Source organism: Kitasatospora sp. NPDC058243 (assembly GCF_042882025.1).
Taxonomy (GTDB): Bacteria; Actinomycetota; Actinomycetes; order Streptomycetales; family Streptomycetaceae; genus Kitasatospora.
On record NZ_JBHVWW010000008.1, the window covers coordinates 44,846 to 102,516 of the forward strand.

The 57,671-nt window shown below is 74.2% G+C and carries 38 protein-coding genes and 1 tRNA gene (1 of these 39 cut by a window edge); 24 read left to right on the top strand and 15 right to left on the bottom strand.

Going from position 1 to position 57,671, the window contains the following annotated elements:
* Window positions 1–88 precede the first annotated feature (88 nt).
* On the bottom strand, window positions 89–1,096 hold the full coding sequence (locus tag ACFVX9_RS08295; protein ID WP_387981001.1) for an ATP-binding protein: 1,008 nt from the start codon (window positions 1,094–1,096) through the stop codon (window positions 89–91).
* A 218-nt stretch (window positions 1,097–1,314) separates the two neighbouring features.
* Here ACFVX9_RS08295 and ACFVX9_RS08300 point away from each other — a divergent pair, with 218 nt between their 5' ends.
* Window positions 1,315–2,211 carry an oxidoreductase gene (locus tag ACFVX9_RS08300; RefSeq protein ID WP_387981003.1) on the top strand — a complete coding sequence of 299 codons (897 nt, stop codon included), beginning with the start codon at window positions 1,315–1,317 and terminating at the stop codon, window positions 2,209–2,211.
* 399 nt (window positions 2,212–2,610) lie between these two features.
* Here ACFVX9_RS08300 and ACFVX9_RS08305 read toward each other — a convergent pair whose 3' ends face one another.
* Complete coding sequence (locus ACFVX9_RS08305) at window positions 2,611–3,510, bottom strand: HAD family hydrolase (RefSeq protein WP_387981005.1); 900 nt, start codon at window positions 3,508–3,510, stop codon at window positions 2,611–2,613.
* Between the two features lie 727 nt (window positions 3,511–4,237).
* Between ACFVX9_RS08305 and ssd the strand changes: the two genes are divergently transcribed.
* The 7 genes from ssd to ACFVX9_RS08340 all read left to right on the top strand — a co-directional run bounded on the left by ssd (window position 4,238) and on the right by ACFVX9_RS08340 (window position 10,197).
* Complete coding sequence (gene ssd / locus ACFVX9_RS08310; protein ID WP_063348677.1) at window positions 4,238–5,362, top strand: septum site-determining protein Ssd; 1,125 nt, start codon at window positions 4,238–4,240, stop codon at window positions 5,360–5,362.
* Window positions 5,363–5,457: 95 nt separating this feature from the next.
* Window positions 5,458–6,711: a TadA family conjugal transfer-associated ATPase gene (locus ACFVX9_RS08315; RefSeq protein ID WP_387981007.1), complete on the top strand. Its 1,254-nt coding sequence runs from the start codon at window positions 5,458–5,460 to the stop codon at window positions 6,709–6,711.
* A 165-nt stretch (window positions 6,712–6,876) separates the two neighbouring features.
* Window positions 6,877–7,887, top strand: coding sequence for a type II secretion system F family protein (locus ACFVX9_RS08320; protein ID WP_380479143.1), 1,011 nt, complete (start codon window positions 6,877–6,879; stop codon window positions 7,885–7,887).
* A gap of 164 nt (window positions 7,888–8,051) precedes the next feature.
* Window positions 8,052–8,651, top strand: coding sequence for a type II secretion system F family protein (locus ACFVX9_RS08325; protein WP_380479140.1), 600 nt, complete (start codon window positions 8,052–8,054; stop codon window positions 8,649–8,651).
* A 133-nt stretch (window positions 8,652–8,784) separates the two neighbouring features.
* The gene (locus tag ACFVX9_RS08330) at window positions 8,785–9,057 is read left to right on the top strand and encodes a DUF4244 domain-containing protein (RefSeq protein WP_063348693.1); all 273 of its coding nucleotides are present in this window, start codon (window positions 8,785–8,787) and stop codon (window positions 9,055–9,057) included.
* A 292-nt stretch (window positions 9,058–9,349) separates the two neighbouring features.
* Window positions 9,350–9,709: a TadE family type IV pilus minor pilin gene (locus ACFVX9_RS08335; protein ID WP_380479137.1), complete on the top strand. Its 360-nt coding sequence runs from the start codon at window positions 9,350–9,352 to the stop codon at window positions 9,707–9,709.
* Entirely contained in the window at window positions 9,697–10,197 is a 501-nt protein-coding gene (locus ACFVX9_RS08340; RefSeq protein WP_380479134.1) for an Rv3654c family TadE-like protein, read from the top strand. The genes ACFVX9_RS08335 and ACFVX9_RS08340 overlap by 13 nt, the downstream gene beginning before the upstream one ends.
* Here ACFVX9_RS08340 and ACFVX9_RS08345 read toward each other — a convergent pair.
* Window positions 10,192–12,750: a DEAD/DEAH box helicase gene (locus ACFVX9_RS08345; protein ID WP_387981011.1), complete on the bottom strand. Its 2,559-nt coding sequence runs from the start codon at window positions 12,748–12,750 to the stop codon at window positions 10,192–10,194. The two genes, ACFVX9_RS08340 and ACFVX9_RS08345, sit on opposite strands and share 6 nt — an antisense overlap.
* 221 nt (window positions 12,751–12,971) lie before the next feature.
* Here ACFVX9_RS08345 and bldG point away from each other — a divergent pair, with 221 nt between their 5' ends.
* The 16 genes from bldG to ACFVX9_RS08425 all read left to right on the top strand — a co-directional run bounded on the left by bldG (window position 12,972) and on the right by ACFVX9_RS08425 (window position 32,825).
* Entirely contained in the window at window positions 12,972–13,313 is a 342-nt protein-coding gene (gene bldG / locus ACFVX9_RS08350) for an anti-sigma factor antagonist BldG (RefSeq protein WP_049659132.1), read from the top strand.
* A 165-nt stretch (window positions 13,314–13,478) separates the two neighbouring features.
* Window positions 13,479–13,898, top strand: coding sequence for an ATP-binding protein (locus tag ACFVX9_RS08355; RefSeq protein ID WP_063348694.1), 420 nt, complete (start codon window positions 13,479–13,481; stop codon window positions 13,896–13,898).
* Window positions 13,899–14,394: 496 nt separating this feature from the next.
* Window positions 14,395–15,120, top strand: coding sequence for a hypothetical protein (locus ACFVX9_RS08360; protein ID WP_380373022.1), 726 nt, complete (start codon window positions 14,395–14,397; stop codon window positions 15,118–15,120).
* 150 nt (window positions 15,121–15,270) lie between these two features.
* Window positions 15,271–16,803: a methyltransferase gene (locus ACFVX9_RS08365; RefSeq protein ID WP_063348696.1), complete on the top strand. Its 1,533-nt coding sequence runs from the start codon at window positions 15,271–15,273 to the stop codon at window positions 16,801–16,803.
* Between the two features lie 240 nt (window positions 16,804–17,043).
* A complete protein-coding gene (locus tag ACFVX9_RS08370; RefSeq protein WP_063348697.1) occupies window positions 17,044–17,502 on the top strand; it encodes a DUF3592 domain-containing protein in 459 nt (152 codons plus the stop codon).
* 390 nt (window positions 17,503–17,892) lie between these two features.
* Window positions 17,893–20,775 carry a type I DNA topoisomerase gene (gene topA / locus ACFVX9_RS08375; protein WP_380373017.1) on the top strand — a complete coding sequence of 961 codons (2,883 nt, stop codon included), beginning with the start codon at window positions 17,893–17,895 and terminating at the stop codon, window positions 20,773–20,775.
* A 227-nt stretch (window positions 20,776–21,002) separates the two neighbouring features.
* Window positions 21,003–24,560: a dTMP kinase gene (gene tmk, locus ACFVX9_RS08380; protein ID WP_387981015.1), complete on the top strand. Its 3,558-nt coding sequence runs from the start codon at window positions 21,003–21,005 to the stop codon at window positions 24,558–24,560.
* Window positions 24,561–24,804: 244 nt separating this feature from the next.
* The gene (locus ACFVX9_RS08385; RefSeq protein WP_380373045.1) at window positions 24,805–26,016 is read left to right on the top strand and encodes a DNA polymerase III subunit delta'; all 1,212 of its coding nucleotides are present in this window, start codon (window positions 24,805–24,807) and stop codon (window positions 26,014–26,016) included.
* A 313-nt stretch (window positions 26,017–26,329) separates the two neighbouring features.
* Window positions 26,330–27,463, top strand: coding sequence for a hypothetical protein (locus ACFVX9_RS08390; protein ID WP_380479116.1), 1,134 nt, complete (start codon window positions 26,330–26,332; stop codon window positions 27,461–27,463).
* 137 nt (window positions 27,464–27,600) lie between these two features.
* A complete protein-coding gene (locus ACFVX9_RS08395) occupies window positions 27,601–29,262 on the top strand; it encodes an alpha/beta hydrolase (RefSeq protein WP_387981017.1) in 1,662 nt (553 codons plus the stop codon).
* An 88-nt stretch (window positions 29,263–29,350) separates the two neighbouring features.
* Window positions 29,351–30,025, top strand: a complete 675-nt coding sequence (gene leuE / locus ACFVX9_RS08400; protein ID WP_387981019.1) for a leucine efflux protein LeuE — start codon at window positions 29,351–29,353, stop codon at window positions 30,023–30,025.
* Window positions 30,026–30,107: 82 nt separating this feature from the next.
* Window positions 30,108–30,181 (top strand) — tRNA-Thr (locus tag ACFVX9_RS08405).
* A 579-nt stretch (window positions 30,182–30,760) separates the two neighbouring features.
* A complete protein-coding gene (locus ACFVX9_RS08410; RefSeq protein ID WP_380479107.1) occupies window positions 30,761–31,258 on the top strand; it encodes a DEAD/DEAH box helicase family protein in 498 nt (165 codons plus the stop codon).
* Window positions 31,259–31,341: 83 nt separating this feature from the next.
* Window positions 31,342–31,542 carry a hypothetical protein gene (locus ACFVX9_RS08415; protein WP_380479104.1) on the top strand — a complete coding sequence of 67 codons (201 nt, stop codon included), beginning with the start codon at window positions 31,342–31,344 and terminating at the stop codon, window positions 31,540–31,542.
* Window positions 31,543–31,587: 45 nt separating this feature from the next.
* Entirely contained in the window at window positions 31,588–32,148 is a 561-nt protein-coding gene (locus tag ACFVX9_RS08420) for a hypothetical protein (RefSeq protein ID WP_387981022.1), read from the top strand.
* Window positions 32,145–32,825, top strand: a complete 681-nt coding sequence (locus tag ACFVX9_RS08425) for a hypothetical protein (protein ID WP_387981024.1) — start codon at window positions 32,145–32,147, stop codon at window positions 32,823–32,825. The genes ACFVX9_RS08420 and ACFVX9_RS08425 overlap by 4 nt, the downstream gene beginning before the upstream one ends.
* A gap of 149 nt (window positions 32,826–32,974) precedes the next feature.
* Here the strand turns inward: ACFVX9_RS08425 and ACFVX9_RS08430 are convergent, their stop codons facing one another.
* The 12 genes from ACFVX9_RS08430 to ACFVX9_RS08485 all read right to left on the bottom strand — a co-directional run.
* Window positions 32,975–33,619, bottom strand: a complete 645-nt coding sequence (locus ACFVX9_RS08430; protein WP_063348719.1) for a response regulator transcription factor — start codon at window positions 33,617–33,619, stop codon at window positions 32,975–32,977.
* Window positions 33,583–34,902, bottom strand: coding sequence for a histidine kinase (locus ACFVX9_RS08435; RefSeq protein ID WP_063348720.1), 1,320 nt, complete (start codon window positions 34,900–34,902; stop codon window positions 33,583–33,585). The genes ACFVX9_RS08430 and ACFVX9_RS08435 overlap by 37 nt, the downstream gene beginning before the upstream one ends.
* 163 nt (window positions 34,903–35,065) lie before the next feature.
* Window positions 35,066–35,554, bottom strand: coding sequence for a MaoC family dehydratase (locus tag ACFVX9_RS08440; protein ID WP_063348721.1), 489 nt, complete (start codon window positions 35,552–35,554; stop codon window positions 35,066–35,068).
* Window positions 35,555–35,729: 175 nt separating this feature from the next.
* Complete coding sequence (sbnB, locus tag ACFVX9_RS08445; protein ID WP_380372982.1) at window positions 35,730–36,761, bottom strand: 2,3-diaminopropionate biosynthesis protein SbnB; 1,032 nt, start codon at window positions 36,759–36,761, stop codon at window positions 35,730–35,732.
* A 68-nt stretch (window positions 36,762–36,829) separates the two neighbouring features.
* Window positions 36,830–38,530, bottom strand: a complete 1,701-nt coding sequence (locus ACFVX9_RS08450; protein WP_387981026.1) for a phytoene desaturase family protein — start codon at window positions 38,528–38,530, stop codon at window positions 36,830–36,832.
* Window positions 38,531–38,541: 11 nt separating this feature from the next.
* A complete protein-coding gene (gene fabG, locus ACFVX9_RS08455) occupies window positions 38,542–39,270 on the bottom strand; it encodes a 3-oxoacyl-ACP reductase FabG (RefSeq protein ID WP_063348724.1) in 729 nt (242 codons plus the stop codon).
* Window positions 39,267–40,388 carry a beta-ketoacyl synthase N-terminal-like domain-containing protein gene (locus ACFVX9_RS08460; RefSeq protein WP_107452908.1) on the bottom strand — a complete coding sequence of 374 codons (1,122 nt, stop codon included), beginning with the start codon at window positions 40,386–40,388 and terminating at the stop codon, window positions 39,267–39,269. Before ACFVX9_RS08460 ends, fabG begins: the two co-directional genes overlap by 4 nt.
* A gap of 2 nt (window positions 40,389–40,390) precedes the next feature.
* Window positions 40,391–41,659: a beta-ketoacyl-[acyl-carrier-protein] synthase family protein gene (locus tag ACFVX9_RS08465; RefSeq protein WP_380372974.1), complete on the bottom strand. Its 1,269-nt coding sequence runs from the start codon at window positions 41,657–41,659 to the stop codon at window positions 40,391–40,393.
* 61 nt (window positions 41,660–41,720) lie between these two features.
* Window positions 41,721–41,969 carry an acyl carrier protein gene (locus ACFVX9_RS08470; protein ID WP_063348726.1) on the bottom strand — a complete coding sequence of 83 codons (249 nt, stop codon included), beginning with the start codon at window positions 41,967–41,969 and terminating at the stop codon, window positions 41,721–41,723.
* A gap of 287 nt (window positions 41,970–42,256) precedes the next feature.
* A complete protein-coding gene (locus tag ACFVX9_RS08475; RefSeq protein WP_063348727.1) occupies window positions 42,257–42,460 on the bottom strand; it encodes an MbtH family protein in 204 nt (67 codons plus the stop codon).
* 50 nt (window positions 42,461–42,510) lie between these two features.
* Entirely contained in the window at window positions 42,511–49,827 is a 7,317-nt protein-coding gene (locus tag ACFVX9_RS08480; protein ID WP_387981029.1) for an amino acid adenylation domain-containing protein, read from the bottom strand.
* Window positions 49,824–57,671: the 3' portion of an amino acid adenylation domain-containing protein gene (locus ACFVX9_RS08485; RefSeq protein WP_387981031.1), read on the bottom strand. 114 nt of this gene lie beyond the right edge of the window; only the last 7,848 of its 7,962 coding nucleotides appear in the window; the start codon falls outside the window, past its right edge — the gene reads right to left on this strand; its stop codon occupies window positions 49,824–49,826. Before ACFVX9_RS08485 ends, ACFVX9_RS08480 begins: the two co-directional genes overlap by 4 nt.

The window sequence follows — 57,671 nt, forward strand, 5'->3', positions numbered from 1 at the left end:
GGGGCACCGCGACGCCCGGACAACCTTATGGTGGGGACCCTTGGAGGGGGAGGGGGGAAGCCCCACGGCCCGTTCGGGCGGAGCGGCGTCAGGCGTGCGCACCCGCCGGGGCGGGCCGCTCGCCGCCGACCCCGAGCCCGCCCAGCACGAAGGTCTCGTCCACCTGGGTCGCGAGGTCGACGCCGACCTTGGCGTTGGCCCAACTCTGCGCGTTGCGCACGTGGAAGAGCACGGCCTGCTCGGTGTAGCGCCGCACGTCCCGCTGCCCGTACGCGGACTCGGCCTCGGCCCGCAGCTCCTCCAGGACGACCCGGTTGGCCGGCTCCAGCGACTTCAGCGGCGGCTCGGCGCCCTGCTCCAGACGGCGCACCCAGTCCGAGTGCCCGAAGGTGGTGAGCAGGTCGTCGCCGACCTCCCGGCGCAGGAACGCCAGGTCGTCCGGGCCCTGTACCTTGTTGCCGATCACCCGCAGCCGGACGCCGAAGTCGCGGGCGTAGTCCTTGTACTGGCGGTAGACGGAGACGCCCTTGCGGGTCGGCTCGGCCACCAGGAAGGTCAGGTCGAAGCGGGTGAACAGGCCGGAGGCGAAGGAGTCCGAGCCCGCCGTCATGTCGGTGACCAGGTACTCGTCGGGGCCGTCCAGCAGGTGGTTGAGCAGCAGTTCCACCGCGCCGACCTTGGAGTGGTAGCAGGCCACCCCCAGGTCCTCCTCGGTGAAGGCGCCGGTCGCCAGCAGCCGGACCGAGCCCTCGTCCAGGGCGATCGGGCGGGCGCAGGCGGCGTAGACCGGGTTCTCCTCGACGATCCGCAGCAGGCGCGAACCCCGGCCGGGCGGCGTGGTCTTGATCATCTCGTCGGCCGAGCGGATCAGCGGATTGCTGCCGCGCAGGTACTCCTTGATCTCCGGCAGGTGCGCGCCGAGCGAGGGCAGCTCCGCGGCCTGGGCATCCGTCAGACCCAGGGCCGGGCCCAGGTGCTGGTTGATGTCGGCGTCGACGGCGATGACCGGCCGGCCCACGGCGGCCAGATGGCGGATGAACAGTGCGGACAGCGTGGTCTTCCCGCTGCCGCCCTTGCCGACGAAGGCGATCTTCATCTGGGACTCCGGCTCTCGCTCTGGGCCCGCGCTCGGGGGCCACCTGCTCAGGGGTCGCACATGTCGAGGCCCCTAAGTGGAAATAGTTATCGTCTCCGATAGTGGCCATGCTAGCCGGGGTTTGGGCCTCCTCGGCGGAGGGAAGTGAGGATTGCCTCTAACGGGTGATCCGGGGTTGCTGTTCCGGGAGGGGCCGGCTGTTCATTACTCTCGGGTAGGTGAGCACTGGAACAGATCCCCTCGCCCCGCTGGCCCAGCTCCCCGGGGTGCCCGACGCCGTGGCCGAGGTGCGCAAGGCCGTCGACCGGCTCTACGGCCACCGGGTGATGCGCCGCCGCGCGGCCGAGGTCACCTCCGAGTCCGCGCTGCGCGGCGCCCGCGCGTCGGCGGCGCTGGCCGGGGCCGACTGGCCGCTGGAGGAGGTCCGGCGCCGCAGCGACTTCAGCGCGGACCCCGAGGCCCGGACGGTCGGCGCGGCCCTGCGGATCGCCGCCGAGGCCGGCCAGCTGCTCAGCATCTGGCGGCACTCGCCGCTCCAGGTGCTGGCCCGGCTGCACCTGCTCGCCGTCGGCGACGGCGACGGCGAGCCGTCCGCCGGGCGGCCCCGCCGCGCGGGCGAAGGCGTCGAGGAGCTGTTCCCGCTGGGGCTCAAGCCGGTGGAGAGCGTCGAGGTCGCCCAGGTGGACGAGCCGCTGCCGGTGCTGCCGCCCGCCCCGGGTGCCGAGGAGGTCGCGGCCCGGCTCGACCAGCTCTCCCGGCTGCTGGTGGCGCGCGCCGAGGGCCAGGGCGTGGGGACGCCGGCCCTGGTGGTCGCCTCCGTGGTGCACGGCGAACTGCTCGCGCTGCGGCCGTTCGGCGCGTACAACGGCGTGATCGCGCGGGCCGCCCAGCGGATCGTGCTGCTCGCCGAGGGGCTCGACCCGAAGTCGATCTGCCCGGCCGAGGTCGGGCTGGCGGAACTCGGCACCGACGCCTACCGGCGGGCCCTGGCCGGCTACCTGGCGGGCACGCCCGAGGGGATGGCGGCCTGGATCGCGCACTGCGGGCGGGCGCTGCGGCTCGGGGTGCGGGAGAGCACGGCGGTCTGCGAGGCGATGCAGCGCGGGATGGTCTGAGCGGGCGCGGGAGGGGCGCGGGCGGGGGCGCGGGCTCATCCGGAGCTTCTGGCGCTTCTGACACGAAGATGCGGCGGCACCTGATCCTGCCTGGTGCCGCCGCTGGTGCAGATACCGGGTGACCATGCATGCACCGGAAGTGCTGATCAGACGGGGATCCTGCCCGTTCGTCTGGTCCAGCGGCCCGACAGCGGGTCGGCTGCATGTGGGTGCTCGGTCATCTGTACACGCGGTCCGTGGGGCCTTAACTGCGTTGTCGGTTTGACCTCTTCGGGTCCTGACCGGGTCTCGCGGGCCGTGCTTCATTTGTATCGCGTTTCGGGCGAAAGGGGAACCCGAAAAGTGAACTCTGTGCTGATTGTCTGATTTGCCTGCGTTGCGAGGCCTGCGGTGGGTGGCTCAGGCCTCCGGACGGCGCCGGTGGGCCAGGTACCAGATGACCCCGGCGGTCACGGCCGCCGTCCCGATCGCCACGGCCGTCAGCACCGAGCCGCTCGGCGCGGAGAACTCCGGGAGCCGCCGCCGCAGTTCCACCGGCCGGTCGAAGACCAGCACCGGCCACTCCCGGGCCTGGGCCTCCTTCCGCAGCGCGCGGTCGGGATTGACCGTCGACGGGTGGCCGACGGCCTCCAGCAGCGGCAGGTCGGTGGAGGAGTCGCTGTAGGCGTAGGAAGCGGCCAGGTCGTAGCCCTCGGACTCGGCCAACTCCCGGATGGCGGCGGCCTTGTTCTCGGCGTAGGCGTAGTACTCGATCTCGCCGGTGTAGCAGCCGTCCTCGACCTTGAGCCGGGTGGCGATCACGTGGTCCGCGCCGAGCAGCGCGCCGATCGGCTCGACCACCTCGGAGCCCGAACTGCTGACGATCACCACGTCCCGACCGGCCGCGTGGTGCTGCTCGATCAGTGAGGCGGCCTCGTCGTAGATGATCGGGTCGATCAGGTTGTGCAGCGTCTCCGCGACGATCTCGCGGACCTGCTGGACGTTCCAGCCCCGGGTGAGCGAGGAGAGGTACTCGCGCATCTTCTCCATCTGGTCGTGGTCCGCGCCACCGACCAGGAAGACGAACTGGGCGTACGCGCTGCGCAGTACGGCCCGACGGTTGATCAGACCGCCCTGGTAGAACGGGCGGCTGAAGGCCAGCGCGCTCGACTTGGCGATGATGGTCTTGTCCAGGTCGAAGAAGGCCGCCGTGCGCGGCCCGCCCGGCCTGGGGCGAACGGGTGAGCGGGTCTGCGCGGGCCCGGTGGCCTCGCCCGGGGACTCGTCGGCGTGGTCGTCGGCGTTCTCGGTGGTGTCCACGGGAACCGAGGATAGAGGGAGCCGCAAAACAGGCCGCCATTCGGTGTACTCGTGGGCGTGCGGGTTTGTGTTTCTGGCCGCTCGGGTACACCATGGAAGTCACGGATCGTTCGCGACCGTGCTAACCCGGTCCGGCTCCTCCCCCCCGAGTCGGGCTGTGGATAGACGACCCCCGCTCTCCCCCCCGGCGGGGGTCGTCGCACGTCCGGGGCCATTTTCAGGGCCTGAAGGCCCTTCGCGGCGAGCGCCGCGGCCGCCCCGCCGACGGTGTACAGGGGGTGTCGACACCCTGGTCCACTGACCACCTTTCGTCACTCTGTGTCGCCATTTGCTCATGGCTGCCCATGGCTCTTCGGCTGGTTCCGATCGGTGGGCCGGGCTGCTGCGGCGGGGTGTCCGAGCGGCCTCCGGGAGGGTCCGCCGGGTGGCCGGCGGGGGGCGCGACGGGCTTCCGGTTCATCTCCGTGATCCCCGATCGTCAATTCTTTGACGATTAATCCCCCGCCCGGGTGAACGTTTTCCTCCACAGCCCACGAGTTATCCACAGGGATTCGCATCGTGGATGACGGAATCCCGATCTCCCCCCACCGTGATGGTCGGCGGCGGTCGCCGGGCGGATCTCACCTCCCTCTCTCCCACGAGGTCTGCCGGGCGGCCGTTCGCCGGAACCGTCCGACGTGCGCCCCGGACCGCCCCTGGCGGCCGTCGGCGCAGAGGGGAGCCCGCCATGTCGACGCCGATCGCCGACCACGCCACCACCGAAGGGCCCGGGGCCACCGGTCCGCTCGTCGTCACCGAGGACGAGGGCCTGGCCGAGCACCTGCTGCGGCTCTGCGCGGCCGCCGGCACCGAACCGAGGCTGATCCGGGGCGCACCACCGCCGCGCGAGCTCTGGGAGGGCGCCTCACTGGTGCTCATCGGGGACGACCAGGCCGCCCGGTGCGCCGGGCTCGGCCGGCGCGGCGGGGTGCTGCTGCTCGGGCTGGACCTCGACGACGCCGGGGTGTGGGTCAGAGCCGTCCAACTCGGCGCCGAGCACGTGCTGTTCCTCCCCGACGCCGAAGCCTGGCTGCTCGACCGGATCGCCGACGCGGCCGAGGGCGCCGGCTCCCCGGCGCTCACCGTCGCCGTGCTCGGCGGCCGGGGCGGGGCCGGGGCCTCGACCCTGGCCTGCGCCCTCGCGGTCACGGCCGCGCGGGCGGGGCGGCGGACGATGCTCATCGACGGAGATCCGCTGGGCGGCGGCCTCGACATCCTGCTCGGCGGCGAGGCGGCCCGCGGGCTGCGCTGGCCCGATCTGGCCGGTTCGCGCGGGCGGGTCAGCGGGGTCGAACTGGCCAGGGCGCTACCGGTGCTCAAACGGATCTCCGCGCTCTCCTGCCTGTCCTGGGACCGCGGCGACACCCTGACCGTGCCGCCGGAGGCCATGCGCAGCGTGCTGGCCGCCTCCCGGCGGCGCGGCGGGCTGGTCGTCGTCGACGTGCCGCGCCATCTCGACGCGGCCGCCGGGCAGGCGCTGGAGCAATCCGACCTGGCGCTGCTGGTGGTGCCGGCCGAACTGCGCGCGGTGGCCGCCGCCGACCGGGTCGCGGCGGCCGCCCGGATGCGGCTCGGGGACGTCCGGGCGGTGGTGCGGTCACCGCGCACCTTCGGACTCCCGGCCCACCGCATCGCCCGCGGGCTGCGGCTGGAGCTCGCGGGGGAGTTGGAGCCGGAGCCCGGCCTGGCGGAGGACGTCGAGAAGGGCGTCCCGCCCGGCATCCGGGACGGCGGCCCGCTCGCGCGCTTCTGCGAGACCTTCCTGGACGAGGTGTTGCCGCCGGTGCCGGCGGTCGGAGGAGGTGTGTACTGATGGTCCGTCTGCGCAGAACAGGCCCCACCGTGCGGGCGGGGGGCGGTCCGAAGAGTCGGGGCGACGGTGCGCGGGAGCACCGGCCGCTCAGGAGCGTGCCGCCGCCCGGCGGGCCACCCGAGGCGCCGCGCCACCCCTGCCCGTACGGGCGCACCGCCCGGGAGGAGCGGACGGCGGAGCTGGTGGACGCGGTCCGGTTGCGGCTGGCCGAGTCGGGTGCCGCCCCGACGGCGGGGTCGGTCGCGGCCGTGCTGCGGGCCACCCGGCCGCCGCTCGGCGGGGACGAAGTCCTGGACACCGTGCGCTCGCTGCGCGCCGAACTGGTGGGTGCGGGCCCGCTGGAGCGGCTGCTGGCGGCGCCCGACGTCACGGACGTCCTGGTGAACGGTCCGGACGAGGTGTGGGTCGACCGTGGCGGCGGCCTGCACCGGGCCACCGGAATCCGGTTCGCCGACGCCGAGGCGGTACGGCGGCTGGCCCACCGGCTGGCCACCGCGGCCGGACGGCGGCTGGACGACGCGCGGCCCTGGGTGGACGCCCGGCTGCCGGACGGCACCCGCCTGCACGCCGTGCTGCCGCCGATCGCGGCCGGCTGCACGCACATCTCGCTGCGGGTCTGCCGGCCCCAGCCGTTCACGCTCGACGAACTGGTGGCGGGCGGGGCGCTGCCGCCGGAGGGCGCCGGCCTGCTGGCCGGCATCCTGCGGGCCAGGCTGTCGCTGCTGGTGTCCGGCGGGACGGGCACGGGCAAGACCACGCTGCTCGCGGCCTTGCTCGGCCTGGTCGGGCCGGAGGAGCGGATCGTCATCGCGGAGGACTCCGCCGAACTGCGGCCGGCCCATCCGCACGTCGTCCGGTTGCAGAGCAGACCGCCCAACCAGGAGGGGCTGGGTGAGCTCACGCTGCGGGACCTCGTCCGGCAGGCACTGCGGATGCGTCCGGACCGGCTGGTGATCGGAGAGGTCCGCGGGGCCGAGGTGTCGGACCTGCTGGCCGCGCTGAACACCGGGCACGAAGGCGGCTGCGGCACGGTGCACGCCAACACGGCGGCGGACGTGCCGGTCCGGCTGGAGGCGCTGGGCTCGCTCGCCGGGCTCGACCGGCCCGCGCTGCACAGCCAACTCCGGGCCGCGCTCGACTTGGTGGTGCACCTGGTCAGGGAGCCGGGCTCGGGGCGCCGACGGGTGGCGGAGATCCACACGTTGGCCGCCGGCCGTGACGGCCTGGCCGTCACCACCCCGGCGGTGGAGTTCCCGGTGGCGGGCGGTCTGGTCCCCGGGGCGGGTTGGGAGCGACTGGTCGGGCTGCTGGCGGTGCGCGGGGTGTCGCTCGCTGCGGGGTCGACGTGACGGCGGCGGTGGCCGGGTTGGTGGGTGCGGCCGGGTTGGCGAGTGCGGCCGTTCGGGCGGCGGAACTCGCGTTCGTCCTGCTGCTGGGCGGGTGCGTGGCGGGCGCCCTGACGCTGCTCGGGGCGTGGAACAGGAAAGACCGACGACCGGGAGGGTCCTGACGTGATGAGTGATCAGAGTTCTTTCTGCTGGGCATTGGTGCTGTGCCTGCTGGCCGTCGCCGCATGGCGTGCGGTGCAGGAACAGCTGCCGGGCGGGCGGCGGTACAGGCTGGTGCTGGCGGGCAGCGGGCCCCCGCCCGTTCCGGTGCCGGGCCCGCCGGCGGTGACCGCGGGGCGCGCCCGGCCGCGGACGTCCGACTGGCCGGCGCCCGAACTGTTGCTCCTGCCGGTGGGGTTGGCGGCCGGGCAGGCGACCTCCTCGCCGCTGCCGGTGCTCGCCGCCGGGCTGGCCGTACTGCCGCTGCGGCGTTGGCGGCTGCGACGGCGCGTGACGGTGGAGGCCGGGCGGCGAGCGGCCGCCGTGGTGGAGCTCTGCACAGGGCTGGCAGGGGAGTTGCGCGGCGGGGCGACGCCGGAGCAGGCGTTGCACCTGGTCACGGCCCGCCTCGCGGCCGACCCGGACGGGCTGCGCCGACTCGGCGAGGAACCGGTGGCGCGGCTCGCGGCGGGCCGGTACGGCGGGGACGTGCCCGCCGCGCTGCACCTGCTCGCCGAACTGCCGGGTGGGAGCGGGGCGTCGGCGATCGCGGCCTGCTGGCGGGTCGCCTCCGACGGCGGGTCGGGGCTGGCCGTCGCGCTGGACCGGGTGGCGGAGGCGCTGCGCGGCGAGCGGGCGCTGGCGGAGGAGATTGCCGGGGAACTGGCGGGGCCGCGGACCACGATCGCCGTCCTGGCCGCCCTGCCGGCCGCCGGGCTGCTGCTGGGGGCGGCGCTCGGGGCCGGGCCGGTGGGCATCCTGCTGCACACGCCGGCCGGGCTGGGGTGCCTCGCGGCGGGGGCGGCACTGGAGGGCCTGGGCGTGTTCTGGACGGCCCACATCGTCCGGGCGGCGACTCAGGGCGCTCAGGGCGCCCTGGAGGCTCCCCGGCGGGCTGCCGGGGAGCGGGGCGCTGGTGGCGGCGGGAGCTGCGGGCTCTCACGGGTACGGGCGCGGGCGGAGGTGGTGTCGGGGTGATCCGGGGAGTCGGGTGGGTGATCGCCGGGGGTCCGGTGGTGGTGGCCGGTGTGGTGCTGGTGCGCGGGTGGGCGCGACAACGGCGGTTGTTCGGGCGGGTGTTGGTGCGAGTGCCGCCGGCATCTGGTGGTGGCGGCGGTCGTGGTGGCGGGCGTTGGCGGCCTGTGGCTCTGGCTGTGGGCGCCGGGGCCGGCGCGGCGGTGTTGCTCGGCGGCGCCGTCGGGGTGGTCGTCGGGGCGCTGCTGGCGGCGGGCGTGCACCGGTGGTCGGCCCGGGTGCGGTCCCCGACGGAGCGGCGGGCGGTCCTGGAGGAGGAGCTGCTGACCAGGCAACTCCCGCTGAGTGCCGAGCTGTTGGCGGCCTGCCTCGGTTCGGCGGCCTCACCCTCGGCAGCGGTGTCGGCGGTCGGCCGGAGCGTGGGGGCACCGATGGGGCCCCGGCTGGTCGCGATCGGTGCCGAACTGGCCCTGGGTGCGCCGCCGGAACTGTGCTGGAGCCGTTTGGGCGAGCAGCACCCGTCGCTGGCCCCGCTGGCCCGCTGCCTGGTCCGGACTAGCCTCGGCGGGGCTCCGGCGGCCGGGCCCTTGATCGGGCTCGCGCAGGGGCGGCGGACGGCGGCGGCCCGGGCGGCCCAAGCCCGGGTCCGCCGGGCGGGGGTGCTCGCCACCGCTCCGCTCGGGCTCTGCTTCCTCCCGGCCTTCGTCCTGATCGGCGTGGTGCCGGTCGTCATCGGCCTCACCACCCGCTTCGCCCAGGGCGGGTGAACGCGGGGCCGCGCCAAGCGGATCGGCGGCGGAGCCGTGGGCAGCGGCGTCGGCGGCAGCCGCGTAGGAGGCATCGGGGACATCGGTATGGCGGGGCATCGGTATTTCGGAATTTCGGAGACAGGAGAGATTCATGACCGCAGTGATCGCAACGAGGCCCGGCAGCGGGCGCGCGCTCCGTCAGGCGCCCGGGGTGTGGCGGCGCAGGAGCCGCTGGGCGGCCCGCCGGATGCGCGGGATGGCCCGGAGCCGGGGCCGGTCGGACGCCGGGATGACCACGGCGGAATACGCCGTCGGCACCTTGGCCGCGTGTGCCCTCGCGGCCGGGCTGTACAAGGTGGTGACCAGCGCGACCATCATGGGGGCGCTGACCGATTCACTGGAACGGGCGCTTCATGCGACCTAGCGACCGTCCGCGAACTCCCGCCTGCGCGGCGGCGTTGGGGGACGCGTCTCGTCGCGTTGCCGTCGGCCGGCAGGCGTCCCCCGGCCTTCGGCCGGGAGGTGCCCCCTCCGGGTCGGGCCCCTCCGCTGCCGTTCGGTGCGCGCACCCCGACGCCGCCGCGCACCGCCTCCGGGTGGATGGCGGGAGGCCGAAGGCTCGCCCTGGCCTGGCGGCGGCACGTGGTGGCGGGCGGGCGCGGTCGCTGCGGCCGGGCCGTCGCGGCGATGCGGGCTTCGTCACGGCGGAGACCGCGGTGGCCCTGCCGGCGCTCGTCCTGCTCGCGGCGATGCTGATCTGGGGCGTACTGGCGGCGGCCGCGCAGATCCGCTGTGTGGACGCGGCCCGGGTCGGGGCCAGGGCGGCCGCACGCGGGGAGGCGGACGCCGCCGAACTCGCCCGCGCGGCCGCGCCGCCGGGAGCCCAGGTGCGGGTGGCGATGGCGGCGGAGGTGGTGCGGGTGGAGGTGGACGCGCCGTGCGGGGCGCCGGGCAGGCTCGGCGGACTGCTCACGGTACGGCTGGGCGCGACCGCGGTGGCGGCGCGGGAGGACACCCTCGTGGGGGCCACGGGAGGTGCGGTAATCGCGGGAGGTGGTGGTTCATGGCCGGCCTGACCGGGGTTCGGTTGGGGGCGCGGCGGTGGGCGAGGACTCGTACCGCCCGGGCGGCCGCCGTCGGCGGGCGCGGGCCGGACGCCGGTTCGGCGACGGTCTGGCTGCTCGCCCTGGCGATGCTCGGCACGGCGGTCTTCGCCGGGACGATCGCGGTCGGAGCGGTGGTCGCCGCGCGGCACCGGGCCGAGTCGGCCGCCGACCTGGCGGCGCTCGCGGCCGCGGACCGGCTGCTGCTGGACCCGGACGGCGGGTGCGGGCGGGCCGAGGGGATCGCCGCCGCGCAGGGCGCCGGTCTGGTGTCCTGCACGGTGGACCGGACGGGGGACGCCGTCGAGGTGGTGGCCGAGGTGACGGTCGGTGGGCTGCCGGCGCGTCTGCCGGTCGGCCCGGCGCGGGCGAGGGCGCGGGCCGGGCCGGTGCGGGCCGCGGTCACCGCCGCCGAGGACGGCCTCGGCGGGCCGACCGGCGGCTCGGCGGCGGGCTCATGAGCCGGTCGGCGGCCCACCGTCCGCGCTCGGCTCGGGCTTCGCCCCGGAGTCCTTCTCGGGGTCCGTCTCGTGGTCCGTTTCGGAGCTCGCTGAGGGGTTCGCTGAGGGGTTCGCTGAGGGGTCCGCTGAAGGGCCTGTTGAGGAGTCTGCTGAGGGAGTCGCCGCTCCAGGGTCCACTGAGGGGTCCGCCGTCCTGGAGCCTGCCGTCCTGGAGCCTGCCGTCCGGGCGCCTGCCGTCGTGGGGGCGCCGGCCAGCAGGACATCCAGCAGTTGGACGGCTGCGGCCTTGTCCAGCGGCTCGTTCCCGTTGCCGCACTTGGGTGACTGGACGCAGGACGGGCAGCCGCGCTCGCACTCGCAGGAGGCGATCGCCTCGCGCGTGGCCGTCAGCCACTCGACGGCCCGCTGGAAGCCGCGTTCGGCGAAGCCGGCCCCGCCCGGGTGGCCGTCGTAGACGAACACGGTGGGCAGTTCGGTGTCGGGGTGCAGCGGAACGGAGACGCCGCCGATGTCCCAGCGGTCGCAGGTGGCGAACAGCGGCAGCAGGCCGATCGAGGCGTGCTCGGCGGCGTGGGCGGCGCCGGGCAGCTGGTCGAGCGGAAGGTCCGCGTCCAGCAGCTGGCCCTCGGTGACGGACCACCAGACCGCGCGGGTGCGCAGCGTGCGGGGCGGCAGGTCGAGCTTGCTCTCGCCCATGATCTCCCCGGTGGAGATCCGCTTCCGGAGGTAGCCGACCACCTGGTTGACCACCTCCACCGAACCGAAGCTGAGCCGGCCCTCGCCCCAGGGAACGGTGGTGTCGGTGTCGAGCACGGAGATGGAGGTGATGTCGCGGGCGGCCGTGGTGTACGGCGGGTCGGCCGGCTCGACCAGGGCGACCGAGTTCTCCAGGTCGAGTTCCCGGACCAGGAAGGTGCGGCCCTGGTGCAGGTGGACGGCCCCGGTGTGGACGGTGGTGTGGGCGGCCGCGGCGTCCACCGTGCCGAGCAGGCGGCCGGTGTCGGCCTCGACGATCTGCACCGGGCTGCCGCCGCTGCCGCGCAGGTCGACGGCGTCGGCCGCGCGTTCGCGGCGGGTCCAGTACCAGGAACCGTCGCTGCGCCGGCGCAGCAGGCCGCGCCGTTCCAGGACGGGCAGCAGCGGTGCGGTGGAGGGGCCGAACAGCTCCAGGTCGGCGTCGGTGAGCGGGAGTTCGGCGGCTGCCGCGCACAGGTGCGGCGCGAGCACGTGGGGGTTGTCCGGGTCGAGCACGGTGGCTTCGACGGGCGCCGCGAACAGCGCCTCCGGGTGGTGCACCAGGTAGGTGTCCAGCGGGTCGTCCCGGGCGATCAGGACGGCCAGTGCGCCCTGGGCCTCGCGGCCCGCCCGCCCGGCCTGCTGCCAGAGCGAGGCCCGGGTGCCGGGGTAGCCGGCCATCAGGACGGCGTCGAGGCCGGAGACGTCGACGCCGAGTTCGAGAGCGGAGGTGGAGGCGAGTCCGAGCAGCCGGCCGCTGTGCAGCGCGCGTTCCAGGGCCCGGCGTTCGTCGGCGAGGTAGCCGCCGCGGTAGGCGGCCACCCGGTCGGCGAGCGGTCGGCCGAGCTGGTCCTGGGTCTGGAGGGCGACGAGTTCGGCGGCCCGGCGGGAGCGGACGAAGACGACGGTGCGGGTCTGGCGCTCGACCAGGTCGGTCAGCAGGTGCGCGGCCTCGGCGGTGGCCGTGCGGCGGACGGGCGCGCCGTGTTCGCCGACGTTCTCGGTCAGCGGCGGCTCCCAGAGGCCGAAGACCATCGGTCCGCGCGGCGAGGCGTCCTCGGTGACCGCCCGGGCGGGCAGGCCGGTCAGGCGCTCGGCGGTGGCGGCCGGGTCGGCGGTGGTGGCGGAGGCGAGCAGGAAGGTGGGTGACGAACCGTATCGGGCGCAGATGCGGCGCAGCCGTCGGAGCACCTGGGCGACGTGCGAGCCGAACACGCCCCGGTAGCTGTGGCACTCGTCGACGACTACGTAGCGCAGCACCTTGAGGAAGGAGGCCCAGCGGGCGTGGGCGGGCAGGATGCCGCGGTGCAGCATGTCCGGGTTGGTGAGCACGTACGAGGCGTACTGGCGGACCCACTCGCGTTCCTCGGGCGGGGTGTCGCCGTCGTAGAGGGCGGGTCGGACCCGGGGCGGGGCGAGTTCGGCGGCCCGGCGGCGCTGGTCGGCGGCGAGCGCCTTGGTCGGGGCGAGGTAGAGCGCGGTGGCGCCGCGGCCGTTGCGGGCCTCGGTGCCGTCCAGCAGGTCGCTGAGGACCGGGGCCAGGTAGCCGAGCGACTTGCCCGAGGCGGTGCCTGTGGCGATCACCACAGTCTGACCGCTTTTGGCCAGATTCATCGCTTCTGCCTGGTGCGCCCAGGGCTGCTCCACGCCGACGGCGAGGGCGGCGGCCACGATCTCGGGCCGGATCGACTCGGGCCACGGCGCATAACGCGCAGGTCGGGCGGGAAGGTGCTCCGTATGGGTGAGCCGGTCGGACCGCCCCCGGCTGGTGGACAGGGTCGTGAGCAGTGCCTCGGGCAGGCTGTGTCGGGGCGGCATGAGGACCCAGTGTGTCACCGGCGTGACGGAGAATCGTCGTAAGCCATCGTGCGGGCATGGTCGCAGGTGGTTGAATGTGGCCGTGACGGCCGGATGGCCGTGGGTCGCAGCGCCGAGGCTTGCCACGTGTGGCTGGGCGCGCCCGGGCTCGCGACCATGCGGTGGCGGCCGGCCGGCCGAGGATCGCACATGACGTAGCAAGGCAAGGTGCTGGAGGTTCCGTGGACCTGTCCCTGTCGACCCGTTCAGTCGGCGATCGTACGGTCGTCGAGGTTGGCGGCGAGATCGATGTGTACACCGCCCCGAAGCTGCGGGAGCAGCTGGTCGAGCTCGTCAACGACGGCAAGTACCACCTCGTCGTCGACATGGAAGGCGTTGACTTCCTCGACTCGACCGGTCTCGGTGTGCTGGTGGGCGGTCTGAAGCGGGTGCGTGCCCACGAGGGCTCGCTGCGCCTGGTCTGCAACCAGGAGCGCATCCTGAAGATTTTCCGCATCACCGGCCTGACCAAGGTCTTCCCGATCCACACCTCGGTGGACGACGCGGTCAACGCGACCGACTGACGCGGCCGGGCCGGCCCGTGCCCGTGGAGGCCGGCCCGTTCGTTCCAAGCGTCCGGGGTGCCGGGGCCTGCGGGCCCCGGTGCTTCCCGGCCGCCCCGGGGCCGGTTCCGCCGGCCCGCAGGGGCCGCATCGTCGGCCCTGGTCGGAGCACCCCGAAGGGGAGAGATGGCAACCGTCGAACTTCGATTCAGTGCGCTTCCGGAGCACGTGCGAACGGCCCGGCTGGTCGCCGCGGCCGTCGCGAGACGGGCCGGGGTCGACGAGTCGGTGCTCGACGAGGTACGGCTCGCGGTCGGTGAGGCCTGCTCCCGTGCGGTCGGCCTGCACCAGCGCGGCGGCATCGGTGGCACGGTCCGGGTCGCGTTGACCGACCAGGAGAAGCGTTTCCTCATCGAGGTCGAGGACGAGGCCGGCCCCGCCGCCGTCCCGGCCCCCGGTGCCGCCGAGGGGGCGGACCCGGACGAGGACACCCTCGGCCTCGCCGTGATCACCGGCCTGGTCGAGGACCTGGAGGTCACCAACGGCACGGACGGCGGCCTGATCCGGATGAGCTGGCCGGTCTCGGTCGAGTCCGTGGTGGTCTGAGGGCCCGGCCTTCGGCGTGCCTCGCGTGCCCGGGGTGGTCCGGGCGTCGGCCCGGTCCTCTGGGATGCGTTGAAACGTTGTTGAATCTGGCGGTTCGCTGCTTCCGGCACGACCGGGTCCGATCGGTGATCGGACCCGTCGCGACAAGGAAGCCCCTGCGGATTCGCATTCTGCGGCCGGTCGACAGGCCAGGCAGGCCGGACAGGCCGCCGCCACGCTGAAGGCCGCACCCACCACCGAGGCGCTCCGGGCCGAGCTGCCGACCAGCTCCTCGGTGAGCACCGGGAGCGAAGAGGTCCGCTTCGGCACGCCGGTCGGCGTGCCGCGCGCCGTCCGGCCCGGCGATCCGATCCGCCCGATCCGCGTCGAGCGCGCCCGAGCGGGGCCGGGCACCCGGTGGGGGCAACCCGGGGCCCGGGAACCGGTCGCCAGGCGGCGGACATCGGCCGTGTAGGTTCGACGACCGAAGACGACCGAAACCGAAAGGCTCCTCCCGGTGAACAAGCGACTGCTGGCCGTACCCGTCCTCGGCGCGCTGCTCGCGTTCGGCGCCGTCGGCTGCGGCGGCGACGACAACGGCAAGCAGCTGGAGTCCTGGGCGTCGAACGTCTGCGGCTCGGCCAAGGACCCGATCGTCCAGGCGCAGGCCGCGCTCGCCGACACCGCCCAGGTGAAGACCGGCGAGACCCCGACCGAGCTGCAGAAGCGGCTCTCGACGGACATCGGGCGGCTGGCCAAGACCAACCAGGACATCGCGGCGGCCATCACCGCAGCCGGGGTGCCCAAGGTGAAGGACGGCGCGAACCTGCAGAAGGACGCCGTCGCCGAGTTGACCAAGGCGGCCGACGGCTATCAGGACATCCAGAAGAAGCTGGACGCCGTGACCAACACCGACCAGTCGAAGTTCGCGGACGGCCTGCGCAGCATCTCGGACCAGATCCAGCAGTTGGCCTCGCTGTCCACGCAGGCGCAGGGCAAGCTGCAGCGCGGCGACCTCGGCGCGGCCATGGCCAAGCAGGACGGCTGCAAGCCCGCCGCCGCGGCCCCGGGCGGCGCGTCCGCCACCCCGAGCGCCGGGGCGCCCGGTGGGACGCCCGCGCCCGGCGCGACGGATGGCGCGAGCCCGTCGACCACCCCCTCCGCGGGCACCGACACCACCCCGGCGAGCCCGCCCGCCGCCCCGCCGACCACCCCGACCACCCCCGTGCCCAGCGCGAGCTGAGCCCGGGGCCGTCGGGCCGGCCGCCCCGGCGCCGCCCCGGCGCCGGTCCGGAGGGTGCCCGACCCTGCCCCCGAAGGCGGCCCCGAAGACGGCCCCCGACCCGCCCCGGACCCGGCGGCCGCCCGGTCCGGGGCGGGGGACAATGGCGGGGTGATCAGTAGCCCCGTTCTCGACCAGACCCGCCTCGCCAAGTTGCGTGAGGCGCTGCTCGCCGCCTCGTTCACCGCCGATGGCTGCCTCGACCTGCTCGGGCCCACCGGCTATGCGGCGTTGGCCCGTAGCGAGGCCGTGCCGGCGCTCCGGGCGACCAGGGGCGGCAGCCCGCTGGAGACGCTGGTCCGGCTGTTCCTGCTCCAGCAGCCGGTGCCGTACCGGGTGGCCGCGGCCGCGCTGCCGGTCGAGGACTGCCTGGCCGACGGCTGGCTGCGCTCCGACGGTGAGCTGGTGCGGGCGACGGTGGACGTCCGGCCGTATGCCAACGAGGTGGCCGGGATGGACAGTTCGGACGCCTGGGTGGTGTCCGACCTGGGCTGCGCGGTGGGTGGCGCGGGCGGTATCGGATCCGGCGAGACCGCGCACGGGGTGGCCCGCAAGGACCTGGTGCTCGGGGTCGGCGGCGCGTCGACGACGCTGGCCAACATCACCGTGCGCCGTCCGGTCCGGTCCGCGCTGGACCTCGGTTCGGGTTCCGGTGTGCAGGCGCTGCACGCGGCCCGGCACGCCGGGCAGGTGACCACCACCGACCTGAACCCCCGCGCGCTGCGCTTCTCCGAGCTGACCCTGGCGCTGTCCGGTTTCGAGCGGCGGGAGGCACTCACCGGCAGCCTCTTCGAGCCGGTCGGGGAGCGCCGGTTCGACCTGATCGTCTCCAACCCGCCGTTCGTGATCTCGCCGACCGGCCGGTTCACCTACCGCGACGGCGGCATGGCCGGCGACGACCTGTGCCGCAGCCTGGTCCGCTCGGCCGCCGACCACCTGGAGCCGGGCGGCTACTGCCAGTTGCTCGCCAACTGGCAGCACGTCAAGGGCGAGGACTGGCACGAGCGGCTGGCCGGCTGGGTGGCGGGCACCGGGCTGGACGCCTGGATCGTCCAGCGGGAGGTCCAGGACGTCGCCCAGTACGCCGAGTTGTGGCTGCGGGACGGCGGCGATCACCGCGGTCCGGGCGGCGACTACCAGGCCCGGTACGGCGAGTGGCTGGACGCCTTCGAGGCGGGCCGGGTCGAGGGTATCGGCATGGGCTGGATCACCCTGCGGGCGAGCGGCGCGGAGCGCCCGACCGTCCGGGTGGAGGAGTGGCCGCACCCGGTGGAGCAGCCGCTGGGCCCGCACATCGAGGAGTGGTTCGACCGGCAGGACTTCCTGCGTTCGCACGACGACGCGGGCCTGCTCGCGACCCGTTACGTGCTGGCCGACGAGGTGGTCCAGGAGCAGGTCGGCGAGCCGGGCGCGGAGGACCCGGAGCACGTGATCCTGCGTCACAACCGGGGCATGCGGCGGGCCACCAAGGTGGACACGGTGGGTGCCGGTTTCGTCGGGGTCTGTGACGGTTCGCTGTCGGCGGGCGAGATCGTGGACGCCATCGCGCAGTTGCTCGGCGAGGACCGGGTGGTGCTGCGGGACCGGGTGCCCGAGTCGCTGCGGCTGCTGACCGAGCAGGGGTTCATCCGCCCGGCAGGCTGATCCGGTTCACCTGGCGCGGCGCGCCTGCACCGCGACGAACCCGGCGCGGCGTCCTCGGGGTGATGCACCCGGGCGTGGCGTCCTCGGTGCGGTGCCCCTGGCGGGGGCGGTCGGCGCCGGTTCACCTTCCCGTACTCCCCGGTTCGTCCGGCGGTCTCCGGTCGGCCGCCGCGCGTTGGCCCCCTGCTGTGAGGCTCTGTCCACAGGCTGTGGACAGAGCTGGGGAGCCGGGGGCCAGGGGTGGACACGACGACGGCGACGGTGGGCGGGCTGGTGCTCGCCCTCTTCGGTGGCGTGCTGCTGCTCTGGTGCGCCGCCGAGGTGCGCCTGCGCCACCGGATGCGCCGCTCGGGGGCGTCGGCGGTGGCCACGGTCGTGGCCGAGGACGAGGCGCACGGCCAGCTCGACAGCGCCCCGTTGCTCTCCTTCTCCGTCCTGCCCCCGGCCGAAGGGGCCGGAGCTGGCCGGATCGCCGAGCTGGTGCTCACCCGTCCGCGCGGACACACCCCGCTGCGCCGTCCGGACCGCTTCACTCCGGGCGCCCCGGTGCGGATCTGCTACGACCCGCGCCGCCCGAGCCGGGTGGTGCTGGCGGCCGGGGAGGTCCGCCGGGCCGCCGTCGCCGACCTGCTGTGGAGCGTGCTCGGCATGGGTTGTCTGGCGGCGGGTGCCGGGCTGCTCGTGGCGGTCAACGGCTGAATCCGGGGCGGTCGGCCGACCTCGGTCGGGCTCGCCGGGAACCGGTGGCCGGCGCCCTGCGGAGGCCTCGCTGCGGCCCTCCGTGGGGCCGTCGATATTCCGTTGACAGATTTTGAAATCCGTCATTCCATCCTCCGGAACCCGCCGAAGCCCCCCTCCACGGGGCGCGAACCTCCGTCATCGGGTTACCGTTCGAGTGGCGTCGGTGAGCCCGGCAAAGTGAAAACGCGGGATCCTTCCGTTTGACAAGAGTGGCCGGGGTACGGTCACACTCCGCTGGTGGGGTCGTCGTACAGCGGCAGCCCCGGGGCGGTGGAGGGGTCGGGCGGAGCGCAGCCCGTGCTGCCGGCGCCGACCAGCCCACATAAGGACCGGGAGAGAAGAGCGAAGGTGTCCCCGAGCAGCGAGACCGCGCACGGACAGCGACTCGTCATTGTCGAGTCGCCGGCCAAGGCGAAGACGATCAAGGGCTACCTGGGCCCCGGCTACATCGTCGAGGCGAGCGTCGGGCACATCCGCGACCTCCCCAGTACCGCGGCGGAGGTCCCGGACAAGTACACCGGCGAGGTGCGCCGCCTCGGGGTGGACGTCGACCACGACTTCGCCCCCATCTACGTGGTCAACGCGGACAAGAAGTCCCAGGTCAGCAAGTTGAAGTCGCTGCTCGCGGAGTCCGACGAGCTCTTCCTCGCCACCGATGAGGACCGCGAGGGCGAGGCCATCGCGTGGCACCTCCAGCAGGTGCTCAAGCCCAAGGTGCCGGTGCACCGGATGGTCTTCCACGAGATCACCAAGACGGCGATCCAGGAGGCGGTGGCCAACCCGCGCGAGCTCAACCAGCGCCTGGTCGACGCCCAGGAGACCCGCCGCATCCTCGACCGCCTCTACGGCTTCGAGGTCTCGCCGGTGCTGTGGAAGAAGGTCATGCCGAAGCTCTCGGCGGGCCGGGTGCAGTCCGTCGCGACCCGGCTGGTGGTCGAGCGCGAGCGCGAGCGGATCGCCTTCCGCACCGCCTCGTACTGGGACCTGGTCGGCACCTTCGGTACCGGCCGCACCCCGGCCGACGCGGCCAACCCGGAGACCCTCGGCGCCCGCCTGTCCTCGGTGGACGGCAAGCGGATCGCCACCGGCCGCGACTTCGGCTCGGACGGCCGACTGAAGGCCGGCAGCGCCAACACGCTGCACCTGGACGAGCAGGCCGCCCGGCAGCTGGCCGCCGCCCTGGAGCAGACCGCGTTCAGCGTCCGCAGCGTCGAGTCCAAGCCCTACCGCCGCTCGCCGTACGCGCCGTTCCGCACCACCACGCTCCAGCAGGAGGCCAGCCGCAAGCTGGGCTTCGGCGCCAAGCGGACCATGCAGGTGGCCCAGAAGCTGTACGAGAACGGCTTCATCACCTATATGCGCACCGACTCCACCACGCTGTCGGAGACCGCGATCTCCGCCGCCCGCGCGCAGGTCACCCAGCTGTACGGGGCCGACTACCTGCCGGACGCCCCGCGCACCTACGCCAGCAAGGTCAAGAACGCACAGGAGGCGCACGAGGCCGTCCGCCCCTCCGGCGACCGCTTCCGCACCCCCGCCGAGACCGGCCTGACCGGTGACGACTTCCGGCTCTACGAGCTGATCTGGATGCGCACCGTCGCCTCCCAGATGAAGGACGCGGTCGGCCAGTCGGTGACCGTCAAGGTCGGCGGCGCGTCCGCGGACGGCCGTGACGTCGAGTTCTCCGCCTCCGGCAAGATCATCACCTTCCACGGCTTCCTCAAGGCCTACGTCGAGGGCGCGGACGACCCGAACGCCGAGCTGGACGACCGCGAGCGCCGGCTGCCGCAGGTCGTCGAGGGCGACCCGCTGGCCGCCGAGCAGCTCACCCCCGAGGGCCACGCCACCAAGCCGCCGGCCCGCTACACCGAGGCCTCGCTGGTCAAGGAGCTGGAGGACCGGGAGATCGGTCGCCCCTCCACCTACGCGTCGATCATCGACACGATCATCCAGCGCCGGTACGTGTTCAAGAAGGGGACGGCGCTCGTCCCGTCCTTCCTCTCCTTCGCCGTGGTCAACCTCCTGGAGAAGCACTTCGGCCGGCTGGTCGACTACGACTTCACCGCCAAGATGGAGGACGACCTCGACCGGATCGCGGCCGGCGAGGCCAAGTCCGTGCCGTGGCTGAAGCGCTTCTACTTCGGCGAGGGCGACGGCCACGCGACCGGCGGCGCCGCCGAGGCCGGCAACGGCGACGGCGACCACCTGGGCGGCCTGAAGGAACTGGTCACCGACCTCGGCGCGATCGACGCCAGGGAGATCAGCTCGTTCCGGATCAGCGACGACATCACCCTGCGGGTCGGCCGCTACGGCCCGTACGTCGAGCGCGCCTCCGACGTCGAGGGCGAGCCCGGCCAGCGCGCCGACATCCCCGACGAGCTGCCGCCGGACGAGCTCACCGTCGAGCTGGCCGAGGAACTGCTGGCCAAGCCCAGCGGCGACTTCGAGCTCGGCCCGGACCCGGTCAGCGGCAACATGCTGGTCGCCAAGGACGGCCGCTACGGCCCCTACGTGACCGAGATCCTGCCCGAGGGCACGCCCAAGACCGGCAAGAACGCGGTCAAGCCGCGCACCGCCTCGCTGCTGAAGACGATGTCGCTGGACGCCGTCACCCTGGAGGACGCGCTGCGGCTGCTCTCGCTGCCGCGCGTGGTCGGCGCCGACGCCGAGGGCGTGGAGATCACCGCGCAGAACGGCCGCTACGGCCCGTACCTCAAGCGCGGCACCGACTCCCGCTCGCTCACCGACGAGGAGCAGATGTTCACGGTCACCCTGGAGGAGGCCCTGGCCATCTACGCCCAGCCCAAGCAGCGCGGCCGGGCCGCCGCCGCCCCGCCGCTCAAGGAGCTGGGCACCGACCCGGTCAGCGAGCGTCCCGTCGTGGTCAAGGACGGCCGCTTCGGACCGTACGTGACCGACGGCGAGACCAACGCCACGCTCCGCAAGGACGACGAGGTCGAGACCATCACGCCGGAGCGCGGCTACGAGCTGCTCGCCGAGAAGCGGGCGCGCGGGCCGGTGAAGAAGACGGCGAAGAAGGCCCCGGCCAAGAAGGCGACCGCCAAGAAGGCGACGGCGACCAAGACCACGGCCACCAAGACCGCGGCCGCGAAGAAGACCGCCGCCAAGAAGACCGCGACGAAGACGACGGCGACGAAGGCGACCGCGGCGAAGAAGACGGCGGCCAAGAAGACCGCCGTCGGGAAGGCCGCGGCCACCGACGAGGGCTGATCTCCTCCGGATCCTCCGGCAGGGGCTCCGTCGGTGCCGCTGCCAGTGCCTTCGCCGGCACCTTCGCCAGTGCCCCGCCAGTGCTTACGGGCCCGCGACCCCACCCCGGGGACGCGGGCCCGAGGCCGGTCGGACGGTGTGCGCGGAACGTCACAACCCGGTGATGAGCGGGATCCGGAACCCCGTTCATCTCATTCCGGTCAACCCCAGCCCGCTACGCTGACCGTATGACGAGCGAGGAGCAGCCCACCCCCAGCGCCGCCCCGGCCGCCCGCGACGCCACGTCCGGGCTGCCCGAGGTCGCGCCAGCCGGGACCCCGGTCGACCGGGCTCGCGCGCTGCTGCGGACGCGCCCCTACCGGCGCCTGTGGACCACCCAGCTGATCGGTGGCACCGCCGACCGGCTCGGCCTGCTGGTGCTGCTCGCGCTCACCGTGATCGCCGTCGCCCTCGGCGGCCAGTTCGGCGCCTTGCCGCGCAGCCTCGCCTTCGCCGTCACGGCGGTCCTCGCCGTCCGGCTGGCGGCCACCGGGCTGGTCGGCGTCGCGCTGCTCGGACCGGTGCACCGGCTGGTCGCCGGCCGGCTGGACCGGCGCTGGACGCTGTTCGGCGCCGACGCGCTGTGCGCCCTGCTGATCGGCCTCGCCCCCTGGTGGACCGTCTGGCTGGGCTCCGGCCCGAAGCCCTCCGGCGCCGCCGCCTACGTCCTGCTCGCCACCGTGTTCGTCACCGGTGCCGCCGAGCGGGTCCGGGGGATCGCCAAGGACGCCGCCGTCCCCGGCCTGCTGCCGCCCGCCGATCCGTACGCCCCCGCCGCCGAGCAGCGGCCCGCCGCCGCCCACCTGGACACCGTCCGGAGCATCGACCGCTTCACCGGCTGGGCCACCCTGCCGCTCGCGGCCGCCGGCCTGGTCGCCCTCACCCTGCTGAACAACATCGGCGCCGCTCTCGGCTCGGACTGGCTCCGGGCCCACCAGGTCACCTTCGCCGCGCTCGGCGCGGCCGGCCTGTTCGCCGCCTCGGCTGCTCGCGACTACCTCCAGCAGCTGCCTGTCGGCCCGGTGGCCGTCGCCCCGCACTCGCCGCTGCAGGGCCTGCGCGCCCCCACCGACGCCACGCCCGGCCCCGCGCTGAGCAAGGGCCGCACCGGCAGCGCCCCGTACTTCACCTTCGCCGTCGCCGCCGGGTACGCCTCGATGGCCGGCGTCGCCGCGCTCGCGCTGCTCACCGCCGCCGAACACCGGGCCGGGCCGATCGGCTACGGCCTGCTGGTCCTCGCCGCCACTGCGGCGCCCGCCCTCGGCTCCCGGCTCACCCGGGCCACGCTGCCCGCGCTCTCCCGCCGCCGCCTGCTCGCGCTGGCGCTGCTCACCGAGGGTGTGGCGCTGATCCTGGCCGGGCTGGTGCTGGACTTCGTCCTCGTCCTGGCCCTCATCGTGCTGGCCGGCCTCACCGCCGGGATCGTCGTCTCCGCCGGGCGCACCCTGCTCGGCCAGGAGGTCGAGGAGGCCCGGCTGCCGAAGGTCACCGAGCACCTGTACGCGGTGCTGCGGGTCGTGGTCGGCGCCGCGCTGGTCGTCGTCCCGCTGATCGCCGCGGCGTACGGGGACGTCGAGTACGGCACGGTCGAGCCCGGCTCGTTCACCTTCATCCACGGCGGCGCGGCCCTGGCCGTCGCCACCTCGGGGCTGCTCACGCTGGTTCTCGCCGCCGTCGTCCTGCTGCGGACCGACGACCGGCGCGGCACCGCGCCCTTCGGCCGGGACCTGGTCGACGCGGTGCGCGGCGCCGTCGGCCCGGCCCCGCGCCAGGGCGCCGGCACCGGCTTCTTCATCGCCCTGGAGGGCGGCGACGGCGCCGGCAAGTCCACCCAGGCCCAGGCGCTCGCCGAGTGGATCCGCGGCAAGGGCCACGAGGTCGTGCTCACCCGCGAGCCCGGCGGCAGCCCGGTCGGCCAGCGGCTGCGCGGCCTCGTCCTGGACGTCGGCAACACCGGCCTGTCGCACCGCGCCGAGGCGCTGATCTACGCCGCCGACCGGGCCGAGCACGTCGAGAACGTCATCCGGCCGGCCCTCGCCCGCGGCGCCGTGGTGATCACCGACCGGTACATGGACTCCTCCATCGCCTACCAGGGCGCCGGACGCGACCTGGCCGCCACCGAGGTCGCCCGGATCTCCCGCTGGGCGACCGGCGGGCTGCTCCCCGACCTGACCGTCGTCCTGGACGTCGACCCGACCAGGGCCCGGGAGCGCTTCACCGAGGCGCTCGACCGGCTGGAGTCCGAGCCCACCGAGTTCCACCAGCGGGTCCGGGCCGGCTTCCTCGCCCTCGCGGCCGCCGACCCGGCGCGCTACCTGGTCGTCGACGGCAGCCAGGCCCCCGGCTTCGTCACCACCGCCATCCGGCACCGGCTCGACCGCGAGCTGCCGCTCTCCGAGCAGGAGAAGGACGCCCGCGCCGAGCAGGAGCGGCTCGCCCGCGAAGAGGCCGAGCGCCGCGCCGCCGAGGAGGCCCGCAAGAAGGCCGAGGCCGAGGCCGCCGAGCGCAAGCGGCAGGAAGTGCTGGCGCAGCTGCGGGCCGAACAGGCCGAGCAGGAGCGGCTGGCCAAGGAGGAGGCCGAACGGGCCGCCGCCGAGGCCCGGCGCAAGGCCGAGGAGGAGGCCCGCCGTCGGGCGGAGGAGGAAGCCCGCCGCCGCGCCGAGGAGGAGGCCAAGCGGAAGGCCGAGGAGGACGCCCGGCTGGCCGCGGAGGCCGCCGAGCGCAAGCGCCTCGCCGACGAGGCGGCCGCCCAGGCGGAGCTGCAGCGGCAGCGGGAGCTCCAGCGCGAGGAGCAGCGCCGCCGGGCGGAGGAGGCGCTGCAGCGGGCCGAGGAGGCCCGGCTGGCGCAGGCCGCCGCGCTCGCGGCCGCGGCTGCGGCAGCGCAGACGGCGGCGGATCGGGCGGCGGCGGGTACGGCCGGCCTGGCGGGCTCGGCGGGCCTGGCGGGCTCGGCCGGTTCGGCCTCGGGCTCGGCTGCTGGTCAGGCTGCCGGTCCGGCCGCTGGTTCGGTTCCCGGGGATGCCGTGACCACCGAGCTGCGGGCCGTCCGGGACGTCCCGGGGGCGGGGCCCGTGGGCACTCCCGGGCCCGGCGGCACCGACGAGGCGACGCGGGAGCTGTCGCTGCGGGACAGCCAGGCGGCCGTCCGGGCGGCGGAGGCCGCCGACGCGACCGCCCAGCTGCCGGTCGTCCCGCCGACCGCCGTGGACGAGACGGCCGTGTTGCCGAAGGTCACGGAGGAGGCGGACCGGACCGCGGTGCTGCCGCGGATCGAGCCGGGGCGTCCGGCGCCGGGGCGTTCTGTGTCGGGGCGTTCTGTGTCGGAGCGTCCGGCCCCGGGCCGGGTGGAGCCGGGCCGTGCGGGGGCGGGTCGTACCGAGGCGGGCCGTACCGAGGACCGGGTGCCGCCGGGGCTGTGGCGCGAGGAGCCGGTGGACAGCACCCGCGAGCTGCCGGTGGTCGGCGACGAGCCGCAGCCCGCCGACGAGTCGCAGGCCACCGCCGAGCGACCCCGGCCGGAGTGGGCCGAGGAGACGCCGATGGACGACCTGCCGAGCCTCACCGACACCCTGCTCGGCTCGCGTGACGAGTGGGCGCGCTGGAATCACGGCGGCCCGGCCCCGCAGGACCCGCGTGGCGGCCAGGACCGGCCCGCCCCCGGGGGCGACCAGGGCGGGGTCGGCGAGGGCGGGGTCGGCGAGGGCGGCGGCAAGGGCAAGGGCCGTCGCTGGGGCCGTCGGGGCTGAGGGGCGGCCGGGGCTGGCCTCGGGCGTAAGGCGGTACGGACGACGGTAGGACAGCGGTACGGACGACGGGCGGCGTCGTCGGGGTGGAGAGCCCCGGCGGCGCCGCCCGTCGCCTTCGGCGGTGGGGCGCCTCCTTTCGGTGGTGGGCGCCCCGGAGGGCGCCGTGGCTGTCGGAGCGGACACGTATGCTCGACGGCGGGGAAGAGGCGCCGGGAGCGCTGCCGTACGGAGCTTGGGAGCAGCAGTGGCCGTCTGGGACGACCTGGTGGGCCAGGAGCGGGTGGTCGAGCAGCTGACCGCCGCCGCCCGGTCGGCCGGGGCGACGATCGCGGCCGGCCGCGGAGCCGGCCCGCAGCCGGGCGGGAACGCCTCCCTGATGACGCACGCCTGGCTGTTCACCGGCCCGCCCGGGGCCGGGCAGGTCACCGCCGCGCGCGCGTTCGCCGCGGCCCTCCAGTGCACCAGCCCGGACCTCGCGCTCGGCGGTACGCCCGGCTGCGGGTTCTGCGACGGCTGCCACACCGTGCTGGCCGGCAGCCACGCCGACGTCAAGTACGTCCGGACCGACGGCCTGTCCATCGGCGTCGGCGACATGCGCGAGCTCGTGCTGCGCGCCTCCAGCTACCCGACCGGCGGCCGCTGGTCGGTGATCCTGGTCGACGCCGCCCACCGGCTCACCGAGGCCGCCGCGAACGCGCTGCTCAAGGGCGTGGAGGAGCCCTCCCCGCGCACCGTCTGGCTGCTCTGCGCCCCCTCCGTCCAGGACGTGCTGCCGACCATCCGCTCGCGCTGCCGCCTGCTCGTCCTGCGCACGCCCGCCGCCGAGGCCGTCGCCGACATGCTGGTCCGCCGCGACGGCGTCGACCCGGAGACGGCCCGGCTGGCCGCACTCGCCGGGCAGGGCGACGTCGAGCGTGCGCGCCGCCTCGCCGTCGACGACCAGGCCCGCACCCGCCGCGCCGAGGTGCTGCGGATCCCGCTGGAGGTCGGCGACATCGGCGGCTGCCTGGCCGCCGCCCAGCGTCTCGTCGACACCGCCAAGGCCGACGCCGAGGCGCTCGCCGAGACCCAGGACGCCAAGGAGACCGACGACCTGAAGGCCGCCTACGGCGCCGCCGAGGGCAGCAAGGCGCCGCGCGGCATGGCCGGGGCGGTCAAGGAGCTGGAGAAGCGGCAGAAGAGCCGGGCCACCCGCACCCGCCGGGAGACCCTCGGCGTCGCGCTGCTCGACCTGCTCGGCTTCTACCGGGACGTGCTCGCGCTCCAGCTCGGCTCCAGCGGCACCCTCGCCAACGAGGACCAGCGGCAGGCCCTGAACCGGGTCGCGCAGGACGGCCCGCCGGAGGGCACGCTGCGCCGGATCGAGGCGGTGCTCGCCTGCCGGCGGGCGCTGGACCGCAACGTGGACCCGCTGCTCGCCGTCGAGGCGATGACGGTGGCGCTGCGCGCGGGCTGAGCTGCGTTGCCGGGCCGTCGGGCCGTCGGGCCGCTGGTCCGTCGGTCCGCCGGGCCGTCGGGCCCTTGGGCCCTTGGGCCGCTGGGCCGTTCGGGGTGGGACCGTGGGGCCGGGTGTCCGGCGTAGGCCTCCCGGAGCCGTCCCGTTGTCCCACCTTCGAGTGAACGATCGATACGCGCCGGGCACACCCGCGTGCGACCGTCCGCCCGTTGTGCACGCTGGGGGCCGACTGTGCCCCGGTGCCGGGGCCGTCGCCCCCGTACGGCACCGGGTCCCGTCCGGCGTCGGCCCTCCTCCCGAGGCGGTGCGTCCCATGGTTCGTTCGCTCCTCGTCATCCCCCTGCTGATGGCCGCGCTGGGCGGGATCTGGCTGGCCCGCGGCGCGCTCCAGCGCTGGCGCGACCTGCGCGCCGCCGCGACCTACGAACTGGCCGGTGAACGCTGGCCGATGCTGGTGCGGGCGGCCGGAGCGATGATCTGCGGGGTCTGCGTCACCGCGCTGACGCTGCTCACGGCGCTCGGGGCGTTCGGCGGCCTGACCCCCCGCGGTCAGGAATCGGACCGGGCCGAGTCGATGGTCGGCGCGGCGGGTGCGGGCCCTGGCGGGGGACCGGCGGTCCGGCAGCAGCCGGCGCCGCCCGTCGTGGCGGAGCCGGCCGCGGCCTCCGGCGCCCCGGCGGCCGCCGTGAGCCACTTCGACGGCGTCGGTCAGCCGGGCGGCGGCGAACTGCTGCAGTCCGCCGTGCCCGGCCCGGACGGGCAGCCGCGCACCGTCCGGGTCTGGCTGCCGCCGCAGTACGCCAAGGAGCCGAACGCGCGCTTCCCGGTCGTCGTGATGCAGGCGGCCACCCCGCGCAAGACCGCCGATGCCGAGGTCCCGGACGTCTTCGAGGGCCTCACCGCGGCCCTGCAGACCGGTCGCGCGCGCCCCTTCATCCTGGTCGCCCCCGAGGCGCCGAACGGCACCGCGCACCCCTGCGACCTGGTCGCCGCCGCGCCGGCCGCCGTCGCCGACGACGAGACGCTGCGCGCCGCCATCGCCGCCTCGTTCCGCATCCTGGCGCCCGGCCCGGCCTCCTGGGGCACCCTCGGCGTCGAGGGCGGTGCGCCGTGCGCGGCCGCCGCCGGGCTGTCCCGCCCCGATCTGTACGGCGCGGCCGCCGCGGTGTCCGGCCGCTACGACGCCGCCGCGCTCACCCAGGCCGGCGCCGAGGCCCCGGCCGGCAGCGCGGCGAAGCTCCTGCTGGCCGCCGCCAAGGCCGACACGGCCGGGCTGGACACGGCCCGCAAGCTCCAGGCCGCGCTCCAGGCCGGGGCCGGACCGGCGGCCAAGGCCGAAGTGAAGATCTCCGACAACGTGCAGGACTACACCCCCGACCGGGAGCGGATGCGGCTCGTCCGGCAGGCGGCGCAGTACCTGGCCGACGCGCTGGCCAAGGCGTCCTGACCCGGTGTGGACGGGGCGTCGCCGCCCGGTGCCCGTGGCGGGTGCCGGGCGGCGCGCTGTGGTGCAATGCGAGGCGGGTCGCCGGGCGACGACCCTGGGTGACGATCGAGAGGGCTCGGATGATCGCGAGGGGTCGGATGAGGGCCACCGGGCGAGTACTGGCCGCGGCGCTCGCCGTCGGGCTGCTGGCGGGCGGGTGCGGGGTGGGTTCGCCGGGTTCATCGGGTTCGTCCGGGGTGGGGGGCGGCGGGCCGTCCGGTCCCGCCGGGGCGGCCTCGTCGAACGCGGCCGGGGCCGTGGAGCCGTCCACCCCGGCCCCGCCCGGGGTCACGCCGCTGGAGCCGCTGCCCGCCGCCGTCCCGGCCGGGCTGGCCCCGTACTACGCGCAGCGGCTCGACTGGCAGCCGTGCGACGGCGGGTTCGAGTGCACCGCCTTCCGGGTGCCGCTGGACTACGACCGGCCCGGCGACGGCGACCTCACCCTGGTGGCGGCCCGCGCCACCGCCGTCCCAGCGGGCTCGGGCTCGGGTTCCGAGGAGGGGGGCGGGGGCGGCCGGCTCGGCTCGCTGCTGCTCAACCCCGGCGGGCCCGGCGGCTCGGCGGTCGAGTACCTGGAGGCCGCCGCCCGGACGTACGACAGCGGCGTGCGCGCTCGGTACGACCTGGTCGGCCTCGACCCGCGCGGAGTCGGCCGCAGCAACCCGGTCACCTGCCTGAGCGGCGACCGGATGGACGCCTACACCGCCGTCGACCTCACCCCCGGCGACCAGCACGGAATCGACGCGCTGATCGCCGCCGACAAGGAGTTCGCGGAGGGCTGCCGGCAGCGCGCCGGGGCGGCGCTCGGCCACCTCGGCACCGTCGAGGCCGCCCGCGACATGGACGTGCTGCGCGCCCTGCTCGGCGACGAGCGGCTGAACTACGTCGGCAAGTCCTACGGCACCTTCCTCGGCGCCACCTACGCGGGGCTCTTCCCCGGCCGGGTCGGGCGGCTGGTGCTGGACGGCGCGGTGGACCCGTCGCTCGACTCGGTCACCGGCAACCGCACCCAGGCCGGCGGCTTCGAGACCGCCTGGGCCGCCTTCGCCAAGGACTGCGCCAAGCACGAGGACTGCCCGCTCGGCCGCACCGAACAGCAGATCGGCGATCAGCTCACCGCCCTGCTCGCCACCGTCCAGGCCGACCCGCTGCCCAGCACCGACCACGGCCGCCGACTCACCGCGGCCCAGGCGACCACCGGCGTCATCCAGGCCATGTACGCCGACTTCCTCTGGCCCAAACTGCGCACCGCGCTCACCGACGCCAAGGCCGGCGACGGCACCGGCCTGCTGAGGCTCTCCGACTCCTACTACGGGCGCGAGGCGGACGGCTCGTACCCCAACCTGATGTTCGCCAACACGGCGGTGAACTGCCTCGACCTGCCCGCCCCGTTCGCCGGGCCGGAGGACGTCCAGCGCGCCGTGCCGGACTTCGAACAGGCCTCGCCGCACTTCGGCCGCGACATGGCGTGGATGGCGCTGGCCTGCACCTACTGGCCGGTCCGGGCCACCGGCACGGCGCACACCATCCGGGCCGCCGGCGCCGCCCCCATCGTCGTCGTCGGCACCACCCGCGACCCGGCCACCCCGTACGCGTGGGCCCAGGCGCTGGCCGGGCAACTGGAGTCCGGACGCCTGCTCACCTACGACGGGGACGGCCACACCGCGTACGGGCACCACGACGCCTGCGTGGACGGCGTGGTCAACCGCTACCTGCTGGCGGGCGAGGCACCGGAGCCGGGCAAGCGCTGCGCCCGGTAGCGGGATGGTTTCCGCTTCAACCGACCGCCGGTGCGACGTTACGATGAGCGCCCCCCGCCCTCATCCCCTCCCCTCCCCGGAGCGCACCGTGCTCGGAGTCAACGACCTGGCGACGTACGTCCTCGGCGCCCTCGTCATCGTCCTACTGCCCGGCCCCAACTCCCTGTACGTGCTGTCCGTCGCCGCCCGCAAGGGCATCCGGACCGGCTACCAGGCCGCCGCCGGCGTCTTCGTCGGCGACCTCACCCTGATCAGCCTCACCTCGCTGGGCGCCGCCTCCCTCCTCAAGGCCAACCCGGCCGTCTTCGCCGTGGTCAAGCTCGGCGGCGCCGCCTACCTGCTCTGGATCGGCTACGGCATGCTCCGCGCCGCCCGCCAGCTCTGGCGCGAACGCCGGACCGCCGACAACCCCGACAACCCCGACAACCCCGCCGCCACCGCCGAACCGGCCGCCGAACCCGTCGAGCGCCCGTTCCGCCGCGCCCTGGTGATCAGCCTGCTGAACCCGAAGGCGATCCTCTTCCTGCTCTCCTTCTTCACCCAGTTCGTCGACCCGGCCTACGGTCAGCCGGCCCTCTCCTTCGGCCTGCTCGGCGGCATCCTCCAGACCTTCAGCGTGCTCTACCTCTCCCTGCTGATCTTCGCCGGCACCACCCTCGCCGCCACCTTCCGCCGCCGCAGGCGCCTCTCCGCCACCCTCACCAGCGGCGTCGCCGTCCTCTTCGCCGGCTTCGCCGCCAAACTCGCCGTCTCCTCCGCCTGACCCCCACCCCCGCCAACCGGGTGTGGATCACCCGCGAAACCTGTGTAGACTGGCCCGCGTTGCCACCACGCGTGACAACGGTGCCGCCTTAGCTCAGCTGGCCAGAGCAACGCACTCGTAATGCGTAGGTCGCGGGTTCGAATCCCGCAGGCGGCTCTGTAGAAGCCCCAGGACTCACTCGCCGTGACCTGGGGCTTTTGCCTTTACTGCATCCGTCGCCGCCGTCGCGCGCGGGCCGCCCGCGTGTTCGCGGTCTCAGTTGTGGTCTCAGTTCCGGCCGGGTGGGGCCAGAGCGCGTTGCCCATTCGCCTGGCGGCCTCACGGGTCGGAGGCCGCGCAGGTCCTCGTTCCCGGCGGCCTTGGGGCCGAAGGTGGTCTCGTCGAACAGCACCGTGGGCCGGGCGTCGGGGTCACAGACGGACCGGAACAGCGCGGCGGGGCTGACGTCGGTGGTGAGCATCGGGCGCGGGGCGAGCGTCCTTACGATCTCCAGCGCACGGGTCTTGCCCGATCCGGGCTCCGGGGAGAGGAACGCGATGCGCGGGGTGGACTCGAAGGTGTCGAGCAGGTGGGTATGGCTTGAAGCGGAGGTGGAAGGCCTCGACGGCGTCGAGCACGGCGGCCCCGTCGTCGGTGTCGGTGGTGACGGGCGGGTTGGGATCGGTCACCGGCGTCGGCCTGCTCGTCCAAGTCGGAGACCGCGATCCCCGACCGCCAGTACGGCGAGAGGTGGGAGTGGACGCCACCGGCGGACGCGGGTTGTTCCTGGTGAGCGAGATGGCCAATCGCTGGGGTTACTACCTGACCGCAGCCTCCGGGAAGGTTGTCTGGTCACTTCTCCTGATCTGGCATCACCAGGGTTCCGGCAAGACGCTGCTGATGGTGTTCGCCGCCTCGCTGCTGCTGGCCGACGCCCGCACCGAGTCACCCACGATCATCCTGCTTTCGGACCGGACCCAGCTCGTCCGACAGACCTCCAAGGCCTGTACCTCCGCTATGGGCGACTCCTACTTCCATCGGCCCGCCACCAGCCAAGCGTTGCACTCCCTGCTGGCCGACGACGTGGGCGGTGTCATCTCCACGACCGTCCACAAGTTCGCTGACGCCGGCAAGGACCTAGGGAGGACGAGAAGCCGCCGTCCGCGGCGGAGATTCTGGACCGGATCAAGGCTGCCCTCGACAAGGGCGTCGAACCAGAATCCGCGAAGTACACCGCCCTCGCGGAGCGGATAAGGCAGCTGCGGGACCGGATCATCCAGAACGCCCAGGATGCACTGGACTTCCTGTCCGAAGCACTTCGGGTCGCTCGTGCTGTCGTGGACGCTGAGAAGCACCCCAACGAAGCCGTTGTCGTGCTGGATGACGACCACGTGGGTGTCCTGTCGCGGATCATCCATGACCACGCACCGTCCGGTCTCACCGTCACGGAGAGGAACCTTGCCGAGGAGATCGACCAGGTGGCCGCCCCACGCTTCGCCAAGTTGTGCTCCCCTCCGGTTGTCGGTTGCTGCAAGTAGGGTTCTCTGGCTGCTTCATTGTGGATGGCACACCAGAGGAGGGGCGTGAACCAGTTCGAACTGCGGCGCGTAGAACGGGAACTCCGGGAGGCGCTGTCCGGCACCGACTTGCAGTGGGTCCTTGACGACGTCGATGACGCGATTGCGGCGGGCGTGCCCGAGGAGAAGATCCTCCGGCGGCGTCCTCACCGCCGCGGAGAGGACCGCCAGCCGACCAGCCCAGCGGCTGAGGCGGCCCGATACCAGGTCTTGGACCGTCGTGAGCTGGGCCCTGCCGAATTCGAGGCCTCGCGTAAGCGGGGGACGCTCGTCATCACCACCCGGCCCATGACCGAAGAGGAGCGTGTGTTGCTCCTTCTCGATGCTCTGAAGCGGCTTTTCGTCGAGTTGCCTGAGATCGAAGGGGAGACCCTGAAGGTGCTCCAGTCCGTACCGGACAGCGATACGGGAAGTCGCAGCGTCATCCAGGGCGTCGTATTCGAGCCTGACGAGAGCACCAGGCCTCGCCGCTCACAATCCACCATCGTGGCCAACCGAGTGGCGGCGGAGCGGCGCGAAAGCGTCAGCCTTCTCTTCGACGACGTAACAGACGGGGTGCGCAGTTGAGCAAGGTCGACCAGCTGATCGGTGAGATCAAGAGTCTGCTGGGCGCAGGTACGGTGTCTTACGACGCGGCATCCAAGCTGTCGGACGTCTACGAGGGGTACATCTTCTCGCTGATCGTCGGTACTGCGAGTCGGCACGGGGCCACCGTCACCTACGAGGACGTGCGCGGGTCGAAGGTCGGCAGTCTCCTATTCCGCACCGGCCCTGGTCAGCTCTACGCCAACAGCCGCCCATTCACTCATGCCGTTATCGAGTTTGACGGTGCTCCGGCCCTTGAGGTCCACCTCGGGGTCTATGTGCAAGGAACGTCTGGTGTCCTGCACGAATGCGACGTGCTTGTACTGCCGGCCGACGAGGCTGCGCTGAGTCGTGCGCAACAGATCGCGCCACGCGGGAGTACGTGCGTGCTCATCGTCGAGTGCAAGTACTACCTCTCGAACCTCGGGATCGGGCTTGCCCGGAACTTCGAGGGGCTCCGGGCTGATATCCGGACTCAGGGCGAACTCTTCGTCTCCAACATTGGCTCCTCCAGCATCGTGCGATACCTCGATGCCCGTGGGAGAGGCTTCGAGCGTGATGTGGTGCCCAACTCGCCCCAAGCGGGCTACCTCCAAGGGGAAATCCGTAGGACGTTCAAGAGCTACCTGAGCAAGCATTCGCCGTCGACGGTGATCTGATGAAGATGGCGGCAGTAGCCGTCATGATCACTTTCGGGCCCGTCATGCGTAGGTCGCGGGTTCGAATTCCGCAGGCGGCTCGGGAAGACGGAAGCCCCAGGTCATGTGGTTTATGACCTGGGGCTTTTGCGTGGGCGGGGTGGGGCGGGTTACTGGTCGAGGTAGGCGAGGACGGCGAGGACGCGGCGGTTGTCGCCGTCGGTGGGGAGGAGGCCGAGCTTGGTGAAGATGTTGCTGATGTGCTTGGCGACGGCCTTCTCGGTGATGAAGAGGCCCTGGGCGATGCCGGCGTTGGAGCGGCCCTGGGCGAGCCATTCGAGGACTTCGCGTTCGCGGTCGGTGAGGCTGCCGACGTTCTCGTCGCGTTCCTTGCGGACGAGGAGCTGGGAGATGACGTCGGGGTCCATCGCGGTGCCGCCGTCGGCGACGCGGCGGATCGAGTCGAGGAACTGGGAGCCGTTGGTGACGCGGTCCTTGAGCATGTAGCCGACGCCGCGGCCGCCGCTGGCGAGGAGTTCGCGGGCGTAGAGCGGTTCGACGTACTGGGAGAGGAGCAGGACCGGGAGGTCGGGCATGGTGCGGCGGGCGGTGAGGACGGCGCGCAGGCCCTCGTCGGTGAAGTTCGGCGGAAGCCGGACGTCGACGACCGCGACGTCCGGCTGCTGCTCGGTGAGGGCTGCGAGGAGGTCGGCGCCGTTGTCGACGGCGGCCACCACCTCGTGTCCGTAGGCCTGGAGGAGGCGGATCAGGCCGTCCCTCAGGAGGAAGTGGTCTTCGGCGAGGACAATACGCACGGAAGCTCCATCGTCACCATGGTCGGGCCGTTGACGGGGCTGTTCACGGCCAGGACCCCGTCGAACGTGCTGAGTCGTCGCTCGATGCCGCGCAGGCCGGTGCCCCGGGTGGCGTCGGCGCCGCCGCGGCCGCTGTCGGTCACGGTGATGCGCAGCATGCCGTGATCGTAACGGATGTCGATCCAGGCCCGGTCGGCGCCGGAGTGCTTGGCGACGTTGGTGAGGATCTCCGAGATCGCGAAGTAGGCGGCGGACTCGACGGGCATCTCGGGGCGGCCGGGGAGGTCCACGACGACCTCGGTGGGGACCGGGCAGACCATGGCCAGCGCCCGTACCGCGTCGGCGAGTCCGCGGTCGGCGAGGACCGGCGGGTGGATGCCGCGGACCAGGTTGCGGATCTCCTCCAGGGCCTTGGAGGAGGACTGGCGGGCCTCGATGAGCAGGGCCCGGACGGCCTCGGGGTTGGTCTCCAGCAGGTGTTCGGCGGCGTCCAGGGTCATGCCCATCGCGACCAGGCGGGCCTGGGCGCCGTCGTGCAGGTCGCGTTCGATCCGCCGGATCTCGGCCATCTGGGTGTCGACGGCGGTGCTGCGGGTGGTGGTGAGGTGCTGGATCCGGCTGGCCATCAGTTCCTGCTCGCTGGGGGCGAGCATGGAGTGGGTGTACAGGGCGTGCTTGCGGACGGCGCGGGGGGCCATCCACAGGGCCAGCGGCAGTTGCAGGACGCCGAGGACGCCGGCCAGTACCGCGGTGGCCTGGCCGTCGATCGGGATGAACTGGTACCAGAGGCCGTCCCACTGGGTCGACAGCGGGACGCCGAAGAAGGCCAGGAAGATGCCCCAGAAGCCGCTGAGCAGGACGGCGATCGGCATGAAGGCGAGGAAGCCGCCGGCGATCGGGTCGGTGAGCACCCAGGTGAACTCCCGCTTGGTCTGCGGGTCGCTCATGATCCAGCGGTAGCGGGCGACGGCCCCCGAGGCGCCCTCGGGGGCGGCCGGCAGGCCGCTGGGCGGGCCGGGGATCTGCACGCCGGACCAGCGCTCGGACAGGCCGCGCTGGCGGGCGGCCAGTGCCCGGACGCGCTCCATGGCCCGCGGCACCAGGCCGAGGCCGGGGCCGACGAGGGAGATCGCGCCGGTGACCCCGAGCGAGCGTCCGAAGGCCGCGACGGACATCCAGCAGAGGGCCAGTGCCCGCCGCAGCCCGGTGAATCCGGCGGGGACGGAGAATCCCCTGATCTCGACCGCCGAGGGGCTTCCCCCGAGCTTCATCGTGCGGTCCATGACCCGCTCCTCTCTGTGCCGTTCGCTGTGCCGCGGCCGTGGTGGCCGTGTGACCATTCTGGCGGGGACGGCGTGCCGGAATCGGTAGTAATAACCCCCCTCTTGCACGACCGGAGGGGGAGGTTCTTCTACCTGGCGGCGGCGGTGACGTCGGCGGGCGGGCTCAGAAGCCGTCCGAGCCGCCCTCGGCGGTGTCGGGGGCGGCGACGAAGAGGGACAGGGTGTCCGCCACGCAGGCCGCGTGCTGCTGGCCCTCGACCTCCACCGTCATCCGGACCGCGGCCAGGTGGCCCATCGGGGTCTCGCGGACGCTGGTGACCTTGGCGCCGCCGCGGACCCGGGCGCCGACCGGGATCGGGCGGGGGAAGCGGACCTTGTCCAGGCCGAAGTTGACGCCCAGTTTGACGTTGTGGATCTCGAAGATCGCGCGCATCATCGCGGGCAGCAGGCCGAGCGTCATGTAGCCGTGGACGATGGTCCCGCCGAACGGGCCGGTGGCGGCGCGCTCCGGGTCCACGTGGATCCACTGGAGGTCGCCGGTGGCGTCGGCGAACTGGTCGACGCTGTGCTGGGTGACGTCGAGCCATTCGCTGTAGCCGAGGTGCTCCCCGGTCGCCCCGGTGAATTCGGCCAGGTTGGCAAAGGATCTCATGCGGGTGATTCTGGGCGGCCGTCCATGGCACGGACAAGGCGTCGGGGGGCCGTGGGGCCGTTCGGTCAGCGTGCCGTCAGTTGGCCGTCAGCGGAGGGGGCGGGGCGGCGGGAAAGGCCGGAGGCCCGCCGGCGCCGGGAGCGCGGGCGGGCCTCTGGGGCAGGGTGGGGAGGGCTCAGCCGTAGCGCTTGAGCTCGTGGAAGAAGTCCGGGACGGTGTGCAGCTGCCCGGCCGCGAGGACGCGGTCGTAGACGTGCTTGGCGACGGCCATGTCGAGCACGCCGAGGCCGAACGGGGAGAAGACCACCGGCCGGTCGGACGGCGGGGTGATCGTGCCGGTGAGCACGTCGTAGAGCGTGCCGGCGACGAACTCGCGGTGGCCGACGCGCTGTTCGGCCAGGTGCGGCGAGGTGCCGGCCTTCATGCAGTGCTCGATGTCGTCGACGACGTTCCACGAGTCGAGGACGATCTCGGGGGAGAGGTCGCGCAGCGAGACGTGCAGCACCAGCGGGTTGTGCGAGAACCACTGCGGGTCCGTCACGTGCGGCTCGCCGGCGATGGTGGCGAAGACCACCAGGTCGCTGGAGCGGATCAGGTCCTCGGCCTTGTCGTGGACGGTGATCTCCACGCCCTCGCCCTCGGCCCGGCGCAGGTAGTCGGAGAAGCCCTCGGCGTGCTCGGCGGACAGGTCGTGGACGCCGGCCGCGGTGAAGTCGAAGCCGTTGGCGGCGAGGTAGGTGTGCACGTAGCGGGCGATCAGGCCGACGCCGAAGAAGCCGACCCGGGTCGGGCGCTGGCCGCGGGCGTCGGCGAGCCGGGCCGCCGCGAGGGCCGCGGAGGCGGCGGTGCGCGCCGCGCTGATGATCGAGCTCTCCAGGCAGGCGAACGGGTAGCCGGTCTCGGCGTCGTTGAGGATCAGGACGGCCGAGGCGCGCGGGAGGCCGGCCGCCACGTTGTCCGGGAAGCTGGAGATCCACTTGATGCCGTGCACGCCGACCTCGCCCTTGACCGAGGCCGGCAGCGCGATGATCCGGGAGGACGGGCGGTCGGGGAAGCGCAGGAAGTACGAGTCCGGGTTGACCGTCTGCCCCTCGCCGTGCAGCCGGTATGCGGCCTCGACCGTGGCGACGACCTCGTCCTCGTGCCCGTTGAGGGCCTCGTGCACCTGGGCGCCGGAGACCACGGCGAAGGGAGGGACCTGATTCATGGGAACAGTGCTCCTGGTCGGAGGGGTGCGGATCGGAGGGTGGGGAAACGGGAGGGGCGGAGGAGGGGTCAGCCGATGCGGGCCAGGCCCTTGGCGCGCTGCCGCGCCCGCCCGCGCGAGACCACCAGCGGGTCCCAGTCCGGGCCGCGGTCGGGCAGCCGGGAGGGGTCGCCGAGCACCGCGCCGCCGAACACCTCGCGCAGCAGCCCGCGTCCGATGATGTCGGAGGCGGCGGCCATGCCGCTGTTCGCGACCGCGGCGATGCCGCTGCCGTAGCGGACGCTCTGGCCGACCACGTACAGGCCCTCGACCTCGGTGCGCACGTCCGGCCGCTGGTTGGAGCCGCCCCAGCTGGCCATGCCGTACGGGGTGCCGCCGGTGGCCCGGATGTAGCGCTCGTGGGTGAGCGGGGTGGCCGTCTCCAGGTGGGTGATGCGCTCCCGGAACGGGCCGATGACCTTCTCGGCGGTGGCCAGCATGACCTCGGTGAGCTGCTGCTTGCGGGCGAGGTAGGCGGCGTTGCGGCGGTAGGGCTCGCCGTCGGCCGGGCCGCCCTCCAGGCCCCAGAACCCGTAGCCGGGCGGCAGGCCCGTCATGAGCTGGAAGTTGCTGTGGCCGGGCGGGCAGACGGCGGTGGCGCCCGGGTCCTTGAGGGAGGCGAAGGAGAAGGTGAGCGCCGGCACCGAGTCCATCGAGCCGTCCCGCGCGTACCGCTCCAGCATGGCGGCGTGCGCGCCCTCCATGTCGTCGCTGTCGTGCCACCAGAGGTTGGCGTTGGGCAGGCCCGGCAGTTCGGTGTCGAGCCCGATGTACACCGAGACGAAGGAGCCGCGCATGGTCGCCGCGCGGGTGCGGGCCACCACCTCGGCGGGGAAGGCGTCCTCGCCGCCGCACAGGTCGAGGACGGTGCGCCGGTAGTCCGCGTTGGAGATGACCAGCGGGGCCGAGACCCGCTGCCCGTCGGTGAGTTCGACGCCGGTGGCGCGCCCGTTCTCGACCAGGATGCGGCGGACGTCGCAGCGGGTGCGCAGTTCGCCGCCGTGCGCCTCCAACGCCTCGACGAACGCGGCGACCATCGCCTGGCCGCCGCCCTCGGGGTAGTACGCGCCGCGCAGGTAGTGGTCCATCATCGAGGCGTGGTGGGCCAGGCTGATGCCGTCGGGCATGGTGCCGTAGTTGCCGGCCTGCGCCGCGAGCAGCGTGCGCGCCTTGGCGGAGAGGCCGAAGTGGCCCAGGGCGTCGGCGAAGGTGCGGCGGGACCAGCGCATGGTCTGCGGGGACTTGCGGAACAGGTCGACCAGGGACTCGCCGTTCAGGCCGGCGCGGGTCGAGCCGGCCACGTTCTCGGCGAGTTCGAGGAAGCCGGAGATCCGGTCGGCCTCCTCGGGCAGGGCCTGCCGCAGCCGGTCGCGGTAGGCGTCCCAGCCGGCCGGCACGTCGACGGTCGCGGTGGGCGTGATGATCCGGTCGAAGCCCTGCTCGTTGTCCATCGGCCGGAACCGCACCCGGTCCAGGACGCCGAGGCCGGCCAGGATCGCCGGGAAGTGCCCGTCGGGGCCGCAGTCGCCGAGGTAGTGCGTGCCGACGTCGAACTCGTACTTGCGCCGGCGGCGGAACACGTGCGCGTTGCCGCCGGCGATGTCGTGCTGTTCGAGGACGAGGACGCTGCGCCCGTCGGCCGCCAGGTAGCCGGCGGTGGTCAGGCCGCCGATGCCGCTGCCGACGACGATCGCGTCGTAGTGGTCGCGCAGTCCCTGGGCCCCCTGCATTCGTGCTCCCATCAGAACGTGCCGCCGCCGTGGATCTCGAAGACCGACCCGCTGATGTAGGCGGCGCGGTCGGAGACCAGGAAGGAGACCAGGTCGGCCACCTCCTCGGGCTTGCCGGCCCGGCCGAGGGCGACGTTCTTCAGCATCCGCTCCACCGCGGCGTCGGACATGTCGCCGACCATGTCGGTGGCGATCAGGCCCGGCGCGACCACGTTGGCGCGCACGCCGCGCGGGCCGGTCTCCTTGGCGAGGGACTTGGTGAAGCCGATGATGCCGGCCTTGGACGCGGCGTAGTTGGCCTGGCCGAGGTTGCCGTAGATGCCGGACACCGAGGACAGGTTGACGATCGATCCGCTGCGGCGCTTGCTCATCGCGAAGGCGGCGGCGCGGCACACGTGGTACACGCCGTCCAGGTTGGTGCGCAGGACCTGGTTCCAGTCGTCCTCCGGCATCAGGATGACCGGGCGGTCCCGGGTGATGCCGGCCGAGGTGACGGCGGCGTCCACCGGGCCGACCTCGCGCTCGGTGCGGTTGTACCAGTCGCGGACCTGCTCCGGGTCGGCCACGTCGCACTGGGTGGCCGTGATCCGGGTGCCGAACTCTCCCGCCTGCTTGGCGAGTTGCTCGGCGGCCTCGGCGTTGGAGCGGTAGCAGAAGGCGACGTCGTAGCCGTCCTGGGCCAGGCGCAGCACGATGGCCTTGCCGATGCCCCGGGACCCGCCGCTGACCAGGGCGATCACGCGTGCTCCCCGAAGAGTCTCAGGACGGCGCAGCCCACCGCGCCGTCACGGTCGACGGCGGACACCAGGGCGATCCGGCCCCGGGCCGCCGGGTCGGCCTCGGCCACGCCGAGCACCGCCTGGATCTGGAAGGACGCGGAGGCCGCGCTGGTGTCGCCGAGCAGTTCCATGGACGGGACCCGGCCCAGTGCCTCGGCCGGCAGCAGCGCGGCGAGCGCGTCGTACTCGGCCCGGCCGGCCGCGGTCGGCGCGGCGCACGGGACGGCGGCCCAGACCTCGTCGGCGGTGACGCCGGCGCGGGCCAGGGCGCGCTGCACGCACGCGGTGACGGCGGCCTTCGGGTCGTCGTCGATGTCGACGCGGGTCTCCACCGCGAGCACCGCGGCGAGCGCCGGGCGCTGGGCGGTGCCGGCGTGCTCGACCACGAACAGGCCGCAGCCCTCGCCGAGCAGCGGCGTGGAGTCGCCGGCCGCGACGGCGGTGTGCTCGATCCAGGCGTGCGCGGCGGAGAACTCCTCGGCCGAGCCGACCAGGTACTTGGTCGCCCGGCCCTGGCCCATCAGGCGCCGCGCGTAGTTGAGGGCGAGCAGGCCGCTGACCCGGCCGCCGGCGACGGTGGTGTTGGGGCCCTTGAGGTCGTGCCGGATGGCGGTGGCGCCGGCGGCGTGGTTGAGGCTGCCGAAGGGGATGCGGCCGGCGTCGACGTGGAAGGGCAGCGCGTTGGTGTAGGACTGCTTGAGGAAGTTGGTGACGTTCTCCAGGCTGCCCATCGAGATGCCGAGGACCACACCGGTGCGGTCGTCGGTCTCCACCACCCGGTTGCCGTCGGCGTCCTTGAGCAGGCCGTCGGAGGCGACCAGGGCCAGCGCGGTGAGCCGGTCCATCTTGGCGGTGCCGGTGGGGCCGAGCAGGCCCTTGATGTCGAAGCCGGGCACCAGGCAGACGTCGGGCGACGGCAGCGTGCCGAGCGCGGCGTCCGCCTTGACGGCGGTCTTGGCGCCGGCGCGCACGCCGGACGCGAAGTCCTGGCGGGTCAGGCCGTACGGCGACACGGCCGACCAACCGGTGATGACGAGTGTCTCCGGCGGCAGGGCCGCCGGGGTGGCTGCGGTGGTCATCGTCAGACTCGCTCTCCGTACGTGCCCAGAATCAGGATGGCGTTGTTGCCGGCGAAGGCGCTGGAGTTGTTCTCCACGATCCGGACCTCCGCGTCGACGGCCTGGTTGGGCACGACGTCCAGCGGGCAGTCGGGGTCGGTCTCCACGTGGTTGATGGTCGGCGGGATGAACTGGTGCTCGATGGCGAGGCTGCAGGCGATCGCGCCGAGCGCGCTGGCCGCGCCCATCGAGTGGCCGAGCATCGACTTCACCGCGACGGTGCGCGGCGGTGCGTCGCCGTACACGTCGACGATGGCGGCCGACTCGGTCTTGTCGTTGGCCTTGGTGCCGGTGCCGTGCGCGGAGATGAAGTCGATCTCGTCCCGCTCGACCCCGGCGTCGTCCAGGGCGAGCCGGATGCCGCGCGCGATGCCGTCGCGGTTCGGCGCGGTCGGGTGGGCGGCGTCGCAGCTGAGACCGTACCCGAGCACCTCGGCGTAGATGTGCGCGCCGCGGGCGAGGGCGGACTCCAGGCTCTCCAGGACGAGGATGCCCGCGCCCTCGCCGGTCAGGATGCCCTGGCGGTTCTTGTCGAACGGGCGGACCACGTCCGGGGTGAGCGCGCCGAAGCGCTTGAACAGCGCGAAGGCCTTGCGGCAGACGGCGTCGGCGCCGCCGCACAGCGCGATGTCGACCTCGCCGGAGCGGATCGCGTCCAGCCCGTAGCCGATCGAGTAGTTGCCCGCCGCGCAGGCGGTGGTGATGGTGGTCGGCTCCACGTTCGGCATCCGCAGCTCGCGGGCGATGACGGTGGTGAGCCGGCCGGCGTTGATCCGGCGGGACAGCACCGGGTCCATGCCCTCCGGGTCCCCGGCCGCGAGCTCCTGCTCGACCAGCACGCCGATGTCGTGCCCCTCGCCGTCGGTGGTGCCGACGCTGATGACGGCCTGGCGCTCGCCGAGGTCGGCCTCGGTGAGCCCGGCGTCCTCCACGGCCATCCGGGCGGCGGCGACGGCGAACTGCCCGGCGCGGCCCATGTCGTCGAGGGGGACGTTGCGGATCCAGCGCTCCGGCTCGAAGTCGGGGACCTCGCAGGCGATGTTCTGGCCGAACCCCTCGGTGTCGAACCGGGTGATCGGCCGCGCACCGGAGCGGCCGGCCCGCAGCCCCGCGGTGTACTCCTCGACACCCGTGCCGATGCTGGAGATCGCCCCGAGGCCGGTGAGGACGACCCGGCGGCGGTCGGCGGGCACGCCGGCGCGGGGTGCCGCTGGTGACTGTGCGGTGGACATGGGACTCCTTAAGCAGTGGGATGCCTGCGGGCGGGGGTTCCGGTCCCGGAACCCGCCCCGATCACCAGCCGGCGGCCGTCGCGGTCACCTGGTACGTGGCCTCCACGTTCACCATCTTCGGCAGCTCGTTCATGTCGATGACGATGGAGTACTCCATCTCCAGGGCGCTGAGCACGTCGATGAGCTTCAGCGAGTCGGCGCCCAGCTCGTCGACGAACAGCGCGGTGTCGGCGAACTCGGTGTGCACGTCGATGTTCTCGGCGATGATTTCGCGGATCCGGGTGAGACGCTCCGGCGCTACCGTCGTCATGCTCGTTTTCCTCCGTTTTTGCGGGTGCCCTGTGCGGGCGCCCTGGGGTGCCCGGAAATCGGGCCTCTGAGCAGCAAATTAGTCAGGCCCGATGACGGGTCGATGACGTCCAACTGACCGCTCACTGACGGGTCCTGGCGGGGTGTCGCGTGCCTGGTGGGGAGGGGTGTCGGGGACAAAACGGCCGCCCGCCGCACCGGCGGGCGAAGGCCCTGGGGGTGCGGCGGGCGGCGGGGTCGGAGCCGTCCGGCGGCGTTCTTCCGGATTCCGGGCGCGGGCCCGGCCGGTCAGCCCTGCTGCTGGAGGCTGAGCGGGCGCATGTCCGTCCAGTTGCCCTCGATGTGGGCGACGGCGGTGGCCCGGTCGGTGGCCTCCAGGGTCACCGACCAGCCCTCCGGGACGGCGGCGAAGGACGGCCACAGGGAGTGCTGCCCCTCCGCGTTGACGAGGACGAGGAAGGTGCCGTCTTCGCGGTCAAAGGGGTTCGCCATGACTGTTCTCCAGATCTCGGGATCGCGGGACGTGCCGGGTTGACCGGGCGTCAGGTGGTCGGGGTGCCGGCCGGGCTCGCGGCCAGGGCGGCGAGGGCGTGTTCGACGACCGCGCCGATCGCCGCCGCCGGTGCGGGTTGCAGCAGCTGCTGGTGCCCGCTGTCCACGTCGTGCGCGAGGACGGCGGAACCGACGTGCGGCTCCCAGCTCTTGACCTTGAGGGCGCGCTCCTCCGGGGTGGGGCGGGTGTCGCCGCCGACCGCCACGAAGAGCGTCATCGGGCAGCCGTCGAAGCGGCCCGGGGTGAACCGCTGGAACAGCTCCAGGTTGTTCCGCATGACCCCCAGCAGCCGTTCCAGCGTACCCGGTTCGAGCGCGGCGAGGGGGCCTTCGGTGCGGGCCAGGTGTGCGGCGACGCCTTGCGGGGTGAGCCGTTCCGGCTCCGCCGCGTCGACCCCGGCCTCGGCCAGGAAGTCGGCGAGGAACTCGGCGTCGCTGGGCCGGGCCCCGAGGGCGTCGTCGGGGTAGGCGTCCAGGTTGGCCAGGAACGCCACCTGTTCGCCGGCGGCGTGCAGCCGGACGGCCATCTCGTGCGCCACGACGCCGCCGTAGGACCAGCCGAGCAGGTGGTACGGGCCGTGCGGCTGCACGGCGCGCACCCGGGCCAGGTACTCCTCGGCGACGTCGCCCAGGTCGGTCGGCAGCGGGCCGTCGTCGGACAGGCCGCGGGCCTGGAGGCCGTAGACCGGCTGCTCCGGGTCGAGGTGCTCGGCGAGCGCCGCGAACGGGATCGCGAAGCCGAGGCCGCCGTGCACGCAGAACAGCGGGGGCCGCCCGCCGGTGGGCCGGATCGGCAGGACGGGCCCGAGCAGGTCGACCGCGCCGCCCCCGGTGGCGGCGGCCGCGGCCAGCGCCTCCAGGGTGCGGTGCTCGAAGACCGCGCCGAGGCTGATCGGCAGCCCGGCCCGGCCGGCCGCGTTGACCAGCCGGATCGCCTTCAGGCTGTCCCCGCCGAGGGCGAAGAAGGAATCGTCGGGGCCGACCGGGCCGGTGCCCAGGACCTCCTCGACGGCGGCGCAGAGCAGCCGTTCCGGCTCGGTGCGGGGCGCCCGCGGGGCGCGGGCCGAGGGGGTGGCCGCGGGGGCGGGCAGGGCCTTGACGTCCAGCTTGCCGTTGGCGTTCAGCGGCAGTTCCGGCAGTGCGGTGTAGCTCTCCGGCACCATGTGGCCGGGCAGCGAGCGGGCCAGGTGGCCCTGCAACTCGGCCGGTCCGGGGGTCGGCCGGCCGTCGGCGGGCACCAGGTAGGCGACCAGGCGGCGCTGGCCGGCGGCGTCGGCGGGGGCCAGGACGGCGGCCCGGGCGACGGCCGGGTGCTCGGCCAGCAGCCGTTCGATCTCGCCGAGTTCGACCCGGTAGCCGCGGATCTTGACCTGCTGGTCGGCGCGGGCGACGTACTCGATCCGGCCGTGCCGGTCCCAGCGGACCAGGTCGCCGGTGCGGTACATGCGTTCCCCGGGCGCGCCGAACGGGCAGGCGGTGAAGCGGGCGGCGGTCAGCGCGGGTTGGCCGAGGTAGCCGCGGGCCAGGCCCTCGCCGGCCAGGTACAGCTCGCCGACCACGCCGCGCGGCACCGGCCGCAGCGCCTCGTCCAGGACGTACGCGCGGGTGTCGCCGATCGGCAGGCCGATCGGGACGGTGCCCTCGGCACGGCCGAGGTCCTGGCCGGTGGCGAAGGTGGTGGTCTCGGTGGGGCCGTACACGTTGAACACCGTGGTGTCCGGCAGGGCGGCCCGCAGCCGGTCCAGGTGGTCGCGGGAGTGCGCCTCGCCGCCGGTGAGCAGCGCCCGCAGCGGGGCCAGGGCGCGCGGCCGGGTGTCGGCGATGGTGTTGGACAACTGGGTGGTGAGGAAGGCGACGCTCACCCGGGCGAGGGCCAGGAAGGACTCCAGGGCCTGCGGGTCGGCCGGGCCGGGCGGGTGGACCGCCACCCGGGCGCCGTGGGCGAGCGCGCCCCAGATCTCGAAGGTGGAGGCGTCGAAGGCGACCGGCGCGAAGTAGAGGAAGGTGTCCGCGGCGGTCGGCGCCAGCTCCGGCAGGCCCAGGACCAGGCGGACGGCGGCGCGGTGCGGGACCGCGACGCCCTTGGGCTTGCCGGTGGAGCCGGAGGTGTAGATGACGTACAGCAGGTCGTCGGGGTCGATCGGGGCGGCGGGCACCGGGGCGGTGACGGGCCGGTCGGCCAGGTCGGCCAGGGTTTCGGGGGCGTCCAGGAGCAGCTCGACGACCCCGGCGGGGAGCTCCCGTTCGGCCAGGGAGCGTTCGGTGACGAGCAGCCGGGCGCCGCTGTCGGCCAGCATGTCGCGGACCCGCTCGTCGGGGTAGGACGGGTCGATCGGCAGGTAGGCCGCGCCGGTGCGGGCGATCGCCAGCAGGGTGCTCACCACGGCCGGGCCGCGCTCCAGGCGCAGCGCCACCAGGTCGCCCCGGCGGGCGCCGCGCGCGGTCAGCAGGTGGGCCAGGCGGTTGGCCTCGGCGTCCAGTTCGGCGTAGCTGGTGTGCCGCAGCCGCTCGGGGTGGCCGGGCTCGGTGTGGACCAGCGCGACCGCGTCCGGGGTGGCCGCGATCCGGCGGTCCACCAGGGCGGTGAGGGTGCTGCGCGGGGTACCGGCCCGGTGGGTGCCGAGGGCGAGCAGTTCGGCCTCCTCCTCGGGCCCGAGCAGGTCCAGCCGGGACAGCGGCCGGGCGGGCTCGGCGAGGGCGGCGGCGAGCAGTCGCAGGTAGGCGTCGGTGATCCGGCGGGCCGTGGCGGGTTCGAACAGGTCGGTGCGGTACTCGACGGCGAGCGCGAGCGCGCCGCCGGCCTGCTCGGTGAGCTGGAAGAACAGGTCCCACTTGGCGGTCCGGACGGGCACCGGCTGCTCGGTCACGGCGAGCTCCGGGTCGTCCTCGGGCGCCGGGGCCGGGCCGGCCTGCTGGAAGCCGAGCATCACCTGGAACAGCGGGTGCCGGGCCATCGAGCGCTCGGGGTTGAGCACCTCGACGAGCTTCTCGAAGGGCACGTCCTGGTGCTGGTGGGCGGCCAGGTCGTAGGCCCGGACCCGTTCGGCGAGCTCGCGCAGTCCCGGGTCGCCGGAGGTGTCGGTGCGCAGCACCAGGGTGTTGACGAACATGCCGACCAGCTCGTCGAGCCGCTCGTCGGTGCGGCCGGCGATCGGGCTGCCGAGCGGGATGTCGGTGCCCGCGCCGAGCCGGGTGAGCAGGGCGGCGAGCCCGGCCCGCAGCAGCATGAAGGCGCTGACGCCCCAGGCGGCGGCGAGCCGGTGCAGCTCGGCGGTGAGCGGCTGCGGCACGGTGGTGCGCACGACGTCGCCGCGGTGCTCGGCCCGGGTGCCGCGCGGGTGGTCGAAGGGCAGCGCCAGTTCCTCCGGCAGGCCCTTCAGGGTCTCGGCCCAGTAGGCGAGTTGGCGGGTGAGTTCGCTCTGTGGGTCGTCCTCCGCGCCGAGCAGTCCGCGCTGCCACAGGGCGTAGTCGGCGTACTGGACGGGCAGCGGCGGCAGTTGGGCCGGGCGGCCGGCCACCCGGGCCCGGTAGTACGCGGTGAGGTCGCGGGTGAGCGGGGCGAGCGACCAGCCGTCGCCGGCGATGTGGTGCAGGACGATCGTCAGCACGTGCTCGTCCGGGCCGAGCCGGAACAGGCGGGCGCGGAGCGGGAGGCTGCGTTCCAGGTCGAAGCCGCGCGCGGCCTCGGCGGCGAGGGCGGCGGGCAGGCCCGCCTCGGTGGTCTCGCTCACCGGGAGCGGGACGGCGGCCTCGGCCGGGGTGAGCACCCGCTGTTCGGCCGGTCCGCTGCCGGTGGTCCCGGGGGTGGTCCCGGGGGTGGTCCCGGGGGTGGCCCCGGCGGGGGCGTGTTGCGGGAAGACGGTGCGCAGCGCCTCGTGCCGGGTGACCACATCCTGCAGGGCGCCCGTCAGGGCGGCGGTGTCGAGCCGCCCGGAGAGGCGGATCGCCAGCGGGATGGCGTACAGCCCGCCGGGTGCGCCCAGGTGCTCGACGAACCAGAGCCGCTGCTGCGCGTACGACAGCGGCAGCACGGCCGGGCGCGGCCCGGCGGCGAGCGGGGCGCGGCCGGGTGCGGCGGCGGCCAGCCGTTCGGCGAGGCGGGCGGGGGAGGGGGCCTCGAAGAGGTCCCGCACCTGGAGTTCGGCGCCGAGTTCGGCGCGGACCCGGTTGACGATCCGGGTGGCGAGCAGCGAGTGGCCGCCGAGGGTGAAGAAGTCGTCGTCGACGCCGACCCGGTCGAGTCCGAGCACCTCGGCGAAGACGCCGCAGAGCTGCTCCTCCTCGGCGGTGCGCGGGCTGCGGGCCGAGGTGGTGTACGCGGGAGCGGGCAGGGCGCGGCGGTCGAGCTTGCCGTTGGCGGTCAGCGGCAGCGCGGCGAGCGGGACCACGGCCGCCGGGACCATGTACTCGGGCAGCCGCTCGGCGGCGAACTCCCGCAGCCCGGCCGGGTCGGCGCCGTCGCGGGGCACCACGTAGGCGACCAGGCGCTGGTCGCCGGGCCGGTCCTCGCGGGCGATCACGGCCGCCTCGGCGACTGCGGGGTGTTGGCCGAGGACGGTCGCGATCTCGCCCAACTCGATCCGGAAGCCGCGCAGTTGGACCTGCTCGTCGGCGCGGCCCAGGTACTCCAGGGTGCCGTCGGCCCGCCAGCGGCCGAGGTCGCCGGTGCGGTACATCCGGGTGCCGCCGGGCTCGAACGGGCAGGCGACGAAGCGGGCCGCGGTGAGGTCGGGGCGGCGCAGGTAGCCGCGGGCCAGGCCGGGGCCGGTGATGTACAGCTCGCCGGGCACGCCGGCCGGGACGGGCTGCAGGGCGCCGTCGAGCAGGTAGACCCGCAGGTCCGGGATGCCGCGCCCGATCACGCTGCCGCCGCCGGCGGCGGCCGTCGGGGCGTCCAGCTCCTGGTAGGAGACGTGCACCGTGGTCTCGGTGATGCCGTACATGTTGACCAGGCGCGGCGCGTCGTCGGCGTGCCGGGCGTACCAGTCGGCGAGCTTGCCGATGTCCAGCGCCTCGCCGCCGAACACCACGGTCCGCAGGGCGAGCGGGCGCGGGCGGTCGGCGTCGGCGCGCATCAGCTGGTAGAAGGCGGACGGCGTCTGGTTGAGGACGGTCACCCGCTCCTCGGCGAGCAGGTCCAGGAAGGCGTCGGGGGAGCGCGACACGTCGTACGGCACCACGACCAGCCGGCCGCCGCGCAGCAGCGCGCCCCACAGCTCCCAGACGGTGAAGTCGAAGGCGATGGAGTGGAACAGCGTCCACACGTCGCCGGGGCCGAAGTCGAACCAGTCGTCGGTGGCCTCCAGCAGCCGCGCCACGTTCTGGTGCGGCACCACGACGCCCTTGGGGCGGCCGGTGGAGCCGGAGGTGTAGATGACGTAGGCCGGGTGCTCGGGGGAGACCGCGGTGTCCGGGGCGGTGGCCGGGTGGGCGGCCAGCGCGGCGGCCGTCTCCGGGGCGTCCAGGTCCAGGCGCGGCAGGTCCGGGCGTGGCAGGTCCGGGGCGTCGGGCGGCTCGGGCAGCACGCCGCCGGCGGTCAGCAGCAGCGCCGGACGGGCGTCGCGCAGGGTGTAGCCGATCCGGTCGGCCGGGTGGCCGGGCTCCAGCGGCAGGTAGGCCGCGCCCGCCTTGAGGACGGCCAGGACGGCGACGATCAGCTGGACGCCGCGCGGCAGCGCGACGGCCACCAGGCTCTCCGGGCCGGCGCCGCGGGCGGCGAGCAGGTGGGCGAGCCGGTTGGCCCGCTCGTCCAGCTCGCGGTAGCTGAGGGCGGCCTCGCCGGGGGCGGTGACCGCGACGGCGTCCGGGGTGCGGGCGGCCTGCTCGGCGAACAGCTCCGCGACGGTGGCGCGCCGCGCGGGCTCCCGGGGGGCGGCCGAGGCGCCGCTCCACTCGCCGAGGATGCGGGCCAGTTCGGCGGGCTCGGGCGCGCCGAGCCGGGCGAGCGGGGCCTGCGGGTCGTCGGCGACCTGCTCCAGGACGCGGACCAGCCGGTCCAGGACGCGCTGCGCGGACGACTGCGGGTCCTCGGCGGTGTCAGTGTGCTCAGCGGCCTCGGCGAAGGCCGAGGGCCGGTAGGCGAGGTGCAGGTCCAGCCGCTCGCCGGGGAAGACGGTGAGGCTCAGCGGGTAGTGGGTGGCCGAGAGCACCTGGGCGGAGCTGACGGTGCCGCCCGACTCGCGGAACAGCGCGGCCTCGTCCAGCGGGTAGCTCTGGAAGGCGAGGACGGTGTCGAACAGCTCGCCCTGGACGCCGGAGGCGGCCTGCGCCTCGGCGAGCGGCAGGTGTTCGTGCGGCATCATCGCGAGCTGCTGGCGGGCCAGCGCCTCGAACAGCTCGCTCGCCCGCTGGTCCGGGCGCAGATCGGCGCGGACCGGCAGGGTGTTGGCGAACAGGCCGATCATCGACTCGACGTCCGGGACCTCGGCCGGGCGGCCGGAGGTGACCGACCCGAACACCACGTCCTCGCGGCCGGTGAGCCGGCCGAGCAGCAGCGCCCAGCAGCCCTGCACCACGGTGTTGAGGGTCAGGCCCCGGCCGCGCGCCCAGCCGGCGAGCGCCGCGGTGCGCTCCGGCGACAGGAACCCCCGGACGAGCGACGGCAGTTCGAGGGACTCGCCGTCGCCGGCCGCGGGCAGCGCCCGGACCGGCCCGTCCAGGCCGTCCAGCAGCTGCGCCCAGGCCGCCCGCGCGGCGGCCCGGTCGCGGCCGTTCAGCCAGGTCAGGAACGAGCGGTACGGCGCGGGTGCGGGCAGCGCCGCCGCCCCCGCCTCGTCGCCGAGCAGCACCAGCTCGCGGACGGCCAGCGGGAACGACCAGCCGTCCATGACGATGTGGTGCACCGACCAGAGGAACCGGTGGTGCCCCGCGCCCAGCCGGATCAGGGTGAACCGCATCAGCGGCGGCCGCGCCAGGTCGAACCGGCGCAGCCGGTCCTCACGCGTCAGCCGCTGCGCCTCCTCCTCCCGGTCGGCCTCGGGCAGGTGGGTGAGGTCGTGCAGCTGCCACTGCGGCTCGACCTCGGTCTCCTTGAGGACGACCTGGACGGGCTCGCCGGTCTTGCGGTTGCGGAAGCAGGCCCGCAGGTTGGGGTGCCGGCGCAGCAGCGCGGCCGAGGCCGCGCGCAGCCGGGCGGCGAGCTGCTCGCCGTCACCCGCGCCCGGCCCGTCGATCTCCGCGACGAACTGGAGGGTGTACAGGTCGGGCGAGGCCTGGTCGTACGAGGACAGGAACAGCAGCCCCTGCTGGAGGGGGGAGAGCGGAAGTACTTCGCTGATCTTCGACCCGGTTCTGGGGGCGGTCGTCACGAAAGTTCCTCATTCAACTCGAATTCCAGATCGGCCAGTTCCTCGTCGGACAGGGCGATCAGACTGCTTTCGGGCTCCGTCGGGGCGGACTCGGCGGGGTTCTGCTCCTGCTCCTCGGCGACCTGGGCCAGGGCGGCGGCGGTCTTGTGGGTGAAGATGTCGCGGGTGGTGAGGGTGAGTCCGGCCTTGCGGGCGCGGCTGACGACCTGGATGGAGCGGATGCTGTCGCCGCCGAGGGCGAAGAAGTCCTCGTCGATGCCGACCCGGCCGGTGCCGAGGACCTCGGCCAGGATCTCGGTCAGCACCTGCTCGCGCTCGGTGCGCGGCGCGCGGGCCTCCTCCTGGTCCCCCAGGTCGGGCCTGGGCAGGGCCTTGCGGTCGAGCTTGCCGTTGGGGGTGAGCGGCATGGCGGGCAGCACCAGCCAGGACGCCGGGATCATGTACCCGGGCAGCAGCTCGGCCAGGTGACGGCGGATCCGGTCCGGGTCTACGTCGGGGCCGGTGAGGTAGCCGATGAGGCGGGGGTTGCCGGAGGGGTCGGGGAGGACGGCGACGGCGGCGTCGGCGACGGTGTCGAGGGAGCGGATGACGGCTTCGATCTCGCCGGTTTCGACGCGGCGGCCGCGGATCTTGACCTGGTGGTCGCGGCGTTCGATGAATTCGAGCTGGCCGTCGGGTCGTTGGATGACGCGGTCGCCGGTGCGGTACATGCGGGTGCCGGGTCCGGCGTACGGGTCGGCCATGAAGGTGGCGGCGGTGCGGGCGGGGTCGTGGAGGTAGCCGCGGCCGACTCCGGCGCCGCCGATGTAGAGCTCGCCGGGGACGCCGACGGGGACGGGCTGGAGTTCGTCGCTGAGGACGTAGAGGCGGGTGTTGCGCACCGCCGTCCCGATCGGGACGCGGGCGGTGAGCGTGTCGCCGGCGCGGATGATCGCGTGGGTGACGTCGTCTGAGCACTCGGTGGGGCCGTAGGCGTTCATCATCGGGATGTGCGGGTGGCGGGCGTGCCAGCGCTGGCACAGGTCCGCCGGGAGGGCCTCGCCGGTGACCATCAGCCAGCGCAGGTCCGGGAGTTCGGGGGCGTCGCCCTCGGTGTCCCAGGCGTCCAGGGCGGCGCGCAGCAGGGAGGGGACGACCTCCAGGACGGCGATCTTCTCGTCCCGGGCCATGCCGAACAGGGCGGCCGGGTCGGCGGCCATCTCCGTCCCCGAGACCCGGACGGTGCCGCCGACGACCAGCGGGGCGAGCATCTGCCAGACGGAGACGTCGAAGGTGAGCGGCGCGTTCTGGACGACGCCCTCCCCGGCGGCCAGGTCGAGATCGCCGACCTTGGCCCAGAGGTGGTTCATCATGCCGGAGCGCTGCACCATCGCGCCCTTGGGCTTGCCGGTGGAGCCGGAGGTGAACATCACGTACGCCAGGTCCAGCCCGGTGCCCACGCAGTCGGGCAGGGCCCGTGCGTCGGCGGCCTGCTCCAGGCCGATGACGGTGACCGGCCCGCCCTGGACCGCGCCGGCGAACTCGGCGGCCTGCTTCTCGTACCCGGCGCCGACCAGCAGGTGGCGGGCGCCGCCGTCCTCCAGCAGCCCGGTGTTGCGGGCGGCCGGGGCGGCCGGGTCGAGCGGCAGGTAGGCGCCGCCGGCGCCGATCACGCCCAGCACGCCGGTGATGAACGGGACGCCGGGCTCGGCGAGCATCGCGACCACCGAGCCGGTGGTGACCCCGGCCTCGGCGAGGCCCGCGGACAGGCCGCCGGCCGCCTCGACCAGCTCCCGGTAGGTCAGCGAGCCGGCGCCGTCGGTGACGGCGGTGGCCTCGGGGGTGCGGGCGGCGACGGCGCGCACCCGCTCGACGACGCCGAGGCTCTCCTCGGGGATCGACGGGTCCCAGGCGCCGAGCAGTCCGCCCAGCTCGCCGGGGGTGCCGGTGCCGGTGAGGTCCGCCGGGGCGGTCACGTCGACCTGGGCGAGCGGCAGTCCGGGCCGCTCGGCGACGGTCCGCAGCAGGTGCTGGAAGATCGCCGCGACCCGCTCGACCTCGGCCCGGCCGAACAGGCCGGGGTTGTAGTCCAGCCGCAGGTGCAGGCTGTCGCCGGGGTGGACCACCAGGCTCAGCGGGTGGTGCCGGGCGTCCAGGGCCTCGGTGCGGACGATGCGCGGGCCGTCGGCGACGCCGGTGTCGAGGCCGTTCTCGTCCAGCGGGAAGTTCTCGAACAGCACCACGGTGTCGAAGACCTCGCCGGACAGGCCGGCGGCCTGGTGGATCGCGGCGAGCCCGAGGTGCTCGTGCGGGAGCAGCGCGGTCTGCTGGTCCTGGAGGGCGTGCAGCAGTTCGGCGAGGGTGTCGCCGGGGTGCAGCCGGGCCCGGACCGGCACGGTGGTGAGGAACATGCCGATCATCGACTCGACGTCCGGGACCTCGGCCGGGCGGCCGGAGGTGACGGCGCCGAACACCACGTCCTGGCGGCCGGTGAGCCGGCCGAGCAGCAGCGCCCAGCAGCCCTGCACCACGGTGTTGACGGTCAGGCCCTGGGTTCGGGCCCAGCCGGCGAGCGCGGCGGTCAGCTCGCGCGGCACCTCGGCGAGCACCGCGTCGGGCAGCGCCGGGAGGCGGCTCGGGTCGGCGGGGACGAGCAGGGTGGGCTCGTCGATGTCGGCCAGCACCTCGTGCCAGGCGGCCCGGGCGGCCGTGCGGTCCTGCGCGGTCAGCCAGGCCAGGTACGAGCGGTACGGGGCCGGGTCGGGCAGCAGCGCGACGTCCGCGCCGGGCGCGCAGAGCGCGAACAGCTCGCGGACGAGCAGCGGCATCGACCAGCCGTCGACCAGGATGTGGTGGCTGGTCCAGATGAACCGGTGCCGGCCCTCGCCGTGGGTGACGAGCGCGAAGCGCAGCAGTGGCGGCGCGGCGAGGTCGAAGCGGCGGGTGCGCTCGGCCTCGGTGATGCGGTTCAGCTCGGCGGCCCGGGCGGGCTCCGGCAGGTCGGTCAGGTCGGCTTCCAGCCAGGGCAGTTCGGCGTGCTGGGCGATGACCTGGACGGGCTCGCCGGTGGCCCGGGCGCGGAAGGCGGCGCGCAGGTTGGGGTGCCGGTCGAGCAGGGTCTGCCCGGCGGCGCGCAGGGCGTCGGCGTCGAGGTCGCCCTCGATGTCGGCGACGATCTGCAGGGTGTAGACGTCGACCGCGTCCGCGGCGCTGCCGGCGGCGGTGTCGTAGTCGGCGTGGAAGAGCATGCCCTGCTGGAGCGGGGTGAGCGGCAGGACGTCGGCGAGGGCGGTGCCGGCCTCGGCGAGTTCGGCCTCGTACTCCTCGATCTCGTCCTGGGCCAGGGCGACCAGCGGCAGGTCGGAGGGGGTGCGGCCGCCCGCGCCGGGGGCGGTGGCGTGCCGGGCGAGCAGTTCGAGGGCGCGGAACCAGGTGTCCGCGACGTCCTGGGCGTCCTCCTCGGCGACGGTCCGGCCGGCCCAGGACCAGTTGGCGATCAGGTGCGGGCCGTCGTGCCGGTCCTCGGTGGCCGGGGTGACGTCGAGCAGGTGCGGCAGCGGCATGCCGGGGTGGGCGCCGGTGCCGACCACGCCGTCGCCGCCGGCCGGCTCCCAGAGGCGGGCCTCGCGGGCGTCGAAGCGGCCCATGTAGTTGAAGCCGATCTGCGGCTTGTGGTGGCCGGCCAGGGCGCGGGCGGCGTGCGGGTTGAGGTAGCGCAGCAGGCCGTAGCCGACGCCGCGGTCGGGCAGCGCGCGCAGCTGCTCCTTGATCCGCTTGAGGGCGGCGGCGAGGGCGGGGCCGCCGGCCCAGAGCTCGTCCCAGTCGAGCGTGCCGGGGTCGAGGCGCATCGGGAAGGCGCTGGTGAACCAGCCGACGGTGCGGGACAGGTCGAGGCCGTCGCTGAGCTGCTCGCGGCCGTGGCCCTCCAGCTCGATCAGGGTCTGGGCGTAGTCGGCGCGGCCGTGCCGGCGGCGCCAGTCGGCGACGGCGAGGGCGAGGCCGGTCAGCAGGACGTCGTTGACCTCGGCGTGGAAGGCCGCCGGGACGTCGGTGAGCAGCGGGCCGGTGACCTCGGGGCCGAGCTCCAGGCGCAGGGTGCGCTGGGTGCCGTAGACGTCCGTCTCGGGGTCGAGCCGGTGGGTGCCGACCAGCGGGTCGGGGCCGGTCAGGATCGACTGCCAGAGGGCGAGTTCGGGGCCGCGGACCTGGGTGCGGGCCTGCGCGGCGAGCAGCTGGGACCAGGCGCGGTAGGAGGTGCCGACCGGGTCGAGGGCGGGGGTGCGGCCGGCCGCCAGCGCCTCGCAGGCGGCGGCGAGGTCGGGCAGCAGGATCCGCCAGGACACGCCGTCGATGACCAGGTGGTGGGCGGAGAGCACCAGCAGGGCGGTGTCGGCGCCGGGGGCCGCGCCGATCAGCACGGCCTGGATCATCACGGCGGCAGCGGGGTCGAGCCGGGCGCGGGCGGCGGAGGCCTGCCGCTCGGCGAAGCCGAGGGCGTCCTGGTCGTCGGCGCCGCTGCCGGCGCCGTTCTCGGCGGTGGCGACCAGGCGGACGCCGGCGAGCGCGCCGGGGGCCAGTGCCTCCAGGTGCCACAGGCCGGGGGCGGGTTCGGTGGCCCGGGTGCGCAGCGCGTCGTGGTGGTCGACCAGGGTGTGCAGGGCCGCGTCGAGCAGTTCGGCGTCCAGGGCGGCGGGGACCCGGACGACCACGTGCTGGCTGTACTTGACGACCGGGCCGGTGAGGCTGGTGGTGTCGTCGTGCAACTGGCCCATGATCGGGGTGAGTTCGTACGGGCCGGTGCCGCCCGCGTCCTCGGCGGGCGCGGTCGCCGCCGTGGGGTCGGCGCCGCCCGCGATCCGGGCGAGGGCGGCGGCGGTCTTGTGGGTGAAGATGTCGCGGGTGGTGAGGGTGAGTCCGGCCTTGTGGGCCCGGCTGACGACCTGGATGGAGCGGATGCTGTCGCCGCCGAGGGCGAAGAAGTCCTCGTCGATGCCGACCCGGCCGGTGCCGAGGACCTCGGCGAGGATGTCGCAGAGGACCCGCTCGCGCTCGGTGCGGGGGCCGCGGAGGGTGTCCTGCTCGCCGAGGGCGGGCTTGGGCAGGGCCTTGCGGTCGAGCTTGCCGTTGGGGGTGAGCGGCATGGTGTCGAGGACGAGCCAGGACGCCGGGATCATGTAGCCGGGCAGCAGTTGGGAGAGTTCGGCCCGGACCTGTGCGGGGTCGACGCCGGGGCCGGTGAGGTAGCCGATGAGGCGGGGGTTGCCGGAGGCGTCGGGGAGGACGGCGACGGCGGCGTCGGCGACGGTGTCGAGGGAGCGGATGACGGCTTCGATTTCGCCGGTTTCGACGCGGCGGCCGCGGATCTTGACCTGGTGGTCGCGGCGTTCGATGAATTCGAGCTGGCCGTCGGGTCGTTGGATGACGCGGTCGCCGGTGCGGTACATCCGGGTGCCGGGTCCGGCGTAGGGGTCGGCCATGAAGGTGGCGGCGGTGCGGGCGGGGTCGTGGAGGTAGCCGCGGCCGACTCCGGCGCCGCCGATGTAGAGCTCGCCGGGGACGCCGACGGGGACGGGCTGGAGTTCGTCGCTGAGGACGTACAGCCGGGTGTTGCGGACGGCGGTGCCGATGGGGACGCGGGCGGTGAGGGTGTCGCCGGCGCGGATGACGGCGTGCGTGACGTCGTCGGAGCACTCGGTGGGGCCGTAGGCGTTCATCATCGGGATGTGCGGGTGGCGGGCGTGCCAGCGGTGGCACAGGTCCGCCGGAAGGGCCTCGCCGGTGACCATCAGCCAGCGCAGGTCCGGGAGTTCGGGGGTGGTGCCGTCGAGGTCCCAGGCGTCCAGGGCGGCGCGCAGCAGGGAGGGGACGACCTCCAGGACGGCGATCTTCTCGTCCCGGGCCATGCCGAACAGGGCGGCCGGGTCGGCGGCCATGTCGGTGCCGGAGACCCGGACGGTGCCGCCGACGATGAGCGGGGCGAGCATCTGCCACACCGACACGTCGAAGGTGAGCGGCGCGTTCTGGACGACGCCCTCCCCGGCGGCCAGGTCGAGGTCGCCGACCTTGGCCCAGAGGTGGTTCATCATCCCCGAGCGCTGCACCATCGCGCCCTTGGGCTTGCCGGTGGAGCCCGAGGTGAACATCACGTACGCCAGGTCCAACTCGCCTCCGACAGGGGCGAGTTCGGCGCCACTGATGGAGTCGGACGGGTCGGCCAGCGGCAGGGCGGTGGTCGCCCCGGCGGTGAGCTCGGCGGCCTGCGCCTCGTACCCGGCGCCGACCAGCAGGTGGCGGGCGCCGCCGTCCTCCAGCAGCCCGGTGTTGCGGGCGGCGGGGGCGGTCGGGTCGAGCGGCAGGTAGGCGCCGCCGGCGGCCTGGACGGCCAGCACACCGGTGACGAAGGGGACGCCGGGCTCGGCGAGCATCGCGACCACCGAACCGGTGGTGACCCCGGCGGCGGTCAGCCGGGCGGCCAGGCCCGCCGCGCGGGCGACCAGTTCGCGGTAGTCGATCCGCTCGGCGCCGTCGGCCACGGCCACCGCGTCGGGCGTACCGGCCGCGACGGCGCGGACCCGCTCGACCAGGCCCTGGTCGGCGGCGGTGGCCGGATCCCAGGCGCCGAGCAGCCCGAGCGGTTCGCCGGTCGCGCCCAGGCCCACCTGGCCGAGCGGACGGTCCGCGGGCATGGTGGCGAGGGTGCCGAGGAAGGTCTCGAACCGGGCGAGGTGGGTGGCGAGTTCGGCCGGCTCGTACAGCTCGGGGTTGCCGTCGAGGTGGATCTCGACGGTGCCGTCGTCGGCGTTCAGGACCGTCATGATGAGGTCCTTGACGATGCCGGTGGACAGGTTGACCACGACCCCGCGGCAGTCGCCGAAGGCCAGCTCCGGGTCCTGGTTGAGCACGTTGATGAACGGGCCGAAGGCGCGCTGGTCGTCGATCCGCAGGCCGATGTCGCGGCGGACCTTGTCCCCGCGGTAGCGCTGGTGCTTCAGCGTGCCGGCGACCTCGACCCAGGCCGCGCGCAGCAGTTCGGTGCGGGTCATCTCCGGGCGCACCCGGACGGCCAGCGGCAGGTAGTTGGCGAGCATGCCGGGGATCTCGCGGCTGACCGCGCCGACCCGGCCGGTGACCGGCAAGGTGAGCAGCGGCGCCGCGACCCCGGTGACGCGCTGGGTGTAGGCGGCCATCGCGGCGACCATCAGGACCGGCATGGTGACCTTGCCGTCCTGGGCGAGGGCGTGCAGCGCGGCCGTGGTCGCGGGGGAGAGCCGGGCGGTCTCGCGCAGCGCGACCCGGCCGGGGGCCGGCTCCTGCTCGGAGAGCGAGACCAGCTCGGGCACCGCGCCGTGCCGGTCGGAGGTGAGGCGGTCCGTCCAGTAGGCGCGGTCCTTCTCGACCATCGACGAGTCGAGGTACTTGCGCTCGGCGTCCAGCAGCCGGTGGAAGGCCGGCATGGCGTCGGCGTCCAGCTCGGCCGGGCCCTCGCCGGCGGCCAGCCGGGTGTAGGCGCTGGACAGCTTGGGGTAGAGCAGCGAGCGGCTGAAGCCGTCCGCGAGGATGTGGTGCATGCACAGGTAGAGCAGGTGGTGCTCCGGGGCGAGCCTGATCAGCGCGCCGCGGAACAGCGGGAAGTCGGTGACCTTCATCGGGTCGGCGTGGTCGGCCCGCATCCACCGCTCGGCGGCCGCCGAGGGCTCAGCCTCGCCGCTGAAGTCCAGCGTCTTGAGCGGGAGCTGGGCGAGCGGGCGGATGATCTGGCCGGGGGCGCCGTCCTCCTCGACGAACTGCACCCGCAGCCCCTCGGCCTCGTGGCCGAGGCGTTGCAGCGCCCGTCCGAGCAGCTCGGCGTCGAGCGGTCCGCGCAG

Coding starts and splice junctions, on each gene's coding strand:
- ACFVX9_RS08390 (WP_380479116.1), top strand. CDS start 26,330: ATGGTTCGTTCGCTCCTCGTCATCCCCCTGCTGATGGCCGCGCTGGGC.
- ACFVX9_RS08355 (WP_063348694.1), top strand. CDS start 13,479: ATGGCAACCGTCGAACTTCGATTCAGTGCGCTTCCGGAGCACGTGCGA.
- ACFVX9_RS08470 (WP_063348726.1), bottom strand. CDS start 41,969: ATGACGACGGTAGCGCCGGAGCGTCTCACCCGGATCCGCGAAATCATC.
- ACFVX9_RS08330 (WP_063348693.1), top strand. CDS start 8,785: ATGACCGCAGTGATCGCAACGAGGCCCGGCAGCGGGCGCGCGCTCCGT.
- ACFVX9_RS08395 (WP_387981017.1), top strand. CDS start 27,601: ATGAGGGCCACCGGGCGAGTACTGGCCGCGGCGCTCGCCGTCGGGCTG.
- ACFVX9_RS08450 (WP_387981026.1), bottom strand. CDS start 38,530: ATGCAGGGGGCCCAGGGACTGCGCGACCACTACGACGCGATCGTCGTC.
- ACFVX9_RS08295 (WP_387981001.1), bottom strand. CDS start 1,096: ATGAAGATCGCCTTCGTCGGCAAGGGCGGCAGCGGGAAGACCACGCTG.
- ACFVX9_RS08435 (WP_063348720.1), bottom strand. CDS start 34,902: ATGGACCGCACGATGAAGCTCGGGGGAAGCCCCTCGGCGGTCGAGATC.
- ACFVX9_RS08475 (WP_063348727.1), bottom strand. CDS start 42,460: ATGGCGAACCCCTTTGACCGCGAAGACGGCACCTTCCTCGTCCTCGTC.
- ACFVX9_RS08320 (WP_380479143.1), top strand. CDS start 6,877: ATGAGTGATCAGAGTTCTTTCTGCTGGGCATTGGTGCTGTGCCTGCTG.
- sbnB (WP_380372982.1), bottom strand. CDS start 36,761: ATGAATCAGGTCCCTCCCTTCGCCGTGGTCTCCGGCGCCCAGGTGCAC.
- ACFVX9_RS08465 (WP_380372974.1), bottom strand. CDS start 41,659: ATGTCCACCGCACAGTCACCAGCGGCACCCCGCGCCGGCGTGCCCGCC.
- tmk (WP_387981015.1), top strand. CDS start 21,003: ATGACGAGCGAGGAGCAGCCCACCCCCAGCGCCGCCCCGGCCGCCCGC.
- ssd (WP_063348677.1), top strand. CDS start 4,238: ATGTCGACGCCGATCGCCGACCACGCCACCACCGAAGGGCCCGGGGCC.
- ACFVX9_RS08345 (WP_387981011.1), bottom strand. CDS start 12,750: ATGCCGCCCCGACACAGCCTGCCCGAGGCACTGCTCACGACCCTGTCC.
- ACFVX9_RS08460 (WP_107452908.1), bottom strand. CDS start 40,388: ATGACCACCGCAGCCACCCCGGCGGCCCTGCCGCCGGAGACACTCGTC.
- ACFVX9_RS08440 (WP_063348721.1), bottom strand. CDS start 35,554: ATGAGATCCTTTGCCAACCTGGCCGAATTCACCGGGGCGACCGGGGAG.
- ACFVX9_RS08340 (WP_380479134.1), top strand. CDS start 9,697: ATGGCCGGCCTGACCGGGGTTCGGTTGGGGGCGCGGCGGTGGGCGAGG.